Annotated in this window: 54 protein-coding genes and 3 tRNA genes (2 of these 57 only partly in view); 24 read left to right on the top strand and 33 right to left on the bottom strand. The window is 72.0% G+C overall.

What is annotated here, in order from left to right; genetic code table 11:
• The 6 genes from AB0I60_RS11675 to AB0I60_RS11650 all read left to right on the top strand — a co-directional run.
• A protein-coding gene (locus tag AB0I60_RS11675; RefSeq protein ID WP_360728065.1) for an AMED_5909 family protein crosses the window boundary here: on the top strand, window positions 1–138 show its final stretch. It extends 189 nt beyond the left edge of the window; the window shows 138 of its 327 coding nt (coding positions 190–327); its start codon lies beyond the left edge, outside the window; the stop codon is at window positions 136–138.
• Complete coding sequence (locus AB0I60_RS11670) at window positions 113–817, top strand: hypothetical protein (protein WP_360728062.1); 705 nt, start codon at window positions 113–115, stop codon at window positions 815–817. Before AB0I60_RS11675 ends, AB0I60_RS11670 begins: the two co-directional genes overlap by 26 nt.
• A gap of 426 nt (window positions 818–1,243) precedes the next feature.
• Window positions 1,244–2,656, top strand: coding sequence for an FtsK/SpoIIIE domain-containing protein (locus AB0I60_RS11665; RefSeq protein WP_360728059.1), 1,413 nt, complete (start codon window positions 1,244–1,246; stop codon window positions 2,654–2,656).
• Window positions 2,653–4,257, top strand: a complete 1,605-nt coding sequence (locus AB0I60_RS11660; protein ID WP_360728056.1) for a replication initiator — start codon at window positions 2,653–2,655, stop codon at window positions 4,255–4,257. The genes AB0I60_RS11665 and AB0I60_RS11660 overlap by 4 nt, the downstream gene beginning before the upstream one ends.
• A 16-nt stretch (window positions 4,258–4,273) precedes the next feature.
• The gene (locus tag AB0I60_RS11655; protein WP_360728053.1) at window positions 4,274–4,456 is read left to right on the top strand and encodes a helix-turn-helix domain-containing protein; all 183 of its coding nucleotides are present in this window, start codon (window positions 4,274–4,276) and stop codon (window positions 4,454–4,456) included.
• Window positions 4,456–5,697 carry a site-specific integrase gene (locus AB0I60_RS11650; protein WP_360728051.1) on the top strand — a complete coding sequence of 414 codons (1,242 nt, stop codon included), beginning with the start codon at window positions 4,456–4,458 and terminating at the stop codon, window positions 5,695–5,697. Before AB0I60_RS11655 ends, AB0I60_RS11650 begins: the two co-directional genes overlap by 1 nt.
• 59 nt (window positions 5,698–5,756) lie before the next feature.
• On the opposite strand, the gene AB0I60_RS11645 is transcribed toward AB0I60_RS11650, so the two are convergent.
• The 6 genes from AB0I60_RS11645 to AB0I60_RS11620 form a co-directional block, all read right to left on the bottom strand.
• Window positions 5,757–5,832: transfer RNA gene (locus AB0I60_RS11645), tRNA-Arg, on the bottom strand.
• A gap of 39 nt (window positions 5,833–5,871) precedes the next feature.
• A tRNA-Ser gene (locus AB0I60_RS11640) sits at window positions 5,872–5,960 on the bottom strand.
• A 171-nt stretch (window positions 5,961–6,131) separates the two neighbouring features.
• On the bottom strand, window positions 6,132–8,105 hold the full coding sequence (locus tag AB0I60_RS11635; RefSeq protein ID WP_360728048.1) for an acetoacetate--CoA ligase: 1,974 nt from the start codon (window positions 8,103–8,105) through the stop codon (window positions 6,132–6,134).
• 81 nt (window positions 8,106–8,186) lie between these two features.
• The gene (locus tag AB0I60_RS11630) at window positions 8,187–8,954 is read right to left on the bottom strand and encodes an ESX secretion-associated protein EspG (protein WP_360728045.1); all 768 of its coding nucleotides are present in this window, start codon (window positions 8,952–8,954) and stop codon (window positions 8,187–8,189) included.
• On the bottom strand, window positions 8,951–10,303 hold the full coding sequence (locus AB0I60_RS11625; protein WP_360728043.1) for a hypothetical protein: 1,353 nt from the start codon (window positions 10,301–10,303) through the stop codon (window positions 8,951–8,953). Before AB0I60_RS11625 ends, AB0I60_RS11630 begins: the two co-directional genes overlap by 4 nt.
• Window positions 10,300–10,773 (bottom strand): hypothetical protein, encoded by a 474-nt coding sequence (locus AB0I60_RS11620; protein ID WP_360728041.1) that lies wholly within the window; start codon window positions 10,771–10,773, stop codon window positions 10,300–10,302. The genes AB0I60_RS11625 and AB0I60_RS11620 overlap by 4 nt, the downstream gene beginning before the upstream one ends.
• A 280-nt stretch (window positions 10,774–11,053) precedes the next feature.
• On the opposite strand from AB0I60_RS11620, the gene AB0I60_RS11615 reads away from it, so the two are divergent.
• Window positions 11,054–11,224 (top strand): hypothetical protein, encoded by a 171-nt coding sequence (locus AB0I60_RS11615; protein ID WP_360728038.1) that lies wholly within the window; start codon window positions 11,054–11,056, stop codon window positions 11,222–11,224.
• A gap of 324 nt (window positions 11,225–11,548) precedes the next feature.
• Here AB0I60_RS11615 and AB0I60_RS11610 read toward each other — a convergent pair whose 3' ends face one another.
• Window positions 11,549–12,232: a dienelactone hydrolase family protein gene (locus tag AB0I60_RS11610; protein ID WP_360728035.1), complete on the bottom strand. Its 684-nt coding sequence runs from the start codon at window positions 12,230–12,232 to the stop codon at window positions 11,549–11,551.
• A 119-nt stretch (window positions 12,233–12,351) separates the two neighbouring features.
• On the opposite strand from AB0I60_RS11610, the gene hisC reads away from it, so the two are divergent.
• Window positions 12,352–13,419, top strand: a complete 1,068-nt coding sequence (gene hisC / locus AB0I60_RS11605; RefSeq protein ID WP_360728032.1) for a histidinol-phosphate transaminase — start codon at window positions 12,352–12,354, stop codon at window positions 13,417–13,419.
• Between the two features lie 95 nt (window positions 13,420–13,514).
• Here hisC and AB0I60_RS11600 read toward each other — a convergent pair whose 3' ends face one another.
• The 3 genes from AB0I60_RS11600 to AB0I60_RS11590 form a co-directional block, all read right to left on the bottom strand.
• Complete coding sequence (locus AB0I60_RS11600) at window positions 13,515–14,264, bottom strand: sulfite exporter TauE/SafE family protein (protein WP_360728030.1); 750 nt, start codon at window positions 14,262–14,264, stop codon at window positions 13,515–13,517.
• A 166-nt stretch (window positions 14,265–14,430) separates the two neighbouring features.
• The gene (locus AB0I60_RS11595) at window positions 14,431–17,616 is read right to left on the bottom strand and encodes a hypothetical protein (protein ID WP_360728027.1); all 3,186 of its coding nucleotides are present in this window, start codon (window positions 17,614–17,616) and stop codon (window positions 14,431–14,433) included.
• Window positions 17,617–17,859: 243 nt separating this feature from the next.
• Window positions 17,860–18,114, bottom strand: a complete 255-nt coding sequence (locus tag AB0I60_RS11590; RefSeq protein ID WP_360728024.1) for a hypothetical protein — start codon at window positions 18,112–18,114, stop codon at window positions 17,860–17,862.
• 460 nt (window positions 18,115–18,574) lie between these two features.
• Between AB0I60_RS11590 and AB0I60_RS11585 the strand changes: the two genes are divergently transcribed.
• Window positions 18,575–18,748, top strand: coding sequence for a hypothetical protein (locus tag AB0I60_RS11585; RefSeq protein WP_360728021.1), 174 nt, complete (start codon window positions 18,575–18,577; stop codon window positions 18,746–18,748).
• Window positions 18,749–18,824: 76 nt separating this feature from the next.
• Here the strand turns inward: AB0I60_RS11585 and AB0I60_RS11580 are convergent.
• A tRNA-Ser gene (locus AB0I60_RS11580) sits at window positions 18,825–18,909 on the bottom strand.
• A 20-nt stretch (window positions 18,910–18,929) separates the two neighbouring features.
• Entirely contained in the window at window positions 18,930–19,400 is a 471-nt protein-coding gene (locus AB0I60_RS11575; RefSeq protein WP_360728018.1) for a MarR family transcriptional regulator, read from the bottom strand.
• Window positions 19,401–19,538: 138 nt separating this feature from the next.
• Between AB0I60_RS11575 and AB0I60_RS11570 the strand changes: the two genes are divergently transcribed.
• A complete protein-coding gene (locus AB0I60_RS11570; RefSeq protein ID WP_360728015.1) occupies window positions 19,539–21,260 on the top strand; it encodes a bifunctional metallophosphatase/5'-nucleotidase in 1,722 nt (573 codons plus the stop codon).
• 793 nt (window positions 21,261–22,053) lie between these two features.
• Window positions 22,054–22,968, top strand: coding sequence for a neutral zinc metallopeptidase (locus AB0I60_RS11565; protein WP_360728013.1), 915 nt, complete (start codon window positions 22,054–22,056; stop codon window positions 22,966–22,968).
• 135 nt (window positions 22,969–23,103) lie between these two features.
• Here AB0I60_RS11565 and AB0I60_RS11560 read toward each other — a convergent pair whose 3' ends face one another.
• Both AB0I60_RS11560 and AB0I60_RS11555 read right to left on the bottom strand, forming a co-directional pair.
• Window positions 23,104–24,630 carry a M28 family metallopeptidase gene (locus AB0I60_RS11560; protein ID WP_360728010.1) on the bottom strand — a complete coding sequence of 509 codons (1,527 nt, stop codon included), beginning with the start codon at window positions 24,628–24,630 and terminating at the stop codon, window positions 23,104–23,106.
• 63 nt (window positions 24,631–24,693) lie between these two features.
• Complete coding sequence (locus AB0I60_RS11555; protein ID WP_360728007.1) at window positions 24,694–25,341, bottom strand: GNAT family protein; 648 nt, start codon at window positions 25,339–25,341, stop codon at window positions 24,694–24,696.
• A gap of 57 nt (window positions 25,342–25,398) precedes the next feature.
• Here AB0I60_RS11555 and AB0I60_RS11550 point away from each other — a divergent pair, with 57 nt between their 5' ends.
• Window positions 25,399–26,370 (top strand): NAD(P)H-quinone oxidoreductase, encoded by a 972-nt coding sequence (locus AB0I60_RS11550; protein ID WP_360728005.1) that lies wholly within the window; start codon window positions 25,399–25,401, stop codon window positions 26,368–26,370.
• Window positions 26,371–26,395: 25 nt separating this feature from the next.
• Here the strand turns inward: AB0I60_RS11550 and AB0I60_RS11545 are convergent, their stop codons facing one another.
• On the bottom strand, window positions 26,396–27,037 hold the full coding sequence (locus tag AB0I60_RS11545; RefSeq protein WP_360728003.1) for a class I SAM-dependent methyltransferase: 642 nt from the start codon (window positions 27,035–27,037) through the stop codon (window positions 26,396–26,398).
• Between the two features lie 11 nt (window positions 27,038–27,048).
• Complete coding sequence (locus AB0I60_RS11540; protein WP_360728001.1) at window positions 27,049–28,248, bottom strand: cysteine desulfurase-like protein; 1,200 nt, start codon at window positions 28,246–28,248, stop codon at window positions 27,049–27,051.
• 213 nt (window positions 28,249–28,461) lie between these two features.
• Here AB0I60_RS11540 and AB0I60_RS11535 point away from each other — a divergent pair, with 213 nt between their 5' ends.
• The 6 genes from AB0I60_RS11535 to AB0I60_RS11510 all read left to right on the top strand — a co-directional run bounded on the left by AB0I60_RS11535 (window position 28,462) and on the right by AB0I60_RS11510 (window position 32,950).
• Window positions 28,462–28,992 carry a bacterial proteasome activator family protein gene (locus tag AB0I60_RS11535; RefSeq protein ID WP_360727998.1) on the top strand — a complete coding sequence of 177 codons (531 nt, stop codon included), beginning with the start codon at window positions 28,462–28,464 and terminating at the stop codon, window positions 28,990–28,992.
• 97 nt (window positions 28,993–29,089) lie between these two features.
• Window positions 29,090–29,953, top strand: coding sequence for a class I SAM-dependent methyltransferase (locus AB0I60_RS11530; RefSeq protein WP_360727995.1), 864 nt, complete (start codon window positions 29,090–29,092; stop codon window positions 29,951–29,953).
• Between the two features lie 48 nt (window positions 29,954–30,001).
• Complete coding sequence (locus AB0I60_RS11525) at window positions 30,002–30,916, top strand: ABC transporter permease (protein ID WP_360727994.1); 915 nt, start codon at window positions 30,002–30,004, stop codon at window positions 30,914–30,916.
• 16 nt (window positions 30,917–30,932) lie between these two features.
• Window positions 30,933–31,748: an ABC transporter ATP-binding protein gene (locus tag AB0I60_RS11520; RefSeq protein WP_360727992.1), complete on the top strand. Its 816-nt coding sequence runs from the start codon at window positions 30,933–30,935 to the stop codon at window positions 31,746–31,748.
• Window positions 31,749–31,751: 3 nt separating this feature from the next.
• On the top strand, window positions 31,752–32,648 hold the full coding sequence (locus tag AB0I60_RS11515; protein WP_360727989.1) for a glycosyltransferase family 2 protein: 897 nt from the start codon (window positions 31,752–31,754) through the stop codon (window positions 32,646–32,648).
• A gap of 29 nt (window positions 32,649–32,677) precedes the next feature.
• Window positions 32,678–32,950 carry a hypothetical protein gene (locus AB0I60_RS11510; protein ID WP_360727986.1) on the top strand — a complete coding sequence of 91 codons (273 nt, stop codon included), beginning with the start codon at window positions 32,678–32,680 and terminating at the stop codon, window positions 32,948–32,950.
• Window positions 32,951–32,971: 21 nt separating this feature from the next.
• Here AB0I60_RS11510 and AB0I60_RS11505 read toward each other — a convergent pair whose 3' ends face one another.
• The 12 genes from AB0I60_RS11505 to AB0I60_RS11450 form a co-directional block, all read right to left on the bottom strand.
• On the bottom strand, window positions 32,972–33,589 hold the full coding sequence (locus tag AB0I60_RS11505) for a hypothetical protein (protein ID WP_360727983.1): 618 nt from the start codon (window positions 33,587–33,589) through the stop codon (window positions 32,972–32,974).
• Complete coding sequence (locus tag AB0I60_RS11500) at window positions 33,586–33,933, bottom strand: PadR family transcriptional regulator (RefSeq protein ID WP_360727980.1); 348 nt, start codon at window positions 33,931–33,933, stop codon at window positions 33,586–33,588. The genes AB0I60_RS11505 and AB0I60_RS11500 overlap by 4 nt, the downstream gene beginning before the upstream one ends.
• A gap of 152 nt (window positions 33,934–34,085) precedes the next feature.
• Window positions 34,086–35,975 (bottom strand): glycosyltransferase, encoded by a 1,890-nt coding sequence (locus tag AB0I60_RS11495; protein WP_360727978.1) that lies wholly within the window; start codon window positions 35,973–35,975, stop codon window positions 34,086–34,088.
• A gap of 157 nt (window positions 35,976–36,132) precedes the next feature.
• A complete protein-coding gene (gene glf / locus AB0I60_RS11490) occupies window positions 36,133–37,317 on the bottom strand; it encodes a UDP-galactopyranose mutase (RefSeq protein WP_360727975.1) in 1,185 nt (394 codons plus the stop codon).
• A 62-nt stretch (window positions 37,318–37,379) separates the two neighbouring features.
• Complete coding sequence (locus tag AB0I60_RS11485) at window positions 37,380–37,808, bottom strand: DUF2304 domain-containing protein (RefSeq protein ID WP_360727972.1); 429 nt, start codon at window positions 37,806–37,808, stop codon at window positions 37,380–37,382.
• 9 nt (window positions 37,809–37,817) lie between these two features.
• Window positions 37,818–38,519, bottom strand: coding sequence for a glycosyltransferase family 2 protein (locus AB0I60_RS11480; RefSeq protein ID WP_360728552.1), 702 nt, complete (start codon window positions 38,517–38,519; stop codon window positions 37,818–37,820).
• Window positions 38,520–38,593: 74 nt separating this feature from the next.
• Window positions 38,594–40,534, bottom strand: coding sequence for a DUF6541 family protein (locus AB0I60_RS11475; protein WP_360727969.1), 1,941 nt, complete (start codon window positions 40,532–40,534; stop codon window positions 38,594–38,596).
• Window positions 40,535–40,607: 73 nt separating this feature from the next.
• Window positions 40,608–41,876, bottom strand: coding sequence for a hypothetical protein (locus AB0I60_RS11470; protein ID WP_360727966.1), 1,269 nt, complete (start codon window positions 41,874–41,876; stop codon window positions 40,608–40,610).
• Window positions 41,876–42,904: a glycosyltransferase family A protein gene (locus AB0I60_RS11465; protein WP_360727963.1), complete on the bottom strand. Its 1,029-nt coding sequence runs from the start codon at window positions 42,902–42,904 to the stop codon at window positions 41,876–41,878. The genes AB0I60_RS11470 and AB0I60_RS11465 overlap by 1 nt, the downstream gene beginning before the upstream one ends.
• A gap of 80 nt (window positions 42,905–42,984) precedes the next feature.
• Window positions 42,985–43,944 carry a Gfo/Idh/MocA family oxidoreductase gene (locus tag AB0I60_RS11460; protein WP_360727961.1) on the bottom strand — a complete coding sequence of 320 codons (960 nt, stop codon included), beginning with the start codon at window positions 43,942–43,944 and terminating at the stop codon, window positions 42,985–42,987.
• On the bottom strand, window positions 43,941–45,038 hold the full coding sequence (locus AB0I60_RS11455; RefSeq protein ID WP_360727958.1) for a DegT/DnrJ/EryC1/StrS family aminotransferase: 1,098 nt from the start codon (window positions 45,036–45,038) through the stop codon (window positions 43,941–43,943). The genes AB0I60_RS11460 and AB0I60_RS11455 overlap by 4 nt, the downstream gene beginning before the upstream one ends.
• 150 nt (window positions 45,039–45,188) lie before the next feature.
• Window positions 45,189–46,001 carry an HAD family hydrolase gene (locus tag AB0I60_RS11450; RefSeq protein ID WP_360727955.1) on the bottom strand — a complete coding sequence of 271 codons (813 nt, stop codon included), beginning with the start codon at window positions 45,999–46,001 and terminating at the stop codon, window positions 45,189–45,191.
• A gap of 60 nt (window positions 46,002–46,061) precedes the next feature.
• Here AB0I60_RS11450 and AB0I60_RS11445 point away from each other — a divergent pair, with 60 nt between their 5' ends.
• From AB0I60_RS11445 to AB0I60_RS11430, 4 genes are read left to right on the top strand one after another with little or no spacing between them, the layout of a single operon-like run.
• Entirely contained in the window at window positions 46,062–46,928 is an 867-nt protein-coding gene (locus tag AB0I60_RS11445; protein ID WP_360727952.1) for an LLM class flavin-dependent oxidoreductase, read from the top strand.
• 21 nt (window positions 46,929–46,949) lie between these two features.
• On the top strand, window positions 46,950–48,116 hold the full coding sequence (lhgO, locus tag AB0I60_RS11440) for an L-2-hydroxyglutarate oxidase (RefSeq protein WP_360727950.1): 1,167 nt from the start codon (window positions 46,950–46,952) through the stop codon (window positions 48,114–48,116).
• A 55-nt stretch (window positions 48,117–48,171) separates the two neighbouring features.
• Window positions 48,172–49,281, top strand: coding sequence for a UDP-N-acetylglucosamine 2-epimerase (locus tag AB0I60_RS11435; protein WP_360728549.1), 1,110 nt, complete (start codon window positions 48,172–48,174; stop codon window positions 49,279–49,281).
• A 17-nt stretch (window positions 49,282–49,298) separates the two neighbouring features.
• A complete protein-coding gene (locus AB0I60_RS11430) occupies window positions 49,299–50,018 on the top strand; it encodes a DapH/DapD/GlmU-related protein (protein WP_360727947.1) in 720 nt (239 codons plus the stop codon).
• A 6-nt stretch (window positions 50,019–50,024) separates the two neighbouring features.
• Here the strand turns inward: AB0I60_RS11430 and AB0I60_RS11425 are convergent, their stop codons facing one another.
• From AB0I60_RS11425 to AB0I60_RS11405, 5 genes are all read right to left on the bottom strand, one after another.
• Window positions 50,025–51,392, bottom strand: a complete 1,368-nt coding sequence (locus AB0I60_RS11425) for a hypothetical protein (RefSeq protein ID WP_360727945.1) — start codon at window positions 51,390–51,392, stop codon at window positions 50,025–50,027.
• Window positions 51,393–51,457: 65 nt separating this feature from the next.
• Entirely contained in the window at window positions 51,458–52,717 is a 1,260-nt protein-coding gene (gene serS, locus AB0I60_RS11420; protein ID WP_360727942.1) for a serine--tRNA ligase, read from the bottom strand.
• Between the two features lie 109 nt (window positions 52,718–52,826).
• A complete protein-coding gene (locus tag AB0I60_RS11415) occupies window positions 52,827–53,294 on the bottom strand; it encodes a DUF350 domain-containing protein (protein ID WP_360727939.1) in 468 nt (155 codons plus the stop codon).
• Entirely contained in the window at window positions 53,291–54,454 is a 1,164-nt protein-coding gene (locus AB0I60_RS11410) for a glutathionylspermidine synthase family protein (protein ID WP_360727936.1), read from the bottom strand. The genes AB0I60_RS11415 and AB0I60_RS11410 overlap by 4 nt, the downstream gene beginning before the upstream one ends.
• Window positions 54,455–55,324: a hypothetical protein gene (locus AB0I60_RS11405; RefSeq protein WP_360727934.1), complete on the bottom strand. Its 870-nt coding sequence runs from the start codon at window positions 55,322–55,324 to the stop codon at window positions 54,455–54,457. It lies immediately after the preceding gene.
• Between the two features lie 125 nt (window positions 55,325–55,449).
• Between AB0I60_RS11405 and AB0I60_RS11400 the strand changes: the two genes are divergently transcribed.
• A complete protein-coding gene (locus tag AB0I60_RS11400) occupies window positions 55,450–56,523 on the top strand; it encodes a septum formation family protein (RefSeq protein WP_360727932.1) in 1,074 nt (357 codons plus the stop codon).
• A gap of 4 nt (window positions 56,524–56,527) precedes the next feature.
• On the top strand, window positions 56,528–56,773 hold the 5' portion of the coding sequence (locus tag AB0I60_RS11395; protein WP_360727930.1) for a metallopeptidase family protein. It continues 105 nt past the right edge of the window; 246 of the gene's 351 nt are visible here — the first part of the coding sequence; it begins with the start codon at window positions 56,528–56,530; the stop codon falls past the right edge of the window.

Below are 56,773 nucleotides of genomic sequence, written 5' to 3'. Positions count from 1 at the left end.
CACCACGAGACGCAGTACTGGATCACTCGGGAGCGCAGGAAGGGTGAGGCGATCGAGCTGCCCAACCGGCGGACGTCGTCGGATGGTCGAGGGCGCGGGGGCGGTGGCGACCGTGAAGCGGAGGATCACCGGGCGTAGGCGGACACTCCGCCAGGTGGTCAAGGGCGGGTTGCCGTTGGAACGGCTCTACCGGGCCGGGTACTCGGGTCGGGCGTGCGCGACAGTGGTTGAGCTGTTGTTGGCGCGGTCGGACGTGGAGTCGTCGTTTCAGGAGTTGAGGACGGCGGCGACGCTGAACCACACGTCCATCCGAGCGGTGTGCCGCGACCTGGAAGCGTTGGGGCACTTGACGATCCGGGACGCGGGGCCGGGCGGCGGCTCGGCGTGGCATCGGTACCTCTACCGGTTGACGCCGGAAGGTGTGGCGGTGTGGCGTGATCGTCGGACGAAGCTCGGCGGCTCGCTGCTGCACCCGGTGCGTGAGCCCACGTTGGCGCTGACCAAGGTCTTGAACGCGCGACTGAGCGCCGACGAGCAGGCTTGGGGTTTCTCGGCCGGCTACTCGTTCTCCACGTTGGAACGCGTGGCCGAAGTGCTGGTTGACGGAGTGGGCCGGGAGTGGAAGCTCGCTGAGATCGCTTCGGCGGCTGGCCACTCGGCCGCGACCGTGAGCATGGCCTGTCGGGATCTTCTGGCAGCCGGGCACGTCGATCGGCGGGCGGAGTTGCGGCGGGACGGGCTGCCCCGGTGGTGCTTCTACCGGATCACGCCTGAGGCTGTGGACATCTGGTCGGCCTGGTTCGAGGGCGACGACTGACGCGGACGGTTCGGGGCGGGTGCTGGCTGGTACCCGCCCTGTGTCGTCGGCACAACTGAACGTTTATCCGACACCTGTTGGTGGTCGCGGGAAACAGGCCCGAGTCTTGGCGGGCTGAGCCTGTTCCCCGACGACACACCGACCGGGTTTCTCGCGCGCTTTTGTTGGCGCACAAGGGGTTGCGGTCATGTCAAGGGTACGGGCTGCGGGGGTCCGCGCGTCAAGTCGACCTCCGGTGAGTGTGTGGAAGTTGCCCAACTGGCGGCGGTGTTCGCGGTGCAAGCGGTTCGGGGTCTACGCGCCGAATCAGCTCGCCTGCTGTGCCTGCCTGGGGTGGTTGTCGCTGATCTTCGCGTCCTCGGGTGGTGCGCGGTGAACGGCGGCAAGTGGGTCGATCCGGCTCCGTTCGAGGGTGTTCGGCCTCGGGTGCCGTGGTGGGTGTTGGTGCCGGGCAAGGCGAAGTGGCTGGCGGCCCTGGTGGCGTTGGCGTGGCTGCTGGTGGTCGGCTTCGTGCGCCTGGTGCTCGTCGCCGTCCGGTATCCGGTGGCGGTGTGGGTGCCGTGTCTGGCGGCCTGGTGCTCGTCGCGGTTCGGGCTGTCGGTCCTGGTGTTGGCGCTGCTGTCGGTCACGGCGGGGTTGACGATCTGGGCCGGGTTGGGGCGGGAGTCGTTTCTGCGGTGGTGCTGGTTCCGTGTGGTGACGGAGTGGCGGCGGGCGACGGTGTACGTGCCTCGGTGGCGGTCGGTGATGCGGCTCGCGGAGTTGGCGAAGCGGGATCGGGGGCGTGAGTACCGGCCTCGGTTGCGGCGGGTGCGGTCCGAGGGGTGGCGGGATCGGGTTCGGGTCCGGATGGTGCCTGCCCAGTCACCGGAGGCGTGGGAGCTGCGGCGCGACGCGTTGGCGCACTCGTTCCGGGCGCGGTCGTGCCGGGTTCGGGTGTTGAAGCCGCGGTTGCTTGAACTGGATTTCGTGCACTCCGATCCGCTGGCCCGGCCGGTGGTCGTGCCAGCGCTGGACGGTTCCGACGTGGACCTCAAGCGGGTGGTGGTCGGGCGGACGGAGACCGGTAGGCCGTGGCGGGTGCGGTTGCTCGGGTCTCAGGTGCTCGTGGTCGGTGTGCCTGGTGCGGGCAAGGGGTCGGTGTTGTGGTCGTTGGTGTGGCAGCTCGCGCCGGCGGTCCGGGCCGGGCTCGTGCGCCTGGTGGGGATCGACCCCAAGGGCGGTATGGAGCTGGGGCAGTGCCCGGACGCCTTCGACCGGTTGGTGTTCGACAACGGCGCTGACGCGGTCGAACTGCTGGAAGAGGTGGCTACCGAGGTCAAGGAACGGGCTTCGCGGTACCGGGGCATTCGGCGGCTGTGGGCTCGGGACTCCGGGGAACCGTTGACGGTCCTGGTCGTGGACGAACTCGCGGACGTCATCGCCTACCAGCCCGATAGGCAGCTTCGGGAGCGGGCGGCTCGGGCGGTCCAGACGATCGCCTCTCAGGGGCGGGCACCTGGGTATGTGCTGCTGGGGCTGGTTCAGGACCCGCGCAAGGAAGTGGTGTCGTTCCGGCACTTGTTCACGACTCGGGTCGCGCTGCGGCTGGATGAGCCGGGCCAGGTGGACATGGTGCTGGGGGACGGGGTCCGTCAGCGTGGGGCGGCTGCGCATGAGATCGGTGAGAGCACGCCTGGTGTCGCGTGGGTGAAGCAGGACGGGCAGCGGGAGCCGGAGCGGGCTCGGGCCTTCCACGTCACCGACTCCGACCTTGCGGTGTTGCGGGACTACTTCCGGCCGGCTGAGGTGCGGCCGTTCCCGGGCCTGCCCGGTGGCGCTGAGGGGGTGGCGGCATGACGGGCACACGGGCGGAGCGGATGCGTCAGCCGATGGCGCTCGACGTGGCCAAGGCTGCGGCTGAACAGCACGGGGTGTGCGTGCGGCCGTTCACGATGGAAGTGGAGGACCGGGAAGCGTTCGAGGTCCGGTACGTGGCGGTGCCGTGCGGGTCGACTGTCGAGAGTGTCTGTAAGCCGTGTGCGCGGAAGGCGAAGGCGTTGCGGATGGCGCAGTGCCGTGAGGGCTGGCACCTGACCGAGGAACCCGACTTCACGCCCGACCCGCCGACCGGGGACCAGAAGGAGCTGTTGACGTTCCGGGCGGACCTGGTCAAGGCGTACCGGGACGCGGTCACCGCCGGCGCTGCGGGCGACGCGGACGAGCTGCGTGAAGAGATCCACGGAGTCGATGAGGAACTTCGGCAACTCGGCGTCCGGGGCCGGTTTCCCTCCCCGGACGCACCGGGGAAGCGGCCGGTGAAGCGGTCGACCAGGCGGCGGCAGGACGCGCCGGAGCTGCCCCGGCGGCGCGTGGAAAAGCGGACGGTGGGCCGGGAGTACGCGGGCGGCTACCGGCCCTCCATGTTCGTCACGCTCACCCTGGACAGCTACGGGCGTGTGCGTGACGACGGGACACCGGTCGACCCGGACACGTACGACTACCGGCGGGCTGCCCGGGACGCGGTGCACTTCGCGTCCCTGGTCGACCGGTGGTGGCAGAACCTGCGGCGCGTGGCCGGCTGGGAGGTCCAGTACTTCGCCACGGTCGAACCCCAGCGTCGGGCCGCGCCGCACCTGCACGCCGCGTTCCGGGGCTCGATTCCGCACGAGACGGTGCGGCTGGTCACGGCGGCCACCTACCACCAGGTGTGGTGGCCCAACCACGACGAGCGCGTCTACGACGGTGAGCGGCTGCCGGTCTGGGACGCGGATCGGGCGGTGTTCGTGGACTCCGATTCCCGGCGCCCTCTGACGGCGTGGGACGACGCGGTGTCGGCCGCTGAGGAACCGGCGCACGTGGTGCGGTTCGGACGTCAGGTGCACTCCAAGGGGATCCTTGGCGGCACCGAAGAGGCCGGACGCCATATCGGCTACCTCACCAAGTACCTGACCAAGTCCATCGGCGAAGTCGTCTCGCAGACCACTGAGCGGCAACGCAGGCACGCGGACCGCCTGGCCGACGAGCTGGCCGTGACGCCGTGCTCGGACCGGTGCGCGGTCTGGCTGCTCTACGGCGTCCAACCACGCTCCGCCAGCTCCCGCACGGTCCCCGGCCACTGCAAGGGGCGGGCACACCGCCGAACGACCCTCGGCCTGCCCGGCCGGCGGGTCCTGGTCTCGCGGAAGTGGTCCGGTAAGACGCTCGCCGACCACCGGGCCGACCGCAAGCGGTTCGTTCTCGAAGCCCTCAAGGCCGTGGGCATCGAGAAGCCCGAACGCGACACCTCGCACCTGACCTGGCACAAGGTCAAACCCGGCGACCCCAACGTGCCACCACGCGCGCACCTGCTCATGCACGCCATCGCACAACGTGTCACGTGGAAAGCCGAATACGACCGCGCACTCCTGGCAGCCGGCGAAGCGCCACCAGATCTTTCGGCAACTCCGCGAGCAGCCTGATCAACTGGGGGAAATCATGTCCAAGCAACAACTCTTGTCAGTGCAAGCGGTCGCCGATGTCCTGTCAGTCAGCCGGTGGACGGTCTACCGGCTGATCTGGGACGGGGCACTTCAGTCGGTCCAGGTCGGTCGGTGCCGCCGGGTCTCTCGCGCGGCCTTGGACGCCTACCTTGGCTCGCTGCTCGGGGAGGTGGCCTGATGGGTCGCAGGGCGAACGGCGAAGGAACAATCAAACAGCGCAAGGACGGCCGCTACGAGGCTCAGGTCTTCGTGCAGACCCCTGACGGCCAGTGGAAGCGCACGAGTGTCTACGGGAAGTCCTGGGAGGAGTGCAACGCCAAGAAGATCACGCTTCAGGATGCCAATCGCAGGGGTGTTCCGGTGGCAACCACCACGCTCACGGTCGCGGAGTACTTCAAGTACTGGCTGACGGAGATCGCGGAACCTTCGGTTCGGCGGACCACGTTCGTCTCCTACGAAGGGCTGACCCGGCTCTACATCCTTCCGGGCCTGGGCAAGAAGAAACTCAAGGAGTTGTCCGCCCAGCACATCCGCTCCTGGCTCAGCACGGTGGGCAAGTCGTGCCAGTGCTGTGCGCAGGGCAAAGACGCGAAATGGTCGGAGAAGCCGGGCCGAAAGCCGCGCTGCTGCGCCAAGCAGCCGAAGGAGTGCTGCAATTCCGTCCCCGCTCCCGCAAGCCTCCGCTACCTGCTGAGGCTCATGCGGGCCGCCTTGAACGACGCGATCGAAGAGGACTTCCTCACTCGCAACGTGGCAACGCTCGTCAAGCCGCCCAAAGCGGCCAAGCGGAAGCCTCGGGCCTGGAAGGTGGAGGAGGCGACGAAGTTCCTGGCCGTGGTCAAGGATCATCGGCTCTACGCGCTGTGGGCGGTCGGGCTGGGGATCGGGCTGCGGCGCGGTGAGGCGTTGGGGCTGCGCTGGGAAGACCTCGACCTGGTGGAAGGGCGGGTCACGATCGCTCAGGCGCTCCACCGGGTTGACGGCAAGCTGGTGCTTGAGGCGGTCAAGACGGAGTCCTCCGAAGCCACGATCCCGCTGCCCGCTCCCCTGGTCGCCGTGCTGCGGCGGCACAAGGCGCACCAGGCCGGTGACCGCCTGGCCGTCGGCGACCGGTGGCCCGACACGGGCCTGGTCTTCACCACGCCCAAGGGCACGCCGATCGAGCCCCGCAACGTCAACCGGACGTTCGAGGCCCTGTGCCACAAGGCGGGCGTCCGGGTGATCCGGGTTCACGACATGCGGCACACGGCGGCCACGATCTTGTTCGCCATGGGCGTGGACGCCGCGACGGTGCAGCGCATCCTTCGACACAGTTCGATCACGGTCACCACCGAGACCTACATCGAGGTCATCGAGACCGTGCAGCGGGATGCGGTCGACCGCATGGGCGTGCTGTTCGATGAGGCAGCCGAAGAGTGAACTGCGGTCACAAATGCGGTCAGAGCCCCTGTGGAAACATCTCCACAGGGGCTCTGAGCTGGCGCGCTCGGCAGGATTCGAACCTGCAACCTTCTGATCCGTAGTCAGATGCTCTATCCGTTGAGCTACGAGCGCATCGATCTTCAGTTGTCACCCCGCCGAAGCGGGGTGTTGCGGAGGCTCCGGGATTTGAACCCGGGATGGGGGTGAACCCAAACCGCATTAGCAGTGCGGCGCCATAGACCAGACTAGGCGAAGCCTCCCGGAGCCCTCGGCTACGACGCATAGGTTACACAGGTCGGTGCTCTGGTGGCAAAACGCCCCCCTCTTCACCCCGTCCTCGCTGGTCAGGTGGGGTGAAGAGGGTGTTCATCGGGGGTTCAGGACGACTTGATGTGGCGCACGTCTCGCCACCGGATCCCGATCAGTCGCGATCAGCTCTCGGCCAGGGTCAGGAACGGGGTGAGCGCGTCCGGGTTGCGCAGGGCGTCCCGGCTCACGGCCTGGTCCGGCGGGGTGCCGGCCAGGATCTTCTTGACCGGGACCTCGCACTTCTTGCCGTTGAGGGTCCTCGGGATCTCGGCCACGGCCACGAACCGGTTCGGGACGTGGCGGGGGGACAGGTTGGTCCTCAGCTCCTTCTTCAGCGCCGGCTCCAGGTCCGCCAGCGCCACGCCGTCCTCCAGCACCAGGAAGCACAGCAGCTCGCCGTCCGACTGGCCCGCGCCGGACGTGTCGATCACCAGCGAGTCGGCCACGCCGGGCAGTCCCTCGACCACGCGGTAGAACTCGCTGGTGCCCATGCGGACACCGCCCCGGTTCAACGTCGAGTCGCTGCGGCCGTAGATGACCGCCGAGCCCCTCGGCGTGATCCGGATCCAGTCGCCGTGCCGCCACACGCCGGGGTACGTGTCGAAGTACGCCTCGTGCAGCCTCGTGCCGTCGTCGTCGCCCCAGAAGAACACCGGCATGGACGGCATCGGCTCGGTGATCACCAGCTCACCGACCTGGTCCACGACCGGCCGGCCCTGCTCGTCGTACGCGTGCACGGACGCGCCCAGCGCCCGGCAGGACAGCTCGCCCAGCCACACCGGCAGGTCCGGGGACGCCGCGACGAACGCGGTGCACAGGTCCGTGCCGCCGGACACGGACGCGATCTGCACGTCCTCGCCGACGGCGTCGGCGATCCACCTGAACCCCTCCGGGCTCAGCGGTGCCCCGGTGGAGCCGACCACCCGCAGCGCGGTCAGGTCGTAGCGCTCAGCGGGCCGCAGCCCTTCCTTCAGGCACGACTGGATGTACGGCGCGGACGTCCCGAAGTACGTCACCCGGTGCTGCTCGGCCAGGTGCCACAGGGCGGCCATGTCGGGATGCGCCGGGCTGCCGTCGAACAGGACGACCGTGGTGCCGACCAGCAGGCCGGACACCAGGAAGTTCCACATCATCCAGCCGGTCGTGGTGTACCAGAAGAACCGGTCCCCCGGTCCCAGGTCGCTGTGCAGGGCGAGCATCTTCAGGTGCTCCAGCACGATCCCGCCGTGCCCCTGCACGATCCCCTTCGGCAGCCCGGTGGTGCCCGACGAGTACAGGACCCACAGCGGGTGGTCGAACGGGACCGGCTCGAACTCCAGCTCGGCGTCGGCGTGCTCGGCGAGCAGCGCGTCCCACGCCACCGCGCCGGGCAGGGTGCCGCCGAGGTAGTCGATCAGCACGGTGGCCTTCAGCGACGGGATGGCGGCCCGGAGCTGCTCGACGGTCGGCCGCACGTCGAACCCGCGCCCGTTGTACCGGTACCCGTCCACGGCGACCAGCACGGTCGGCTCGATCTGGGTGAACCGGTCGGCGACGGCGCGCGCGCCGAAGTCCGGCGAGCACGACGACCACACGGCACCGAGCGACGCGGTCGCCAGGAACGCGACCAGGGCCTCGGGCGAGTTCGGCACCAGCGCCACGACCCGGTCGCCGCGCCGCACGCCCGACGCCACCAGGCCGGCCCGCACGGCGGCCACCCGCCGGCGCAGCTCGTGGTAGGTGAGCCGGGTGGCGAGCCCGTCCTCGCGGTGGAACACGACGGCGAGGTCGTCGCCGTCGCGGCGCAGCGCGTGCTCGGCGTAGTTCAGCGTCGCGCCGGGGAACCACCGCGCGCCGGGCATCACCCGCTCGGCGAGCACGGCGGTGGGCTCGCTGTGGAACACCACCTCGAAGAACTCGGCGAGGGCACCCCAGAACGACTCCAGCTCGGCGACCGACCACTCCCACAGCGCGGTGTGGTCGGGGAACTCCAGGCCCTTCTCCGCCGCGAGCCACGAGCGGAACGCCGCCAGGCGGCTGTCGGCCACCCGGTCGGGGCGCGGACGCCACAGCAGCTCTGCCTCGCCGGCGACGGTGCCGGCACGCGTGTCGGTCATACCTGCGTTCCTAGCTCATAACACCGCGCGGAACCACAGTCGCAAAACACACATTCGAGGAGGTCCGATAGTCGGACGCCCCTACCGGGTGCGGCCGGCCGCCGCGACGAGCTCGTCCACGGCGGAGGTGAGGCGGGCCGCGTCGGTCGGCGCGACCACCAGCCACGCGTCGTTCCGGCGCACCAGGTACCGGCCCTCGGCGGTGTCCAGCCACGAGATCGCGGCCCCGGTCGGGTGCAGGTAGCCGGCGCGGTTGCGGGCGATCACGCCCACCTGGCCGCCGCCGCTGCGGCTGGTCACGGCGCGCATCAGGGTGTTCATCTCGGGCTCGCGCATCCCGACGCCGCGCAGCACGTCGAGGAAGCCCTCGGTGCCGTCGTCGACGCCGGCGCGGCCCGCCGCCAGGTAGTCGTCCCACCGGACGTTCACCGAGCGGCCGGTGCCGGGCGGCGCGGCGGGCAGGGTGGAGACGGTCTTGGCGGCGAGGGCGGTGGGGCGGAAGCCGGTCACCTGGACCTGGTCGCCGAGCCGGCCCGCGAACGCCCCGTGCCACGCCGCCGTGGCCAGGCCCCGGGCCTGGCGGCCGTTGAGGGTGAACACGACCTCCAGGCCCACCTCGAACTCCGCCAGGCCGCGCAGGACGCCGTACAGCTCCTCGTCGGGCCGCTGGACGGTGCCCAGCCCCCGGGCGAACAGGTCGCGGGACGCGGTCTCGACCAACCGCGCCCGCTCCCGCTGGGTGTGCCCGTGGTGCCTGGTGCCGAGCGGGACCGGGTGGGCGTCGCGGTGCACCGCCTGCCAGAGCAGGAAGAACTCCAGTTCGCTGAGCCGGAAGACGCGCTCGGTCACAGGCCGATCACCGGCGGCGCTGCCTTGCGGTCCACGCCGAACACGTTGTCGTCGTCCTCCAGGTACCCCGGCCGGTTGCGCTCGCTGCCGCCGGGCGCCGACCCCACGGGCGGCGGCGCGGCCATCGGGGCGGCGCCGATCATGCCGTGCTGCGGCGTGACCGACTTGGGCGCCTGGAACTGGCTGGTCACGCCGCCGGGGCTGCCGCCGGCCGAGCGCTCGTTGACGACCGCGCCGCTGCCCAGCCCGGGCGGACCGAGCGGGGCGGGGCCGCCGGCACCGCCGCCGCCGGCGGAACCGAGCGGCACGGGCACCGGGCCGCGCCCGCCGGCGAACCCGCCCCGGGCGAAGGAGCCGCCACCCCGGCCCTGGGACGGGGTGGTCGCGCCGCGCTCCGGCCGCGCGGGCTGGTTCTGGTTCGGGTTGACCACGACCGGGCCGCCGTCCGGCACCGGCGGCGGCGCGACCGGGTGGGGCGTCACGACGACGGGCGGCGGGGTCGGGGGCGCGACCGGGTTGGTCGGCGGGCTGAACGACGGCACGGTGCGGTCGACGGCGTAGGAGTTCTGCTGGAACAGGGCCATCACCTCGGCCGCCTGCCGGTGCGTGGCGTCGGCCGCCACCACCGAGTCGACGACCGGCGCGGCCACGTTCTCCAAGCCGGTGAACGGGCTGTTGGGCGCGACCGGCGAGGTGGCGCGGAAGCCCAGCGGCCGACTGGCGGCCCCGCCCGCGTCCTCGGCCATCAACTGCTGCTGCACGCCGTGGTTCCCCGGCACGCGGAACGCGGGCTGCTGCTGGACCAGCGCGGCGCGGGTGTCGGGCTGGCCTGCCACGGGCGGCGTGCCGCCCCCGGTGACCGGGTCGACGGTGGGCGGCGCGGGCGAGGGCGCGGGCATCATCTGCCGCGCGGTCTCGACGTGCTGGATCTCCTCGCCGATGCACTTGGCGACGTTGTCGGCGTGGCCGCTGGTGTTGAGCGCCCACTTCTCCACCGAGACCAGCGCCTCGCGGGCCCGTTCGGCGGACTCGCCGGACCACGCCTGCTGCGACTGGGTGATCGCCTTGGCGAGCAGGCCCTGCACCTCGTCCAGCGCCTTGCCGACCATGGCCCAGTCCGCCTGCGCGGAACCGGCCGCCTTCAGGTCGACGCCGGTGTGCACCATGTCGTAGAGGGCCTGGTGCGAGAACGACATCCAGTCGACCTTCTCGTCGAGCCTGCTGGGCGGCGGCTCGTGGTGCTCCTCGTTGCCGCCACCGTGGTGGTTGCCGTTCCCATGATTGCCACCACCGTGGTCGCCGCCGTGGTTGCCGCCGTGCCCACGGCCGCCGCGCCTGTCGTCGCTCACGAGCCCTTGACCTCCCCAGCCGAGTTGAAGGCGTTCGCCGCGTCGTCGTCGGCGTCTTCGAGGTTGCGCGCCGCGTCGCGGATGGTCTCCTCGACCTCGAACAGCACCTGCATGAAGTCGCCGATCACGCTGACGGCGGACGCCTCGTTGCCGACCGCCACCTCGCGCAGCCGCCGGCTGATCGCCTCGCCGACCCAGTTGCGGCCGAACTGGAGCTCGACGTCCAGGCTGGTCACGGCCTTGCTGTGCACGTTGTCGACCAGGCCCCGGGCCTGGGTGATCAGCTTCAGCAGGTCCAGCACGGCCTGCTTGTCCAGGTCGAGCTTCACCTGCCCCTTGTCCACCGCGTCGAGCGCGGTGGTCGCCTTGGCCAGGTCGGTCTGCGCGGCGGCGGCGAAGTTCGCGCCGCTCGCGGCGGTGCCGGTGGGGTCGGGCGTGACGACCTGGGTCGAGGCCGGGTCCGGGGGCACGACCTGGGGCGCGGCGGGGTCGCCACCCGCCGGACCTCCGGCAGCGGGACCCCCGGCGGCAGGACCTCCGGCGATCGGGACCCCGGCGGCGGGACCCCCGGTGATCGGAACTCCGCCGGCGGGGTCTCCGGCACCAGCGCCCCCAGGAGCACCCGGAACGGCGGCACCGGGCGCAGGAGCACTCGGCACAGGCGCACCCGGAACGGGCGCACCGGCAACAGGCGCACCGGGAGCGGGCGCAGCCGGAATCGGGGCACCTGCGCCGGGGAGCGCCGCGCCGGTGTCGACGGGCGTGCCGTGCGCGGGCGTTCCCGGCGGCACGAACGTCCCCGGCAGCGGCACGGGGCTCGCGTCGGCGGGGGGCGTGCCGAACGGCCCTCCGGGTGCGGGTGCCGGCGGCACGGCCGAGCCCGGCGCGGGCACGCCCGGCGGGAACGGCGTCGCGGTGTAGTGGTCGGGGGCGGCCACGACGGGTGGACCGGGCGGCACCAGCGGTGGCAGCACGTCCGGTGTGATCACCTGCGTCGTCGCGGTGTCGACAGCCTGCACCGGGTGCGGTGTGGAGACCGCTGCGGGCTGTGTCAGTGGAACGGTGTTGCCGTTGCTCATCATTACCCCCTGCACTGCGGTCGTCGCCGCAGCCGCGCCGCGCGTTACCCAGCAGCGTCCGCACCGGCGTACCGGACGCTCTCCTTAGATGTACCGGGAAGGCCGTCTGGTTCCAAGCCGCTGGAAAGACTCTCTACCGCCAGTGGGTGGCCGATCCCCCAGCCGATCACCTCAGGTGCGAGTCGAACCAGTTCAGCGCCCGCTGCCACGCCTCGGCACTCGCCTCCGGCGTGGTGTCGAACCGGTGGCTGGTGTCGCGGAACCGGACGACGTCCGTGGCGACCGGTGCCGCCGCCGCCGCGTCGCGGAGCTTCTCCACGTCGCCGAACGGGATCTTCTCGTCGTCGTCGCCGTAGAGGCCGAGCCACGGGCACGCCAGCTCCTCGGCGACGTCCACCAGCGACGGCAGCCCGTCGGAGAGCTGTTCGGAGATGCCGCCGCCACCGACGGTGACCGCCGCGCCGATGCTTCGGCTTCCCGCAACCACCATCGCCACCGATCCGCCCAGGTCGAAGCCCATGACACCGAGCCGGTCGGCGCTCACGCCCTGTTGCCCCAGCCACACGAACGCGACGTCCGTGTCGGCCAGCACGGATTCGCCGGACAGCTCGCCGGCCTGCTCCTCGGCGTCGGCCGGTTCGTCCTCGCCGCCCCGGTAGAGGTGCGGGGCGACGGCCAGCCACCCCTCGGCGGCGAGGCCGCTCACCAGACCGCGCACGGTGTCGGTCACGCCGCGCGCCTCGTGCAGCACGACGAGCCCGCCGCGCACGACGTTCTCCGGCTCGGCGACGGTGAGCCGGAGCGTGCGGCCGTCGGTGAGCGAGAGCGTCTCGGTGCGGGGAGAAGTCATGGGCCAACCCTTCCATGAGGGGGTGAACGGCAGTCAACGTGAGCAACCGAACGACGGCTGTGCCCCATCCGGGTCTTGGGCGGGCTAACGTCCAGCTCAGAACCGGAAGGAGTCCTTGGATGACGGTGCGAACCCGCGCAGACCTCTCCGCGCTACCCAGTTATGTCCCCGGCAAAACCATCCCGGGCGCGATCAAGCTGGCCAGCAACGAGGTGTCGGCCGGACCGCTGCCCAGCGTGGTGCGGGCGATCGCGGACGCGGCCACCGCCGTGAACCGCTACCCCGACACCGCCGCCACCGACCTCGTGGCGCGGCTGGGCGACAAGCTCGGTGTCCCCGCCGCCCAGGTCGCCGTGGGCTGCGGATCGGTCACGCTGTGCCAGCAGCTCGTGCAGGCGACCTGCGCGGAGGCCGACGAGGTGGTGTTCCCGTGGCGCTCGTTCGAGGCGTACCCGATCATCACCGCAGTCGTCGGCGCAGGTCAGACCCGGGTCCCGCTGACCTCGGGGCACGGGCTGGACCTCGACGCGATGCTCGCCGCGATCACGCCGAAGACCCGGCTGGTGTTCGTGTGCAACCCGAACAACCCGACCGGCACCGCGCTGCGGCGGGCCGAGGTCGAGCGGTTCATCGAGCAGGTGCCGGCGGAGACGCTGGTCGTGCTGGACGAGGCGTACAAGGAGTTCGTGGACGACCCCGACGTGCCTGACGGCGTCGAGCTGGCGAAGGCCCAGTGGGCGGCCGGGAGGGACAACGTGGCCGCGCTGCGGACGTTCTCCAAGGCGTACGGGCTGGCCGGCCTGCGGGTCGGGTACGCGGTGGGCTCGCCGGAGCTGGCCGAGACGCTGCGCAAGGTCTACGTGCCGTTCAGCGTGAACGCGCTGGCCCAGGTCGCGGCCCTGGCGTCGCTGGACGCCGAGGACGAGCTGATGGTCCGCTGCCGGGCGATCGTGGCCGAGCGCGGCCGGGTGCGCGAGGAGCTGCTCGCGGCGGGGTTCGAGGTGCCGGTGACGCAGGCGAACTTCGTCTGGCTGCCGCTGGGCGAGCGGACGGCCGCGTTCAACGAGCACTGCCTCGGGCACAAGGTCGTGGTGCGCGCGTTCGCCGGCGACGGCGCGCGGGTGACCATCGGCGAGCCGGAGGAGAACGACGCCTTCCTGGCCGCCGCCCGCACGTTCACCGGGTGAGCGGGCCGACCTCCTGACCCCGGCCCGGCGGGCGCGGCTCGCCGGGCCGGGCGCACCCGCTCCGACGAGGACCGGTGCGGTGCCGGCCCCCGGGGTCACCGGGTCAGGATCTGCACGATGGCCACGGTTCCCACCAGCACGATCACCGCGCGCAGCGCGACCGGTGGGAGCCGGCGGCCGACCTTCGCGCCGATCTGGCCGCCGACGACCGAGCCGAGCGCGAGCAGCAGCACGGCGTCCCAGGCGACGTCGGCGATGAAGATGAACAGCACGCCCGCGACGAGGTTCACGAACGCGGTCAGCACGTTCTTGAGGGCGTTCATCCGCTGGATGTGCTCGTTCATCAGCACGCCCATCAGGCCCATCACCAGCACGCCCTGCGCGGCCCCGAAGTAGCCGCCGTAGATGCCCGCCAGGAACACGCCGACCAGCAGCGCGAGGCCGCCGTGCTCGTGCCGCTCGCGTTCGGCGAGCTTGCGGTTGAGCCACGGCTGGAGCACGACGAGCACCAGGGCGATGGCGATCAGCACCGGCACGATCGCGGCGAACGCGTCCTCGGGCAGCTTGATCAGCAGGATCGCGCCGACCACGCCGCCCAGCAGCGACGCGGGCAGCAGGCGCTTGATCCTCGGGCCCTGCCCGGTCAGCTCGCGGCGGTAGCCGACGGCCCCGCTGAACGAGCCGGGCACCAGGCCGAGGCTGTTGGACACGTTCGCGGTGACCGGCGGGAAACCCACCGCCAGCAGCACCGGGAAGGTGATCAGGGTGCCCGAGCCGACCACCGTGTTGATCCCGCCGGCCAGCACGCCGGCGAGCACGACGAGGACCGCTTCCAACGTCGTCACGGCCACGTCCCCTCGTCCCGGAGCAGTTGGTTAGCGACGCTAACACTCTGCGCTGCGGGGCGCGGTGTGGCTCCTGCCACGACACCCGCCCGGTGCCCCGGACGTGCGGGAGGGGCGCGTCGCCGCGCCCCTCCCGGATCAGGTCACGCCCTGCGGCGTCGGGCCGTCACGCCGCGCGGCGACGTCCCGCCAGGCGGGTGCCGACGCCGAACGCCAGCACCAGCAGCCCCGCCAGGCCCAGCCCGACGACGCCCGCGCCGGTCGTGGCGAGAGCGGGCTGCGCACCGGACGCGGTGCCGGTCGCGGACGCATCGGGGGTGCCGGGCGCGTCGGGGGTGTCACCGGTCTGCCCGGCTTCGCCGCCACCGACGGCCGGAGGCTCCTCCCAGGTGCCGGGGTCGGCGACCTCGGGACCGGCGACGACCTCGATGTCCTGGTGCCGCGACTGGCCCCGGACCACCCGGAACGACGGGGCGGGCCCCCAGTTGGCGTTGAACTTCCACGGGCCGACGACGACCGGCGTGTAGAAGCCCACCGGGATGTCCGAGAACGTGAAGCTGCCGTCCGGACCGGCCACCGTGCGCGCCACCGGCCGCTTCGAGAAGTAGTCGGTGAGCACGATCGTCAGGTTCGGCACGGCGACGACCTCGGACGACGGCGTCGGCCGGGTGACCAGGCGGCCGGACTTCGACCACACCGCACCCGGCACGCGGGCCAGGTCGTGGACGCGGGGCAGGCCCTCGCGCACCGACTCCGGGCCGAAGTCGCACGTCACGTCGAACACGCCGACGTCGGCCGCGCCGGTCGGCACCGGGCTGACGAACGTGAAGGTGCGCGACTCACCGGCCGCCAGCTCCACTCCGGCCCCGTCCCGCCAGTGGAACGGGCCCCACCCGTCGCCGTTCATGACCGACGGGATCTCCCCGCTGCCGCAGGACGCCTTGACCAGCAGCTCCTCCGGGCCGCCGTTGGACAGCGCCACCGTGGTGACGACCCGGTCGTCCGGGCCGTACGTGTCGCGGTCGAACGACAGCGACGCGTGCAACCGGTCGGTCAGCGGGCGCACCAGGCGGTACTGGACCCGGGTCTCCTGGTTCGCCACGACGACCAGTTCGGCCTGGCCGTGGTAAACCCAGCCGGCCTGCTCGTCGCGGATGCGCACGACGTACTTGCCCGTCGGGACGCCGCTCAACCGGAAGTTGCCGGAGGCGTCGGTCTTCCCGGCGATCCACTTGTGCGGCCGGCCGCCCTCGAACGTGATGTCCACGCCCGACAGCCCCTCGCCGTCGTCATACGCGCCGTCCTCGTCCGAGTCGCCGTAGACGACCGCGATCGCGTCACCCGTGCTGCGGGTGACCCGGGCGACCAGGTCGATCACGTTGTCGGTCGGGTCGGTGTCGTCGGAGACCGAGATCCGGCCCTTCAGCCGCACCTCGTCCGGCTGGTTCCAGAGGTCGCCGACCAGCGTGACCTCCCGCTCCTCGCCGGGCTGGAGGGTGACACCGCTGCCGAGCTGACCCCACTGGCGGGAGTCGTAGTAGAGGTCCTTGCCGGTCGTCTCCGACACGAAGCGCGCGTACCAGGCGACGGAGCCGCCGGTGTTCTTCACCTTGACGGTGATCTTGGGCTGCTCGTTCAGGTCGTAAGACGCCTTGTCGAACGACGCGGTGACCGTGATGTTCGGCCCCTTGGCCGGCTCCACGACCAGCGGGCCGTCGACGAGTTGGAGTCCCGAGTCGGAGACGTGCCCCGAGTGGACCCGCAGCCGGAAGCCGTCGTTGTAGCGCGCCTTGTACGGGCCGAGCACCAGGACGTCGTAGTCGCCGACCTGCACGCCCGTGAACTGCCAGGCGCCGTTGGCGTCCGACTGCGTCCGGGCGACGACGGTCCGGGTCGACGGGTCGAACAGGAGGACCGGGACGTCGGCGAGCTTCCGCGCCGGACCCGACGGCGGGAAGTACGTCAGGTCGCCCTTCGTGCTCCCGAGCGCGCCGAGGACCTTCGAGGAGGCCGAGGCGTGGACGTAGCCGCTGCCGAAGACGCCGTCGTTGCCGAAGTCGCACGCGGCGACGACGAACCCGCTCAGGTAGGCGGCCTCCGGGACGACGTCCGCGATGGTGAGCACCTTGGTCTCACCGGGGGCCAGCGACAGGCCGGGGCCACCGGGGTGCAGCGGCGCCCAGCCCGGCCCGGCGCCGAGCACGTAGTCCTCGCCGATGCCGTTGCACAGGGCGATCACGTCGGTGAGCGGCGCGGTGCCCCGGTTGACGAGCGTGAGCTTGACGTTGATCGGGTCGCCACGACCGTAGGAGCGGCGGTCCAGCTCGAACCACGCCGACAGCGAGTCCTTCACCGGGCGGGCGGTCGGGATCGCCAGGTTCGTGGTCGCGTTCTCCTGCACGGAGAACGCGCCGCTGCCGGGCTTGACCACGATCGCCTGGTCGGCCAGCGCCAGGTGGTAGTCGCCGGTCGGCACGTTCTGGAAGGCGAACTCGCCGTTGGCCCCGGTGACCGCCGTCAGGTAGGCGTACGGCTTGCCGCCGTACACCTGGAGCCCGCTGTTCGCGCGCTGCTCGCCGGCGTCGAAGCGGCCGTTGTCGTTGGCGTCGGTGTAGAGGACGCCGGAGACGGCACCCCGGGGCTGCGCGACGGTCGCCGTGGTCCGGAACTGGTTGTCCGCCGGCGTCGGGTCGGGCGTCCCGTCGATGACGGCGTAGAGGATGAACTCCGCGCTGGTGCTGTTCGGGTCGTACTGCCGCCCGACCACGTCGAACCGGCGCGTCTCGCCGGGCGCGATCGAGTAGACCTGGTTGAACAGCTCGTAGCCGGTGGTCACCGACACGGTGCCGCCGCGGACGAGGCGGACCCGCTCGGCGGTGGTGCCGCCGACGTTCTCCACCGTGAGGGCGATCAGCAGGTCCGAGGCCGGCGGGTACGCCGCCTTGTCGAAGGCGGCCGTGACCCGCAGGTCGGCGGGCGCGGCGGCGTCACGCACCTGCGCCTCGGCCTGGTCCATCTGGCCTGCCTCGTCCGCCTTGCCCGCAGGCGCGTCGGGCTTGCCAGGCGCTTCCGGCGCTTCCGGCGCTTCCGGCGTGCCCGGGGCTTCGGGCGTACCCGGAGTCTCCGGCTTGGTGTCTTCGGGTGTGGTGCCCGGGGCCTCCGGCGTGGTCGCCGGCGCTTCCGGCGTCGTCACGGGAGTCTCGGGCGTGGTGCCCGGCTCCGTCGTGGGAGCTTGGTTGTCGGACGGCGCAACGGTTCCAGTCGTCGCACCGCTGTCGGTGACGTCCGCCCACGCGGGCTGACCACCGAACGCGAGGACGCCCACCAGCAACGCGGCAGTGGTCGTCCTCAACACCTGTCTGGCCGCGCGAGGGCGCGCGGCAGCACTGTAAGACAAAGAACTTCCCCCGTTGGACCAGTAGCCAGGCGAGCGGACCCCGAGCCGCAGAGCCGGCCAATCACTTCTTTCGCAAGGAAAGTACTTCACGGGGGATGGTGTTGGACAGCCCTTTCCGAACCATCTTCACGAACTCCGCCACGGCCGCCGACGCCCCGACGACCTGCGCACGAAACAACCGCAGAACCGCCCCGGCAACTACCCCTGGCCGGTGCCGGCCCGCCCGCCATCGTCGGCTTGCTGCTCCGCAGCCAGCGCCTCCTCCACCCAGACGAGGAAGGCGGGCAAGTGCCGGTCGACGCTGAAGCAGTCCCGCTCCGTGCCGACTATCCGCTCGGCGAGGTGCGGCCACCCCCGGAACAGGGCGATGCAGTGCGCCTGGCCCTCGCGCACGTCCGGGTCGCGCCGCATCTCGGCGTCGACCAGGTCGAGGTACCGGCTCACCAAGTCCACGGCTCCTCCTCGCTCACCAGCCGCAACCACCGAGAGGTGCTCACGGCGGGACGGTACCCGGACGGCGTTCGGCACATCGAACAAACTCGACCACGGTCGCATTCGCAGTCTTCCAACACACTTCGGCCCGTTCCCTGGCTGAGAAGAAGGCAGCCAGGTTGCTACACGGGTAGCTACACGGCTTTAGTGGGTCCTGTGCGGCATGAGGGGCGTCGAAATCCCGGCGCTGGCCCACGCCTGCTCCCTGGCTCCCGGATACCGGGCCTTGGCTACTTCACGGGCCATGAGCAGCCGAGCTTTGCTCGGGGTGCGGTTCAGGCCAGACTCCGTCCTCCAGTAAGGCCGAATCCACAGCTACGCAATAGGCCCGCTGTGCCGCATCCTTCTCAGCACGTGCTTCCCTCACCGAGGAAGGTGCTCACGGTGGCCGCTGGCGCGGAGTGTCGGCGGGCGTCGCGCCGTGCCCGGCCCGCACAAGCCGGGTGACCACGCGATCGTCACGGCCCAGCGCGGCCAGGAGCAGTCCAATCCGTCGCCTCGTCGCGCGATCGACGTCACGATGACGATCTACGCCTCGGTCAGCCTCCAGGACAAGCGGGAGGCGCTGCGGAAGCTCACGGACGAGCTGGGTTGACCCCGTTGCTACACCCGTTGCTACACGGAGGGGGTGCGGAGGCCCTCAAAGGAGGCACCACACCCCCTCTGACCTGCGGAAGCGGAGGGATTTGAACCCCCGGACGGTTTCCCGTCTCCCGCTTTCAAGGCGGGTGCATTCGGCCGCTCTGCCACGCTTCCCGGTGTCGCGGTCCAGCAGGTTACCCGTCCAGGCCGCGCAGGTGCGTGATGACCCGGTCGAAGACCTTCGCCAGCACCTCCTGCTCCTCGCGGCTGAGGAGGTCGACCATGTGCGCCCGCACGCCCTGGACGTGGGTCGGCGCCGAGCTCTCCAGGGTCTGCACGCCCTTCTCGGTCAGCTCCGCGAACACGCCCCGGCCGTCTTCCGGGCACTCGCGGCGGCGCAGCAGTCCTTCCCGCTCCATCCGCGCGACCTGGTGCGACACCCGGCTCTTCGAGGATGCCACCTCGTCGGCGAGCTGCGACATCCGCATCCGCAGGCCGCGCCGCTCGGACAGCCGCACCAGCACCTCGTAGTCCGCCAGCGACAGGCCGTGCCGGTCCTGGAGTTCGCGGTGCAGGCGGTCCTCGAGCATGGACGCGCCGACCACGTAGGTGCGCCACGCCCGCATCTCGCCGTCATCGAGCCATCGGGGTTCCTGATCCGTCACGTGCACAAGGCTATGCCGCACATCTCCGTTAACGGACGATCCACGCGCATGTCTGGTGCCGGTCAGCTGCGGGGGGCAAACTCCCTGCCCTGGTGCGCCCGCCCACCGCCGGCGCTGTCAGGGAGGGGACCCCAATCCATGAGCACGTTCGGACGGACCACGGCCGCGCTGGCGCTCAGCGCCGTGGCCGGGCTCGCCGTCACCCTCGCGCAGGCCCCGGCCCAGGCCGACGAGAAGCCCCTGCGCACGGTCGACGTCCGGCTGATCGGCATCAACGACCTGCACGGCAACATCGAACCGCCGACCGGCTCGTCCGGGCGGGTCACGCTGTCCGACGGCAGCCAGGTGGAGGCGGGCGGCGCGGCGTACAACGCGACGCACATCAAGAACCTGCAGGCCGAGGTGCGCAACTCGGTCGTCGTCGGCCAGGGCGACCTCATCGGCGCGTCGCCGATCGTGTCGGCGCTGTTCCACGACGAGCCGACGCTGGAGGTCCTCGACCGGGTCGGCCTGGACGCCACGGCGGCCGGCAACCACGAGTTCGACGAGGGCTACCGGGAGCTGCTGCGCGTGCAGCACGGCGGCTGCCACCCGACCGACGGCTGCCAGTTCCGGGACCGCTACGACGGCGTCGACTTCCCGATCCTGGGCGCGAACGTGACCCTGGCCAAGAGCGGCCTGCCCGCGCTGCCCCCGTTCTGGGTGGAGTTCCGCGACGGCGTGCCGATCGGCTTCATCGGGATGCCGCTCAAGGACGTGCCGATCCTGGTCGACCCGAACGGCATCAAGGAGCTGAAGTTCGGCGACGAGATCGCCGCCGCGAACAAGTACGCCGACCTGCTCAACTGGCTCGGCGTCAAGTCGATCGTGCTGCTGGTCCACCAGGGCGACAACACCACCGGCGGCGGGCCCGACGACTGCCGGAAGGGCGCGGAGAAGGGACCGGGCCAGATCATCGCCGAAGGCGTGTCGCCCAAGATCGACGCGGTCTTCTCCGGCCACAGCCACCAGCACTACAACTGCGTGGTGCAGGACCCGGCGGGCAACCCCCGACCGTTCATCGAGGGCCTGGCGTTCGGCCGCGAGCTGTCCGTGGTCGACCTGAAGATCGACAAGCGGACCCGCGAGGTCGTCCGCTCCGCGACCGTCGCGCGCAACCACGTGGTCACCAAGAACATCACCCCCGACCCCGCCGTCCAGTCGATCGTCGACCTGGCCAAGACCAAGTCCGGCCCGATCGCCAACCGCCAGGTCGGCACGATCTCGGCGGACGTCCTGCGGGCGCAGAACCCGGCCGGCGAGTCCGCGCTCGGCAACCTGATCGCCGACTCGCAACTGGCCGCCACGACCGGCAACGGCGCGGTGCTCGCGCTGATGAACCCGGGCGGCGTGCGGGCCGACCTCACCTACGCGTCGTCGCCCGCCGGCGAGGGCAACGGCGTGGTCACCTACGGCGAGACGTTCACCGTGCAGCCGTTCGGCAACATCCTCCAGACCGTCACGCTGACCGGCGCGCAGATCAAGGCGGCGCTGGAGCAGCAGTGGCAGGTCGTCAACGGCACGCCGAAGCAGATCGTCCTGCAGCCGAGCGCGGGCCTGACCTACCGGTGGTCGGTCTCGGCCCCGATCGGCTCGAAGGTCTCCGACGTCGTGCTGAACGGCACGCCGCTCGACCCGGCGGCGAGCTACCGCGTCACCATCAACTCGTTCCTCCAGGGCGGCGGCGACGGCTTCACCGTCTTCACCGGGGGCACGGACATCACCGGCGGCGGCATCGACCTGGACGCGTTCAGCGGGTACCTGGGCGCGCACCCGAACACCGCCCCGCCGGCCCTCGGCCGGATCACGACCGTCGCGTGACGGTGCGCGCCGTGGGCGGGGGGCCACGTCCGCCCACAGCGCGCGACCACCGTCCCACCAGGACGGGCCGATGGTGTTTCACCAGTTCAGGGAGACCGCGAACGGTTGTGCAACGGGCCGATCAAGCGCATCCTCGAAGCAGGACCTGCCGCCCGGCGAAGCAAGGCGAGAGCCGTGACCGGCACGCCCGGAAGGGGTAGGTGGTGCGGTGCAGAGAAGTCCTCGCTGTGACGATCCGCGTTCGGCCGCGACCCCGCGGGTGGGATGGTGCAGACCGTCCCGGACGCGACCGTGAGCGGTTCCACCGAGGTTCCGGGCGCGCGGCGCTTCCAGCGCGCACGACGCGCTTGACGCTGTTGACCACGGACGTCTCTGGTGCCCGTCTCGCACGGCGGCACCGACCGGGGTCCACGCCACCTCGTTGACGAGCGGGATCAGTCACTTCCACAAGGGAAAGAAGCCCAGGTGCGGTGCCCCAGGACGTCGGGTACCGCACCTGGGCCACGCCCGCGTGCGGCCGAGAGGCTGACGGTCGAGAGGCTGACGGTCGAGGCGCGGGCAGTCGAGGCGCGAGGGCACGCCAGGGCGCTGTATCGGCGGGGTCGGTGCCGGTAGGAGCGGTGGCGGTGAGCGGCCGGAGCGCGCGTGGTGCGGGGCCGAACGGGGGCTTCGAGCGGGTGCGGGGTTGGGGTGGGCCCGGACGGGGAACTGTGGTCGTGGCGAGACCCCCGGATCGCCCGCGCCCGGTTATCGTGGTGCCGCCTTGCTGGGGCCCTTGGTTGGAGGACACGCGGTGCAGTTCAACGAGGACGCCGAACTCGACACGTCCCAGGTCTCCGACCTGCGGGGTGGCGGCGGCGGCGTCGGTGGCCGGGTCGCGCTGGGCGGCGGTGGTCTGGGCATCGTGGGCCTGATCATCTACTTCGTGCTCTCCCAGCTCGGCGGCGGCGGGCAGTTGCCGACCGGGGCCGGGTTCGAGGACGTGGGCCGCAACCAGCAGGTCGGCTCCGAGGACATCAAGGCCAAGTGCAAGACCGGCGCGGACGCGAACCGGAACGCCGACTGCCGCGCGGTGGCGTTCATCAACTCGATCCAGGGGTACTGGACCGACCAGTTCGCCCGCTCGGGCCGCACCTACCAGGCGGCGCAGACGAACTTCTTCTCCGGTGGCGTGCAGACCCGGTGCGGCAACGCCACGTCCGCCGTGGGGCCGTTCTACTGCCCGGCGGACGCCCAGGTGTACATCGACCTGAACTTCTTCCAGGAGTTGCAGCAGAAGTTCGGCGCGACCGGCGGGCCGTTCGTCGAGGCGTACGTGCTGGCCCACGAGTACGGCCACCACATCCAGAACCTGCTGGGCACCTCGGACCGGGTGCGCACACGCAGCGGCCCGAAGTCGGACTCCGTTCGGCTGGAGCTGCAGGCCGACTGCTACGCGGGCGCGTGGGCCAACCACGCCAGCACCGTGCCGACCGCGTCCGGCAAGCCGCTGATCACCGGCGTCACCCAGGACGACATCGCGGCGGCGCTGGACGCGGCGGCCCGGATCGGCGACGACTTCATCCAGAAGGAGCTGGGCGGCGGCCGGATCGACACCACGCAGTTCACGCACGGCTCGTCGGCGCAGCGCCAGAAGTGGTACACGCTGGGCTTCGAGACCGGTGACCCGGCGCGCTGCGACACCTTCGGCACCGACAACCTCGGCTGACCCGCGACCTCGGCCGACCCCGCACGCGCGGAGGGGGTCGGTCCCGTGCGGGACCGACCCCCTCTTCTCGTCCCGACCGGCCGGGTCGCCGACCGTGGCACCGGCCGGCGACACCGCTCGGCTACCGGCCGGTGACTACGCCACGACGTCGTGCGCGTGGTCGTGGGTCTCGACGTGGAGGGTCTTGGCCGCCGCCGCGCGCGTCGCCGCGCGGGACTTGCGGGCCGGGACGCCGTTCACGTCCTCCGTGCTGATCGCGTAGGACGCGGTGACCCAGGCGAGGGCGTCGGAGTTGCGGTCCAGCGCCTTGCGGTCGACGTTGCCCAGGTTGTCGCCCGCCAGGTGGTAGTTCGGGTCGTACGGCAGGCCCGCCGTGCCGCCCCACTTCGCCGCCTGCGCCTCGGTCTTGAGCACCTCGGCCCCGGTGAACAGGCCGCCCGCCGGGATGCCCTGCTCGATGAACTCGCCGTAGTCCGAGCGCCCGGTGAAGTCCGTGCCCTCGACCTGGATCTTCTTCTCCGCGGTCAGGTAGTCCACGAAGGACTTCTCGATCTGCGCGGAGCCGTACGGGCCCGCGCCCGCGCCGACGCCGTCGGAGTTGTCGCCGTCGTAGACGAAGTAGCCCGCGTTCGGCGAGCCGATCATGTCGAAGTTCAGGTACAGCGCGATGTCGAGCTGCTGCTCGAACGTCAGGCCCTTCACGTAGGCGGTGGACCCGAGCAGGCCCAGCTCCTCGGCGCCCCACCAGCCGAACCGGACCGCGTTGTTGACCTTCGGCGAGCCGCCGAGTTGCAGCGCGGTCTCCAGCAGGCCGGCGGAACCGGTGCCGTTGTCGTTGATGCCCGGCCCGACCGCGACGCTGTCGAGGTGCGCGCCGGCGAACACGACGTTGTCCTTGCGGCCGGTCCGCGTCTGCGCGATGACGTTGCGCGAGACCCGGTCCTCGGTGTGGAAGCGCAGGTCGACGGTCACCGCCTGGCCCGCCTTGGCGAACAGCGCGGTGCCGTCGGCCTGGGAGGTGCCGCCGGTCGGGATCACGCCGGGTGCGCCGAGCGTGAAGCCGGCCAGGCTGCCCGCCACGTTGTTGGCCACGATGACCGCGACCGCGCCGGCCGCCGCCGCGTTGCGGTGCTTGATGTCGAACGTGCACGCGCCGCGCCGGATCAGCGCGACCGAGCCGGTGAAGTCCTGGCCGGCGAAGTCGCTCGCCTCGCAGCCGGGCGTCGCGTCCTCCGGCACAGCCCGCAGCGGGCCGGTCACGCCGCCCACCGGGGTCTGCGGCGAGAACGTCAGCGGCAGGTTCTCGTAGGTCGTGCCGCCGACCTTGGCCGTGGCCGCGTCGGTGACCTGCACCGGGTAGGTGAACTCCGGGGTGCTGACGTCGAAGCCCGCGCCGCGCAGCTTGCCGGCCACGTAGTCGACGCTGGCGTCGTAGCCCGTGGTGCCGGCGGCGCGGTTGCCGCCGTTGCGGTCCGCGATCCGCTGGAAGGCGATCAGGTGGCGGTTGACGCCGTCCACGGACACGTTCTGGGTGAGCTTCTTGGCCAGCGCCGGACCTCTCAGGCCGGCGGGTGCCGCGTCCGCGACCGGCGCGGCGGCGAGGGCGAGGGACGCGGACGCGGCGACGACGAGCGCGCGTCGGATCCCGGTTCTACCTGACATGTGCGAGTTCCCCTTCACTCGGATGCCGAACCCTCACCTCCGGCCCGCGCGGAACGCAATCCGTCACTCGGCGGGTTCTCGCCCAGTGAGCAGGGGCAGACAGGACGTGACACCCGTCACGGCGAGCTGCCACCCCGGTCGGGCGAAGTCCGCGCGGGCCAGCACCAGCCGGGTCTGCGTCGCCGGCACACCACGCCGGACCTGCGTGAACGTGCCGTCGGGCCGGTAGCCCAGCCGGCGGCTGACGCCGTGCGACGCCCGGTTGTCGTCGAACGCGCTGGACCGGGCGGCGCGCGCGCCCAGGTGGTCGAAGGCGAACGCCAGCACGGCCGCGCGCATCTCGGTCCCGATGCCGCGCCCCTGGTGCCGCAGCCCGATCCACGACCCGGTGCCGACCTCGCCGAGCACCCCGAACGACTCGGCGGACAGGCTCTGCACGCCGATCACCCGGCCGTCCAGCCGCACCAGGAAGTGGACCGACCACCGCTGCGCCGTCACGGCCGCCCGCTCGGACCAGTAGTGCCGCAGCGTGGTGGGGCCCAGGGATTCCCGGGGCGCGTCCGTCCACTCGACACCGAACGGCATCCGGTCCGGCGGGTGGATGCCGAGCAGCGTCTCCTCGACGAGTTCGAGCAGGCCGGCGTCGTCGTCCGGGCGCAGTTCGAGCCGGGGCGTGCGGAGGGCGAGCTGCCAGAGGGGCCACGGGTCCATGCGCGTCGATGGTGCCGAGAACGCGCCGGAGGGGCGACCGGATTACCGTGGGGGCCCATGCACGCGATCACGATTCGTGAACCAGGCGGCCCGGACGTCCTCGGGTGGAACGAGGTTCGGGACCCCGAACCCGGCCCCGGCGAGGTGCTCCTCACCGTCGCGGCGACCGCCGTCAACCGGGCGGACCTCCTCCAGCGCCAGGGCCACTACCCGCCGCCGCCCGGCGCGTCCGAGGTGCTGGGCCTGGAGTGCTCCGGCACGGTCGCCGCGCTGGGCGAGGGCGTGACCGGGTGGCAGGTCGGCGACGAGGTGTGCGCCCTGCTCGCGGGCGGCGGCTACGGCGAGCGGGTCGTCGTGCCCGCCGCCCAGCTCCTGCCGGTGCCGGAGGGCGTCGACCTGGTGACGGCCGCGTCGCTGCCCGAGGTGGCCTGCACGGTCTGGTCGAACGTCGTGGTGCTCGCGCGCCTGGCGGCCGGCGAGACGCTGCTCGTGCACGGCGGGGCGGGCGGCATCGGCACGCACGCCATCCAGGTCGGCAAGGCGCTGGGCGCGCGGGTGGCCGTGACGGCGGGGTCGGAAGAGCGCCTGGAGCGCTGCCGCGCGCTCGGCGCGGACCTCGCGGTGAACTACCGGACGCAGGACTTCGTGGCCGAGGTCGGTGCGGCCGACGTCGTGCTGGACAACATGGGCGCGTCCTACCTGGACCGCAACGTCGACGTGCTGGCGCAGGACGGGCGGCTGGCGATCATCGGGATGCAGGGCGGGGCGAAGGGCGAGCTGAACATCGGCAAGCTGATGTCCAAGCGCGGCACGATCACCGGCACCGGCCTGCGCTTCCGCCCGGTGGACGGCCCCCACGGCAAGGGCGCGGTCGTGGCCGAGGTGCGCGCCCGGCTGTGGCCGCTGGTGGCGTCGGGCCGGGTCAAGCCGGTCGTGCACGAGGTGCTGCCGATCCGGCGCGCCGCCGACGCGCACCGCGCGCTGGAGGACGGCCGGGACGTTTTCGGCAAGCTGGTGCTCGCCTTCTGAGCCGCCCCGGCGCGACCGGGCCGGGTCAGTCCAGGGCGGTTCCGGTGGCCAGGGAGGTGCGGGGCGCGGTGCGGAAGCGCAGGGCGAACTCCGCCGACCAGCGGGACAGCACGCCCTGCTCCTCCGGGTGCTCCGCGTCGTCCACCAGGACCGCCGCGCCGGGCGCCAGCACGCCCCGGAAGACCGGCACCGCCGGGTAGCGGGCGTCGGCCGGGTGGGGACCGTCGATGAGCAGGAGGTCCACCAGGCCGTAGCGCTCCACGTACGCCGTCACCTCGTCGTGCACGAGCTGCGGGTGGTACCACTGGCCGCCGCCCAGTGCGGCCGGGTGCGGGGCCAGCGGGGCGTGCACGACCCGGGCGACGTGGCCCAGGCCCTCGCGGCGGAGCTGGCTGGCCACGAACGCCGCCGTGCGCTCGTCGTGCTCGACCGACAGCACGTGGCCGAAGCCGCGCCTGGCCAGCAGCCGGGCCAGCAGCACCGACGACGAGCCGCACCCGCACTCCACGATGACCGTGCGCGACCCCAGCAGCACCTCGTCCACCACGGCCGCGAGCGCCGCCGGCCGCAGCTCGCGCGCCGTCGTGGGCAGGTACTCCGACATCAGCGGGGTCAGGCGGTGCAGTGCGGCGAGGTCGGCCAGTTCCCGGGACAGAGCGTCGTCCACCACACCTCCGGCTACCCCAACTCGGCGACCGCCCGCACGAGTTCGTCGACTTCGACCGCGTTCGTGTAGTGCGCCAGGCCGACCCGGATCGCTCCGCCGACCTCGCCCACCCCCAGGACCGAGAAGACGCCGTGCTGGCCCGAGTCGGCGAACGCGCAGACGCCGCGCTCGGACAGGTGCTCGACACCGTCGGTCGACTTCACGCCGGCCACCGTGAACGCCAGCGCCGGGACCCGCCGCATGGCGTCGCCGATCACCATGACGTGACGGAGCGATCGCAGTTCGTTGATGAGGTTAGCCAGCAAACCCGCCTGGTACGCCTTCACCGACCCCAGCGACGTGAGCAGCCGCTCCCGCCTCGGGCCGACGGCGGCGTCGTCCAGGCCCGCCAGGTACTCGACGGAGGCGACCAGGCCGGCCAGCAGCGGGTAGGCGTGCGGGCCCAGTTCGAGGCGCTCCGGGCCGCGCGCGCCGGGCTCGACGGCGACCGACGGCAGCAGGTCCAGGCGCGACGGGTCGCGGAACACCAGCGCGCCGACCGGCGGGCCGCCCCAGGCGTTCGCCGACACGGCGACCACGTCGGCGTCCATCGACGTGATGTCCAGCGGCACGAACGGGGCGGCCGACGAGGCGTCCACGACGACCAGCGCCTCGGTCCGGCGGGCGGACTGGGCGATCTTGGCCAGGTCGGGGCGCGAGCCGACCGAGCCGGACGCGGCGGTCACCGCGACCAGCTTGCACTTGTCGGTGATCAGCTCGTCGTACTGCCAGGCGGGCAGCTCGCAGGTCTCGATGTCGACCTCGGCCCAGCGGACCACGCTGCCGGTGCGCTGGGCGGCCCGCTGCCACGGCGCGATGTTCGACGAGTGGTCCAGCCGGGACACCACGACCTCGTCGCCGAGGAACCAGCTGTCCGACACGGCGTCGGACAGCCGCTGCAGCAGGACGGCGCTGCTCGGCCCGAGCACGACCCCGGCCGGGTCGGCGCCCACCAGGTCGGCGACCGCCCGGCGGGCCGCGTCCACGATGGCCTCGGCGCGTTGCGAGGCGGGGAAGATGCCGCCCGGTCCGGAGACCGGTGCGCGCAGCGCGGTGGAGACGGCCGTGGCCACCTGTTCGGGCACCTGCATCCCCGCCGGCGCGTCCAGGTGTACCCAGCCGTCGCCGAGCGCGGGGAACAGCCCACGGACCCGTGCGACGTCGAACGCCATGCCGCACACCGTACGGAGGACACCGGGGCGGGCGACAGCAGGGGCGGCCGGTCGGCTGCGGGCGTGACCCGGCGCACGGCCGCTTTGAGCCGCCTTGATCGGTTTGCCGGGGTTCGCCGGGCGGTCCGGGCGGCTTCGGGGTCGCGCCCGCCCGTCCGGGCCGCGCGGGCACCCGGTTCGCACCCCGGTGCCCCGCCGCGCCAGGATGGGCGCATGAGCGAGGCAGCGGAGAACGAACGGCAGGTCGTGGTGGTCGGACCGGACGGCACGCCGGTCGGTGCCGCGCGGGTGCCGGTGGGCGACGACGGCAACGGCCCGGACGTGACGGACCTGGTCGAGCAGCCGGCCAAGGTGATGCGGATCGGCACGATGATCAAGCAGCTCCTGGAGGAGGTGCGGGCCGCGCCGCTGGACGAGGCGTCCCGCAACCGGCTCAAGGAGATCCACAAGCGGTCCATCGACGAGCTGGAGGACGGGCTCGCACCGGAGCTGCGCGACGAGCTGGAGCGGCTGTCGCTGCCCTTCACCGAGGAGGGCACGCCGTCCGACGCCGAGCTGCGGATCGCGCAGGCCCAGCTCGTGGGCTGGTTGGAGGGCCTGTTCCACGGCATCCAGACGGCCCTGTTCGCCCAGCAGATGGCAGCGCGCGTCCAGTTGGAGCAGATGCGGGGCCGCGCCCTGCCCGCCGGCCCCTCCGGCGACGCCCCCGACCACCCCCCGCTGCGCGGCGGCCAGTACCTGTAGAACGCGGCGATCGGGTAACAGCCACTGGACAGCGGTCCGGCCGTTGCCCGAACGTGTGTCGCGTCTCAGCGGTGAAGGTGGGAGAGGAGACCTCAACGTGCTCGACCGGGTGCGACACAACCGTCTGGTGGAGGAGCTGCGCGGCCGGCTGCGCGGCAAGCTGATGAGGGCGATAGACGACGTCGTCGGCCCCTACCACCGGGCCACCACCGAGCGCCTCGACCGGATCCAAGGCGACCTGGACGACCTCCGCGAGGAGCTGCGCCACCGCGCCGAGGACATCCGCCAGTTCGAGATCAGGGCCCGCCGCGACATCGTGTTCGCCGGCGAGCGGGAGGCGGCGACCGACTCCGCGCGGTTCGTCCGGGACGAGATGACCGCCGCCCCGCACTTCGACCACCCGCACGCGACCCTGGAACACGCCCTGACGCTGGTCGAGCACGACGGCCTGGCGCTGGAGTTCGGGGTCTACGCGGGCAGCACGCTCAAGATCATCGCGGCGGCCCGGGAGGGCTCCGGCGTCTACGGCTTCGACTCCTTCGAGGGCCTGCCGGAGAACTGGCGCAGCGGGTTCCCGGCGGGGATGTTCACCGTCGACGACCTGCCGGACGTGCCGGGGGCGGAGCTGGTGGTCGGCTGGTTCGACGAGACCCTGCCCGGGTTCCTCGCCGAGCACCCCGGCCCGGTGACGTTCCTGCACGTCGACTGCGACCTGTACTCGTCCACGAAGACCGTGCTCGACCACGTCGGGCCGAGGCTCGTGCCGGGCAGCGTCGTGGTGTTCGACGAGTACTTCAACTTCCCCGGCTGGCGCGAGCACGAGCACAAGGCGTGGACGGAGTACGTGGAGCGCACGGGCACCGCGTTCAGCTACGAGGGATACACCTACGACCACGAACAGGTGATCGTCAAGATCACCGGCGTGCCTGACGCCGGGTCCGCCGAGGTAATCGCACCGTGACAGCCCGGCGGCAGGCGGACCTACCTGCCGCCGGTAGTCTCAACACTCGTGCAACACACGAGTACCGTCGACCCCCCTGCGGCTCCCCCGGCACCCGACTCGCGCACGTTCGCGCGCGCCTTCGGCGACATCCGCGACGCGTGGCGGCAACGCGAGCTGTGGGGCCACCTCGGCTGGCAGGACATCAAGCAGCGCTACCGCCGCTCGGTCATCGGCCCGCTGTGGATCACCATCTCGATGGGCACCACGGCGCTGGCGCTGGGCCTGCTGTACTCGCAGCTGCTGGGCCAGGACCTGAGCACGTTCCTGCCGTACGTGACCGTCGGCTTCATCATCTGGAACTTCGTCCTCGGCGTGGTCACCGAGGGCACCGAGGTCTTCATCGCCAACGAGGGCCTGATCAAGCACCTGCCCGCGCCGGTCACCGTGCACGTGCTGCGGATGGTGTGGCGCCAGGTGCTGTTCTTCCTGCACAACCTGGTCGTCTACGCGGTGGTGCTCGCGGTCTTCTTCCCGGCGCTCACCCAGGAGTACGTCATGGAGGGCGACAAGGTCGTCCAGCCGGGCATCTCCTGGGCGATCCTGCTGGCCATCCCGGCGTTCGCCCTGCTGGTCGTGAACGCGGTGTGGGTCGCGGTGCTGTTCGGCATCATCAGCACCCGCTTCCGGGACATCCCGCCGGTCATCCACAGCTTCATCCAGCTCGTCTTCTTCATGACGCCGATCGTGTGGCACGTCGGTGTGCTCAACAAGGTCACCGGCGAGGGCGAGGGCGACTGGAAGCTCCTCATCGCCGAGTTCAACCCGATCTTCCACTTCCTGGAGATCGTGCGCGCACCGCTGCTCGGGCAGCAGCAGGACTGGCACCACTGGGTGGTCGTCGGCGGGTTCACCGTCGTCGGCTGGGCGGTGGCGGTCGTGGCGCTGCGCAACTACCGTGCCCGAGTCTCCTACTGGGTCTGAGTGAGGCCGCGAACCCATGGTCAGCATCGACGTCTGGAACGCCTCGGTCGACTTCCCGATCTTCGACGCCAAGTCGAGGTCGCTGAAGAAGCTCGCCCTGGGCAAGGTCGGCGGCAAGATCGGCGCGGAGGGTCGCGTCCCGATCATCGAGGCGCTGCACGACATCACCATCTCCCTGCGGCACGGTGACCGCGTGGGCCTGGTCGGCCACAACGGCGCGGGCAAGTCCACGCTGCTGCGGCTGCTCTCGGGCATCTACGAGCCCACCAGGGGCAGCTCCCGGATCCAGGGCAAGGTGGCACCGGTCTTCGACCTCGGCGTCGGCATGGACCCGGAGCTCTCCGGCTACGAGAACATCATGGTCCGGGGCCTGTTCCTGGGCATGGGCCGCAAGGAGATGGAGAAGCGGGTCGACGACATCACCGAGTTCACCGAGCTCGGCGACTACCTGTCGATGCCGCTGCGCACCTACTCCACCGGTATGCGGGTGCGGCTCGCGCTGGGCGTGGTGACCTCGATCGACCCGGAGATCCTGCTCCTGGACGAGGGCATCGGCGCGGTCGACGCGGCGTTCCTGGAGAAGGCCCGCGACCGGCTCAACGACCTGGTGGCGCGCTCGGGCATCCTGGTGTTCGCCAGCCACTCCGACGACATGCTGGTCGAGCTGTGCAACACGGCCATCTGGATGGACGAGGGCCGGGTGAAGATGCACGGCTCGCTGCGCGAGGTCGTGAAGGTCTACAAGGGCCGCGACCCGTACGAGCACCTCAACGCGGAGACGCTGGCGCGGATCGGCCAGTCGCCGGTGCTCAGCGGGAACGGTGGCGAGTAGACCGTGGGCGCGCTGCCGAAGGGGTCCGTCGTCGGGGTCGTGGTCACCCGCCACCGCCGTGAGCTGCTGGCCCAGTCGCTGAAGGTGCTGGCGTCGCAGACCAGGCCGCTGGACCACCTGGTGGTCGTGGACAACGGGCCGGACCAGCCCGTGGACGACCTGGTCGACCAGTGCCCGATCCCGACCACCTACCTGGCCTCGCACCGCAACCTCGGCGGCGCGGGCGGGTTCGCGCTGGGGATGCTGCACGCGCTCTCGCTGGGCGCGGACTGGCTGTGGCTGGCCGACGACGACGGCCGCCCCGCCGACGAGACCGTGCTGGAGGTCCTGCTGGCCGAGGCGGACCGGCGGAAGCTGGCCGCGATCTCGCCCGTGGTGTCCAACATCGAGCACCCGGACAAGCTGGCCTTCCCGCTGCGCCGGGGCCTGACCTGGAAGCGGCGCACGTCGGACCTGGGCGCGGACTTCCTGCCCGGCATCGCGTCGCTGTTCAACGGCGCGCTGTTCCGCGCGTCCACGGTCGACGTCATCGGCGTCCCGGACTACCGGCTGTTCTTCCGGGGCGACGAGGTCGAGATCCACCGCCGGCTGGTGCGCACCGGCCTGCCGTTCGGCACGTCGCTGAAGGTGCACTACCTGCATCCGGACGGCTCGGACGAGTTCAAGCCGATGCTCGGCGGCCGGTTCCACGCGCAGGACCCGGAGAACCCGGTCAAGCGGTACTACACCTACCGCAACCGGGGCTACCTGCTGTCCCAGCCGGGGATGCGGAAGCTGGGCCTGCTGGAGGTGTTCCGGTTCGGCCTGTACTTCATCGGCGTCCGGAAAGACCCGAAGGCGTTCGTGGAATGGCTCCGCCTGGTCCGCCAGGGCCAACGCGAGAAGTTCTTCCGCAAGTAGGCCGAGGATTTCGCGGGGCTCGGTCCGCTGTGCGCCGAATCGCTGCGGGCGAACCCGCCTTGCCTGGTCAGGGCGGGTTCGCTTGGCGCAGGACTTCTGAAGCGCGTAAGTCCAGCCTCGTCCTGCACCTCGCCGCCAACTCGAACCCGATCTCGATCCGGGTGTCCCCGGAGGTCGCGGACGACCTCGGCCAACGCCTGGTCCAGGTCGTCCGCAACGGCCACACGCAATCCATCACCACGGCGGACGGCCACGAGTTCGTGGTGAACTTCGCCCACGTCGTGGCCGCGCACTTCGAGTAGTCATGGTGCCGGGTGCTCGCCTCAGCGCCGGGGCAGCGGGAGCTGGTGGGCCACCAGCAGCGCGGCGGCCTGGAGCGCGGTGAAGGGCAGCGCCCACACGCCGATCCCGAGGAAGTCGCGCGCCGCGCCGCGCGGGTCGGTGACCAGGTCGGAGAGCAGGTACCAGTGGCCGTCCCGCACCATCCCGGCCACCACGACCACCGCCGCCACGCACGGCAGGCCCACCAGCAGGACCCGCACGACCACCGGCCACCGGCGGGACGTGCCCACCAGCGCGGCCCCCACCAGGTACCCGACCGGCGGCACGGCGAAGCCGCCGACCAGGACGAGCAGCAGCCCGACGACGTCCCGCCGCCGCAGCGGCTCCCGAACCGGCGGCTCGCGGCGCGGCGGCTCACCGCGCGGCCCGGGCGTCTCCGCGTCGAACTCGGCGTCCACGATCTCCTCCGGCGTGCCCAGGCGGTCCAGGACTTCGCGGACCCGGGCTTCGCCGGCGTCCGGGGGCAGCACCGCGTCGACGTGCGACCGGATCTCGTCCGCCAGCTCCTCGCGGCGCGGCCGGGGCAGCGGCGCGGCGGCGCGGAGCAGGGCGTCCACGTACGCGGTGACCAGCGGGTGACGTGCGGGCGAGCGGTTCACGCGGTGCCGCCTTCCTCGTGGGTGATCTCGTCCACCGACCTGCTCAGCGCGGCCCAGTCCGAGGTGAACCGGGCGAGCGCGTGCGCGCCGTCGCCGCTCAGGCCGTAGTACCGGCGCGGCGGCCCGCTCGGGCTCTCCTGCCACGCCGAGGTCACCAGACCTCGCGCGCGCAGCCGCGACAGCAGCGGGTAGATGGTGCCCTCGCCCGCGATCAGGTCGTGCCGGGACAGCACCTCCACGAGCTCGACGGCGTACCGCTCGCGCTCGCGCAGCAGGGCGAGCACGCAGAACTCGACCAGTCCCCGGCGCAGGTGGACCAGGGAGCTCCGCTCGTCCGGTGCCATGCCCGACACGCTACCTTGTCAGACCAGGTACTGGCGCACGAGTACGCGCGGTTCACCCGCAAGGCCGCAGACCGCCCACGTCCGCAGACCGCCGAAACGAAAGAAGCGGCGGGGTCCGTGGGGACCCTCACCGCTTCTTCCGCCGGCTCAGCCTAGTTCTCGAAGACCTTCCGCCACGCCTCGACCGAGGTCAGCTCGGGCAGCGCGTCGCGGTAGACCCGCTTCAGGCGCGGCCACTCCTGGCCCAGGCGGCGGTAGTTGCGGACCGCGCGGGCCATGAGCTGCTTGAACTCCTTCGGGTCGCGCTTGCGGAACGCCACGCCGGAGCCGTCCGCGTTGGAGACCGTCGCCGAGTCCAGGTTGCCCAGCAGGAACCAGCGGGCGTTGGTGGCCGGGACGTTGATCTGCGGGCGGTGGGTGGTGGACGCTTCCGGGGCGCGCAGGTTGTGCACCAGCGCCTTGGCCGCCTCGGCGGCGATGGTCGCCGGGTTCGTCGGCGGCTTGAGCATCGTCTCCGCGCGCACCATGTCGAACGTGGGCGGCGGGAACTCGCGGGCCGACGGGAGGACCTGGGCGTCCGAGTAGGTCTTGCGCAGGGCCTGGATCTCCGGCAGGGCCGTGCGCAGCGACTCGAACAGCTTCGACGGGCCGGCGAGGAAGTCCTCGATGGCCTTCTGCTGCACGGCGACCGTCGAGTACTCCATCGACAGCAGGTGCCGCAGCGACAGCTTCAACCCCTGCTTGAGCAGCGTCGAGCGGATGTCGTACGGGCTGTGCAGCGCCGCCATCACCAGCCGGTTGCGGGTGTGGAAGTACGCCTGCCAGTCCGTCGCGTCGTTCTTGTCGGTCCACGGCATGTGCCACACCGCCGACCCCGGCAGCGACACCGTCGGGTAGCCGTTCTCCAGGGCGCGCAGCGAGTACTCCGCGTCGTCCCACTTGATGAACAGCGGCAGCGGGTAGCCGGTGCGCTGCACGACCTCGCGCGGGAACAGGCACATCCACCAGCCGTTGTAGGTGGAGTTGATGCGCAGGTGCAGTTCCTCGGTCTCGCGCAGCGACTCCGTGGCGAAGTCGTGGTCGGTGACCGCGCCGGGCGCGGGCCGCCAGAAACCGGAGGCCAGGTCCACGACCTCGCCCATGCTGTGCAGCCGGGCGCGGGCCTGGAGGTTGAGCATGTGGCTGCCGACGATGACCGGCTGCGCCGCCGCGCGGGCGAACGCGTTCGAGCGCAGCACCGCGTCCGGCTCCAGCCGGATGTCGTCGTCCATCAGCATGATCTGGTCGACGTCGGTGTGCTCGATGGCCTCGTACAGGCCGCGGGTGAACCCGCCGGAGCCGCCCAGGTTGTCCTGCTCGATCACTTCGAGCTTGTCACCGAGCAGCCGGACCGCCTCGGCGTAGCCCTCGGTGTCCCGGACCTTCACCGCGCCCTGGTCGGCGACGAACACCTTCTGCACGACGTCGAGCACAGCCGGGTCCTCGCCCAGCGCGCGCAGCGCGATGACCGCGTCGACCGGGCGCATGGTCGTCATGCCGATGGCGACCTGCTGCGGCGGCAGCGCCTGGTCGGCGGTCCACGCGGCCTCGCCGATCTCCAGCGCCGTGTCGTCGGTGAACACGTCGAACCAGATCCAGCCGCCGTCCTCGAACGGCTTGAGGTGCACCCGGAACTCGACGTCCGACCACTCCTGCGGCGAGCGGATCGGCTCGCCGTCGAGGTGGATCGGGTCACCGTTGGGCTTCGAGCGGTACACGTCCAGCCGGCCGGCCCCGCGCACCCGCAGGCGCAGCACGACCTCGTCCACGACCGTCCAGCGCTTCCAGTAGCTGGCCGGGAAGGCGTTGAAGTAGGAGGCGAACGACACCTTGGCCGACGCCGGGACGGTCACCGAACGGCGCGACGAGACGTGCGAGTGCACGTTCTCCGGCTCGTCCAGGTAGAGCGGACGGACGTCCAGAGGGTCCTCGTCGCGGGGCAGGATCACCCGCTGGAGCACCTTGCTCGGGTCGATGCCGCCACTGGCGCTGTGCTCGGTCACGTGCTTTCCTCCGGCGAACCGGCGGAGCGGTTCGAGAATCGGGTGTCGGCGACCACCAGCGTCGAGGTGGCCAGGCGTTTCAGGTGGTACCAGCGACCATACCGCGTCGCCCGAGGGGGGCGACGCGGTGTCGGCCGGGGGTGGTGCCCGGGTGTCCCTAGTCGAGGCTGCCGTCGAGCGGGGTGCCCTCGGTGAGGTGCGGGGCGATCTTGTTGTCGAACGCCGTGAGCGCCGAACCGATGGCCATGTGCATGTCGAGGTACTTGTAGGTACCCAGCCGCCCGCCGAACAACACGTTGCGCTCGGTCGCCTCCCGCTTGGCAAGCTCGCGGTAGCGCTCCAGCTTGGCGCGGTCCTCGGCGGTGTTGATCGGGTAGTACGGCTCGTCGTCCTTCTCCGCCGAGCGGGAGAACTCGCGGACGATGACCGTCTTGTCGGTCGGGTAGTCGCGCTCCGGGTGGAAGTGCCGGAACTCGTGGATGCGGGTGTAGGGCACGTCGGCGTCGTTGTAGTTCATCACCGGGGTGCCCTGGAAGTCGCCGGTCGGCAGGACTTCCTGCTCGAAGTCCAGCGTGCGCCAGCCCAGCCAGCCCTCGGCGTAGTCGAAGTACCGGTCGACCGGGCCGGTGTAGACGGTCGGCGTGCCCGCCGGGATCTCGTCCTTGACGTCGAAGTAGTCGGTGGACAGCCGCACCTCGATGTTCGGGTGGTCCGCCATCTTCTCCAGCCACGCGGTGTAGCCGTCCTTGGGCAGGCCCTCGTAGGTGTCGTTGAAGTAGCGGTTGTCGAACGTGTAGCGGACCGGCAGCCGGCTGATGACCGCGGCCGGCAGCTCCTTCGGGTCGGTCTGCCACTGCTTCGCGGAGTAGTCGCGCACGAACGCCTCGTAGAGGGGGCGCCCGACCAGCGAGATGGCCTTCTCCTCCAGGTTCGTCGCGTCCTTGGAGTCGATCTCCGAGGCGTGCTCGGCGACCCACGCGCGGGCCTCGTCCGGGGTCAGGTAGCGGCCCAGGAACTGGGTGATCAGGCCCAGGCCCATCGGGAACTGGTACGCCGTGCCGTCGTGCATGGCGAACACCCGGTGCTGGTAGCCGGTGAACTCGGTGAACTGGTTGACGTAGTCCCAGACCCTCTTGTTCGAGGTGTGGAACAGGTGCGCGCCGTAGCGGTGCACCTCGATCCCGGTCTCGGGTTCGGCCTCCGAGTAGGCGTTGCCGCCGATGTGGTCACGGCGCTCCAGGACCAGGACGCGCTTGTCCAACTGGCTGGCGGCACGCTCGGCGACGGTCAGGCCGTAGAACCCGGAACCGACCACGATCAGGTCATATCCTGCGAAGCTCACGGCACCTGAGCCTACGGCAGTGACCCGCCGTGACAGCTCCGGCCCCCGGGCCGCCGCGACGGTCAGCCGGCCCGGTTCGGCGACGACTCGCGGTCGACCGGGGACCTCCCGGGGACGCCCCCCAGCTCCCGCACCCGCTCCTCCAGGTCGCGCTGCCGGCGTTCGAGGTCGCTGCGCTGCAACGCGATCTCCTCGACCGCCGTGCGCACCTCCTCCTCCAGCCTGCCGACCTCGGTGCTCAGGTGCAGGGCGACCAGGCCGAGCACGCCGACGGCGAGGAACAGCACGAAGTTGGACGGCGTGATGATGCCGGTGACGTTGGTCAGGAACTCCGGCACGCCGGGCACGGCGGCCAGCACCGTCACCAGCACCGCGAGCAGCAGCCAGATCGCGGCGTACTTCTCGCGCAGCTTGCGCCGGCGCATCATCTCGAACACGAGCAGGAGCACCATCGCCGCGACGATGATGCTCAACAGGCGCCACGAGGCCATCGCAGTCTCCTAGGCGGCGTCGGACCGGTCGGCCGCCGGGGCGCGGCGGACGAGGGCGAGCAAGAGGGCGAGGCCGGCACGGCCGAGGTAGACCGCCGACCGGACGGGCGAGGTGCTGGGGGTGCCGGACTGGCGCTCCAGCATGACGACCGGGATCTCCCGGACGACCAGGCCGCCGCGCAGCGCGAGCACCAGCGACTCGATGGTGTCGCCGAGGTACTCGGCCGGGTAGTTGTCGGCGAACAGCGCCACCGCGCGTGGCCCGGCGGCCTTGAAACCGGAGGTCACGTCGGTCAGCTTGGTCTTGGCGAGCCGGGACATGACCACCGACAGCACGACCATCGCCCACCGGCGCGGTCCGCCCGCCTTGTAGTCGCCCTTGCCCGCGAACCGGGAGCCGATCATGATGTCGGCCTCGTCCAGGCCGCGCAGCAGCGCGGCGAGCTCCTCGGGGTCGTGCTGGCCGTCCGCGTCGACCTGGACGACGACGCCGTAGCCGTTGCGCAGGGCGTACCGGAAGCCGGTGCGCATCGCGCCGCCGACCCCCAGGTTGACCGCCAGCCGCGCCACGTCCGCGCCGGCCTCCCGGGCCCGCTCGGACGTGCCGTCGGTGGACCCGTCGTCCACCACGAGCACGCCCGCCCCGGGCAGGGCGGCCTTGACCTTGGCCACCACCGAGGCCACGGTGCCCGCCTCGTTCAGCGCGGGCATCACGATCAGCACGCGGTCGGTCGGCGTTACCGTTCCCGCCACCTCGACAACCCTTTCCCTTCGGCTCGACAGCCCTAGCGACCGGCCGGGGCCGGGCGGGAGAGCACGTCTTCCTGGCCTTCGATCTCGTAGATGGTCGCGTCGTCGGTCCGGTAGACGGGCTTGAAGCCCTTCACGACCGGGAGGCCGACGAAGCCCACGGCCCGGTGGCCGGTCGGGCGGACGAAGCCCTGGCCGACGATCACGTAGCGGACCTTCAAGCGGTCGAGCCCCTCGCGCACCTTCGGGTCGACGTTGATCCGCCGCAGGTTGTTGGCGAGGAAGGTCTCGGTGGAGCCCGCCTGGGTGCCGTAGAACGTCCACACCACGGGCTGGACCTTGGCGACCGCGTACAGCCACGCGGTGCCGTCGGACACGTCGTTCATCACCCGCTCGCCGGGCTGCACCTTCTGCCCGAGCCAGCGGTACGCCTCCAGCTCGCCGTCGCTGACGGTCGGGCCGTTGCGGTAGTTCTGGGCGAGCCGGTCGGAGTTGCGCTTCACGTACGCGCCGCTGCCGATGGCGAGCAGCACGAACAGGGCGAGGCTGGCGGCGACCGCAACCCGCGCGGCGGGCCACTTGGCGGGCAGCCGGTCGCCCAGCTTGCCGACCAGCCACTGGCCGAAGGCGACGACGAAGACGCCGAACGCGATCGAGCCGAACAGCGGCAGCATGACCGCGAGCCGCCAGTGGTCGTTGTAGAACGGGCCGGTCAGCTTGTGGATGAGCGGCGACTCCAGCGACACCGTCGCCGCGTAGAGCCCGCCGAACACCACGTACGCGGCGACCAGCCACAGCATCAGCCGCTGCCGGACCATGCACAGCACGCCGGCGAACGCGGCGACGCCGATCCACCACTGCGGGTAGATCACCACGCCGGAGAAGGTGATGGTCTGGCCGAGCGCGCCGGCGGGCGTGGCCTCGGAGTCCCAGATCGCGGCGGTGACGCCGGCGGCGGTGCCCAGCGCCGGCAGCACCATCGGCACGGCGGCCAGCGCGCCGAGCACGGCGACGGCGGCCAGGGACGGCCAGGACCGCTTCCAGTCGATCGGCGTCCAGCGGAACGCGCAGCTCACCAGGATGACCAGGTACAGGCCGAAGACGATGACCGCGAGGCTGGTGTGCAGGCCGACCAGCCCGGCGACGACGACGGCGACGGCCACCGGGCCGGTGATGCCGCGCGGCGCGAACAGGTAGCGGGTGAGCGCGAGCAGCGCGGGCAGCAGGGCGATGCCGGCCACGTACGGCCAGAGCGGGCCGCGCCACAGCGAGTCGTAGGGGAACGGTGAGAACCAGGTCGACACGGCCGCCGCGACGGCCACGGTCAGCGGCGACAGCCGCCACGCCAGGCCCATCGCGGCGATCCCGACCGGCCAGGCCACGACCGTGGCGAGGCCGCCGGAGTTGAGCAGCTCGGGCAGCCCGACGCCCGCCTGGTCCAGCAGCAGCGCCAGCAGCTTGTGGTAGGTGCTGGGGTAGAAGTAGTTCGTGCCGTCCGGCAGGTTGCCGATCATGCCCGCGTCGGCGACCACGGACGACTGGTTCTCGGCGATCCACCGGATCAGGTTGCCGTGGTGCGGCGCGTCCCAGTCCTGGTTGAGCCGGGACAGGCTGCCGATGCCGCGCAGGTAGGTGACGACGCCGACGGCGAGGCCGACCGCGAGGCCGCCCGCGACGACCAGGTGGTCGCGCGGCGAGCGCCGGTCCGCCTCGTCCACCGGCGGGAGCGGTCCGCGCAGCCGGCGCCACACCAGGGTCGCGGCGAGGGCGAGGAGCGAGGCGACGAGCGCCCAGGCGCCGAAGGTGAGCAGGGTCCAGGACACGCCGAGCTGCCCGAGCAGCAGCCCGCCGACGGACACCAGGCCGTAGGTGAGGGCCGGTGCGCCCGCCGCCGCCATCCACCCCCGCAGGCCGAGCGCCAACCCGAAGACCAGGCCAGGCAGCCAGCACAGCAGAAGCACCAGTACCGCACTCATCGAAGTCGCAACCTGTCAGCCGGTAGTCGCGGGTGCACTGCCCGCCGCGACCGCACCCTACCCGTACACCGGATCACCGCTCGCGGCCCTGCCGCCAAACCGCCACGAACGCGACACCCGCGCCGATCGCCGATCCGAGCAGCAGCCCGACCACCGCGCGGGTCACCGCGTCGGCCGGCCACCAGGCCAGGACGGCCAGCGTGGACACCGCCGTGCAGGCCCAGACCCGCAGCACGACACCCGGTCGGGCGAACGCGACGAGCACGGCGGCGAGCAGCTGGACCGCCGCGAGCAGCACCGAGGACAGGACCAGGCCGCCGACCGCCCAGCCGGCCACCACGTACGCCGGGCCGAAGACCAGCCGGACCAGCCACGGCCCGAGCAGCGCGCCGAGCACGGTGCCGACCGCGCCGACCACGAGCGCCGCGACCCCGCCCTTGACGAGCCAGCCGGCGAGCCTGCGCCGGCCGTCCTCGGCGGCCACCAACCGCACCACGGCGGGCACCGCCATCGCCTGCACGGGCAGCAGCAGCACCAGCGGGAACCGGGCCAGGGTCAGCGCCGACAGGAAGGAGCCGACCTCGGCGGGGTCGCCGCCGGGGGCGAGCAGGTTCACCATCGCCGGGAAGGCGGTCACCACGGTCGCGGTCAGCGCGGAGCCCGCCATCAGGGCCGAGGTGGTGCGGGCCACCGGGCCCCAGCCCCGGCCGGCGCCCCGCACGTCGACCAGCCGGGCGGCGCGCGGTGCGAACACCAGCCACGCGAACGTGCCGGCGGCGACCGCGACGGCCAGCGGCGTGATGCCGGCCAAACCCGCGACGACCAGCGCGACCGCGACCACCGCGCGGATCGTCGGCTCCACGGCGGTGATGCCCGCGTACGGGGTGATCCGGCCGTGGCCGACGAGCAGGCCGCGCACCGCGTACAGCACCGCGTAGCCCAGGCCCGCGCCCAGCGTGACGGCGGCCAGCTCGCCGTGGTCGGGGAAGAGCTGGCCGTTGACGCCGGGGATGAACAGCAGCGCGCCGAACACGGCGACGATGCCGGCCGCGACCGCGACCACCTTCGGCACGTCGGCGCCGCTGCGGCGGCCCGCCAGCTCCGCCTCGGCGGCCAGCCGGGAGACCTCCTGCTCGATCGGCGAGATGGCGCTGCCGAGTCCGAACGCGACACCCCAGAAGGTGATGAAGACGCGGTAGTCGGCGGGGCCGAGCACCCGGCCGCACAGCACCAGCAGGCCGTAGCCGAGCACGGACGCCACGGCCAGCGCGACGGTCACCTTGCCCAGCGAGCGGGACCCCGGTCGACGGGCGGCCGGCGCGTCGGCCGCGTCGGCGGTCATCAGCGCCGTGCCTTGGCCTTGAGGGCCAGCGCGAGACCGCGCACCGCACCCGCGCCGAAGCTGGCCGCGAAGACCGGCAGCATCCGGGCGACGGCCTTCGCGTCGGCGTTCGAGCCGCCGCACGCCTTGACCAGGCCGCCCGCGCCCACCGCGCCGGCCGCGCCGACGGCCAGGGCCGCCTTGGGCCGGGTGACGAGCAGGGTGACCCCGGCGGCGCCGGCGCCGAGCGCGGCGAGCGCCATCTTGCGGCCGGTGCCCGGGTTGCCCAGGTAGCCGTCGATGAACGTGGTGCCCCGGAAGTAGGCGTGGTTCACGAACTTCGGCAGCGACTCCCGGCCGTGGTAGTAGGAGCCCGCCAGGTCGGGGGTGATGAAGATGGGGGTGCGCTCCGCGATCCACCGGATCAGGCGGGTGTCGTCGCTGGCGAACTTGATGTCGTCGAACATCGAGTCGAACGCCTCGGACGCGGTGACGAGCATGTCCTTGGGGGCGCAGAAGTAGCCGGAGCCCTTGGGGAAGGCGTCGAAGTCCTCGATGCCGAACGACATCAGCTTCGGGTCCTTGAGGTACCGCCGCCACAGCACCTGGAGCAGCCCGTTCCAGAAGCCGGCGTACGGGTTGCCGTCCGACTCGACCCGGACGTGCCCGTTCCACACCAGGCGCTCGGGGTGCTCGACGAGCTGCCGCTTGAGGAAGACCAGCGCGTCGGGGTCGACCACGACCCGGCTGCCGAGGATGAGCACCCGGTCGCCGGTCGCCTTGCGGATGGCGGCGAGCACGGTCTCGAACCGGCCGGCGTTCGGCTGGTGCACGACCACCACGTCGTGCCGCTCCGCGTAGCCGTCCAGCAGGGCGGGCGTGCCGTCGGTGCTGCCGTCGTCGATGACGACGACCTCCACCTTCCAGTCGGCCTTCGCCGCCGCGACGAGGACGGCGTCGAGGGAGGCGCCGATCCACTTCTCCTCGTTGTACGCCGGGAAAACGACGCTGAGCGTGGGTGGTTCCCGCAAGTCGCTGCTCTGGCTCACGTCGCCGGAGATTACACTCACCGCCCGCCGTGACCGCGCACGCGGTCGGGCCGGCGGGGTCGCCGCCGGCCCGACCGGTGTCAGCCCGCCTGGAGCTGGACCGAGGCCACGGCCCGGTGCGACGGCAGGATGCGCCGCCGCTCCTCGTCGGCGTCGTGCTTCCCGGCGACCAGGTCGAGGAAGCGGTCGAGCTGGGTGGCCAGCGGCTCGCGGGCGGAGACCAGCTCGGGGATCTCGATCACCGTCTGCTGGCGGTAGCCCCGGCCGTCCGGGTCGGAGTCGTGCGAGACGTGCCGGTAGATCGTCACGTCCCGGCGCAGCAGGTCCACCTCGATGGTGCGCTCCAGCTCCTGGATGGTCAGCGAGCGGACCTTGCGCTGGCCGAGCCTGCTGGCCGAGATGGCGGCGATGCCGCCGCTGGGGAAGGTCAGCAGCGTGTCGACCACGTCCTCCGCGCCCGGCGCGGAGGAGGGGTGGAACTGGGCGACGCCCGCCGCGACCCGGGTGGGCTCGGTACCGCCGAAGCACTGGATGGCCAGGTCGACGTCGTGCACGAGCAGGTCCCAGGCCACGCCCGTGCGGATGCGCGGCGCGTAGGGCGAGTGCCGGATGGCGGCGACGTACACCGGCTCCTCGGCCAGGCCCAGCGCCGTCATCACGGCCGGGTTGTAGCGCTCCAGCAGGCCGCACATGATCGGCAGGCCGAGCTGCTCGGACCGGCCGAGCACCTCCTCGGTCTGCGCCAGCCCGGCGCACACCGGCTTCTCGACCAGCAGCGGCTTGCGCCGGTCGAGGACCTCCAGCGCCAGGCCGTGGTGGGACTCGGTGCTGGAGGCGAGGATCACCGCGTCGACGCCGTCCAGGTCGCCCATCTCGGGCTGCCAGCGGGTCTCGAACTTGTCGGCCACCTTCCGGCCGATCTCCTCGCGCGGGTCGACCAGCAGCGCGAGCTCGCAGCGCTCGGACTGGGCGACGACGCGGGCGTGCAGCGAGCCCATGTTGCCCGCGCCGATGACCGCGATCCGGGGCAGGGTGCTCATGCGCCCAGCACCTCGCGCACCGCGCCGACGATCTCGTCCAGGTCGGCGTCGGTCAGCTTCGGGTGCACCGGCAGCGACAGCGCCTGGCGGGCGACCCGCTCGGCCACCGGCACGTCGGAGGCGATCACCTTCGGGTTGTCCCGGTAGCAGTCGTAGTCGAACACCGTCTTCGGGTAGTACGTCCCGTTGCCGATGCCCTTCTCGGTCAGCTTCGCGGCCAGCTCGTCGCGGGTGACCGGGGCGTCGTCGGTGACCAGGACGGTGTACTGGTGCCACACGTGGGTGCGGCCGGGCAGCGTCTTGGGGGTGCGCAGGCCGGTGATGTCGGCCAGGCCCTTGTTGAGCGCCTCGGCGTTGCGCTGGCGGGCCTCGGTGATGGTCACCAGCTGCTCCAGCTGCGGGATGCCGATCGCGGCGTGCACGTCGGTCATCCGGTAGTTGTGGCCCGCGACCTCGTACTGGTAGCGCGCCCGCATCCCCTGGTTGCGCAGCACGCGCAGCCGGTCCGCCACGGCGTCGTCGGAGGTGGTGATGACACCGCCCTCGGCGGTGGTGATGTTCTTGGTGGCGTAGAGCGAGAAGCAGCCCAGCCCGAAGCTGCCCGACGGGCGGCCCTCGAAGGTCGCGCCGACGGCCTGCGCCGAGTCCTCGACCACGGCGAGCCCGTGCTCGGCGGCCAGCGACCCGAGCCGGCCCATGTCGGCCATCTGCCCGTAGAGGTGGACGGGCATGAGCACCTTGGTGCGCGGGGTGATCGCGGCGGCCACGGCGTCGGGGTCGAGGTTGAAGTCGTCCTCGCCGATGTCCGCGAAGCGCGCGGTGGCACCGGCCTCCAGGATCGCGTTCAGGGTGGCCACGAAGGTGAACGGCGAGGTCACGACCTCGTCGCCGGGTGCGAGGTCGAGCACTTGCAGCGAGGCGACCAGGGCGGTCGTGCCGTTGTTCACCGCCACCGCGTGCGGCACCCCGGCGACACCGGCGAAGGCGTCCTCGAAGCGCTTCACCATGGGCCCCTGCGCGATGGCGCCGGACCGCAGGACCTGGACCACCAACTGCTCCGCAGCGGCGACGTCAACGACAGTAATGGGGATCATGCAGCAGTCTCTCCACCTTCGAAATGCCCGATACCGTGCTTCTGGCCTGCATCGCGGACCATCACGCTACATCCAGGCACACCCGCCACCCCGCCAGGGTGATTCCGGCCGGGCCGCCCGCCCGGCCGGACCACCGGCCGTCGCCGCCGGTCAGAACCACCGCTCCAGGACCATGGCGACGCCGTCCTCACCGTTGGGACCGGTGACCTCGTCGGCGGCGGCGCGGGCGTCGGGGTGCCCGTTCGCCATGGCCACGCCGTGGCCCGCCCAGCCGAGCATCTCGACGTCGTTGGGCATGTCGCCGAAGGCCACCACGCCGGCCCGGTCCACGCCCAGCCGCTCCGCGACGTCGGCCAGGCCGGTGGCCTTGGTCACGCCCGGCGCGGCCAGCTCGACCAGGCCGAGCGTCGTGGAGTAGGTGGCGTCGACCTGGTCGCCGAGCAGCTCCGCGATCGCCAGCACCATCTCCCCGCTGGTCATCTCCCGGTGCCTGACCAGCAGCTTGACCACCGGGTGGGTGAGCATCCCGGACCGGTCGCCGTTCGGCTCGGGGCCCTCGGGCCACGGGTGCGCGTAGCCGTCCTCGGCGATGAACTGCGGCACGGTCTCGTCGAACGCCGACTCGCCGGTCCGCTCGACCGCGAAGGCCACGCCCGGCATCACCTCGTCCAGCGCGCTCATGATGTCGCGCAGCAGCACCGGGTCCAGGGTGCGCTGCCAGATCACCCGGTCCTGGCCCAGGTGGTAGAGCACCGCGCCGTTCGCGCACACCGCGTAGCCGTCCAGGCCGGCGGCCTCGGCGATGTCGGGCACCCAGCGCGGCGGGCGGCCGGTGGCGAGCACGAACGGCACGCCGGCCGCCACCACCCGGCCCACCGCCGCCGCCGTGCGGTCGGTCACCCGGTGCAGCGGGCTGAGCAGGGTTCCGTCGACGTCGGAGGCCACCAGGGCTGGTCTTTCCACATCACCGATGATGCCTGGTCCGACTTCGACCGGGAACGAACACGTGGTTACCGTACGTCCGTGCGCACCGGAATCGTCATCCTCCCAGAGCACCGCTGGTGGTTCGCCGAACCCAAGTGGAGGGCCGCCGAGGAGTACGGCTTCCACCACGCGTGGACCTACGACCACCTGGGCTGGCGCACCCTGGTGGACGGCCCGTGGTTCGGCGCGGTGCCGACCCTGACCGCCGCCGCGATGGTCACGGAGCGCATCCGCCTCGGCACGTTCGTGGCAAGCCCGAACTTCCGCCACCCGGTGCCGTTCGCCCGGGAGCTGCTCGCCCTGGACGACATCTCCGACGGCCGGGTCACCCTCGGCGTGGGCGCGGGCGGCGAGGGCTACGACGTCGAGGTCATGGGTGCGGCACCGCTCACCCCGGCCGCGCGCACCGCCCGGTTCGGCGAGTTCGTGCGGCTGCTGGACGAGCTGCTGCGCAAGGACCGCACGACGTGGCACGGCGAGCACTACGCGGCCGTGGACGCCCGCAGCGCGCCCGGCGGCGTGCAGCGGCCCCGGATGCCGTTCCTGGTCGCCGCGAACGGCCCGAAGGCGATGCGGGTCGCGGCGGAGCTGGGCCAGGCGTGGGTGACCACCGGGCCGAAGGTGGACGACCTGGACGCGTGGTGGCGCGGCGTCGCCGAGCTGGCCGACCGGTTCACCGGCATCCAGCAGGACGTGGGCCGCCGGGTCGACCGGTTCCTCACCCTCGACTCGGCCCCGCTGTACTCGCTGACCAGCGTCGGGACCTTCCAGGACGCGGTGGGCCGGGCCGAGGCGCTCGGGTTCACCGACGTGGTCGCGCACTGGCCCCGGCACGACGGCGTGTACGCCGGGCGGGAGTCGGTGCTGGAGGAGCTCGCCGCCGACGTGCTGCCCGCGCTGCACTGAGCCCGCGTAGATTCTCGCCCCGTGCGGCACATCGTGGTTATCGGCGGCGGGATCGTCGGCTTGGCGGTGGCGAACGAACTCGCCTCGCGCGGCGATCGGGTGACGGTGCTGGAGAAGGAGGGGCGCTGGGGCGCCCACCAGACCGGCCACAACAGCAACGTCGTGCACGCCGGGCTGTACTACAAGCCGGGGTCGCTCAAGGCGCGGATGTCCGTGGCGGGCAACCGGTCGATGGTCGACTTCGCGCGCGAGCACGGCGTGCCGGTCGAGGTGTGCGGCAAGCTCGTCGTGGCCACCTCGGCGGCCGAGCTGCCGGGGCTGCACGCGCTGGCCGAGCGCGCGGAGGCCAACGGCGTGCCCGCGAAGCTGATCTCCGCCGAGGAAGCCCTCGACCACGAGCCCGAGGTGGCGTGCGTCCGGGCGCTGCGGGTGGAGAGCACCGGCATCATCGACTTCCCGGCCGTGTGCCGGGCGCTGGTGGACCGGCTCGCCGGGCACGACCTGCGCCTGCACTCCCCCGCCCTGGCGATCCGCAGCCGGGGCGGCCGGGTCGAGGTGGCCACGCCGCAGGGCGTCGTGCGGGCGGACGTGCTGGTCAACTGCGCCGGCCTGCACAGCGACCGGGTGGCCGAGCTGGCGGGCCTCACGCCGAGCGCCCGGATCGTCCCGTTCCGGGGCGAGTACTTCGAGCTGCGCCGGACCGAGCTGGTGCGCGGCCTGATCTACCCGGTGCCCGACCCGACCCTGCCGTTCCTGGGCGTGCACCTGACCCGGATGCTGGACGGGAGCGTGCACTGCGGCCCGAACGCCGTGCTGGCCCTGCGCCGCGAGGGCTACCGGTGGCGCGACTTCTCGCCCCGGGACGCCCTCGACGTCGCCCGGTTCCCCGGCACCTGGAAGCTGGCCCGCAAGTACGCGCGGACCGGCCTGGACGAGGTGCTGCGGTCGCTGTCCCGCCGGCGCTTCGCGGAGAGCCTGGCCCGCCTCGTGCCCGCCGTCCGGGAGGACGACCTGGTGCCCTCGGCGGCCGGCGTGCGCGCGCAGGCCATGCGCGCGGACGGCTCGCTGGTGGACGACTTCCTGGTCGAGACCGCGCCCCACCAGGTGCACGTCCTCAACGCCCCGTCACCGGCCGCGACCGGCTCGCTGGAGATCGCCAGGCACGTCGCGGACCTGACCCGGGCCTAGCCGGGCGGCGCTCCGCCGGCCCGACGCGCGGTCGGGACGCCGGGTCCACCCCGGTATCCTGCGGTGCGTGATCTCCTTCATCCTCGGCACCACCGCGGAACTGATCAAGATCGCCCCGGTGTTCCACGCCATCGCGGACCGGGGCACGAAACCGCAGATCTGGTTCACCGCGCAGCACGTCGACCACGTCGCCGAGACGCTGGCCGACCTCCGGCTGCCGGAGCCGGCCGTGTGGCTGGTGCCGAAGGAGCAGGCCGTGCACATCGAGCGGCCCGCGCAGGTGCCCGGGTGGGCCGCCACCGTGCTGCGCACCGCGTGGAGCAGGCGGGCCGAGCTGCGGTCGGTCCTGACCGACGACGGCCGCCCGCCGCTGGTCGTCGTGCACGGCGACACGTTCACCACGCCGTACGGCGCGCTGATCGGCAAGCGCATCCTCAAGTCCCGGGTGGCGCACGTCGAGGCCGGCTACCGCAGCGGCAGCGTGCTGTCCCCGCTGCCCGAGGAGCTGAACCGCAAGCTCGCCGCCAAGATCGTGGACCTGCACTTCGCGCCGTCGGCGCGCGAGGTGCACAACCTGCGCAACGCGCGCGGTGCCGTCATCGACACCGGCGCGAACACCGCCATCGACGCGATGCGGCTGGCGATCGACGCCGAGCCCGCGTTCGCGCTGCCCGAGGAGTTCGGCCTCGCCACCCTGCACCGCTTCGAACTCGTCTCGCGGGCCGACAAGTACCGCGAGGCGCTGGAGCTGCTGCGCAAGGCCAGCGAGCGGATGCCGATCCTGTACCTGGCGGGCCCGCCCGAGCAGGACCGGATCAAGCAGTACGGGCTGGGCGAGCTGTTCGACGACGAGCGCCTGATCCTCAAGCCGAAGCTGCGCTACCTCGCGTTCCTGCCGATCATGGCGCGGGCGAAGTTCGTGGTCACCGACTCCGGCGGGCTCACCGCCGAGTGCAACTACCTCGGCGCACCGTGCGCGATCCACCGCGAGCGCACCGAGGACAAGCACGGACCGGGCACCAGCCTGCTGCTGACCGGCATGGACGGCGGCAAGCTCCAGGCGTTCCTGGACGACTACGAGTCCTACCGCAAGCCGTCCCGGATGGACGACTTCCACCCGAGCCGGTTGATCGTGGACACGCTCTCCCAGCTCGGCTACTGCTGACCGGCGAACGGACTCCCGTGGCGAACCACATCCACCCCAGCGCGACCGTCGGCGACGGCGTGCAGCTCGGTGACCGCGTCACCATCGGCCCCGGCGCGGTCGTCCTCGGGCCGACCGTGGTCGAGGACGACTGCTGGATCGGGCCGGGCTGCGTCATCGGCACCCCGCCGGAGATCACCGGCGCCGCGCACAACCGGGCGTGGGACGGCGACCTCGCGCACGCCGGCGTGCACCTCGAGGCCGGGGTGACCATCCGCGAGCTGACCACCATCCACCAGGGCAGCTACCGGCCCACCCGGATCGGGGCCAGGACGTGGGTGCTCAACCGGGTCTACGTGGCGCACGACGGCCAGGTCGGCGCGGACGCCACGCTGTCGGCGGGCGTGAGCCTGGGCGGCCACGTGGTGGTCGGCGACCGGGTCAACCTCGGCATGAACGCGGTCGTGCACCAGCGCCGGGTCGTCGGGCCGGGCTCGATGGTCGGCATGGGCAGCGCCGTGACCCGGGACGTGCCGCCGTTCGCCAAGGCGTTCGGCAACCCGGCCCGGCTGCGCGGCGTCAACGCGGTGGGCATGACCCGGGCGGGCCTCACCGAGGACTCGGTGCGGCTGCTCCAGGCCGCCTACGCCGACGGCGCGCTGCCCTCGGACCTGCCGGACGAGCTGGCCCCGGCCTTCGACTGGTGGGTGGCGGCGGACCCCGCCAAGGCCCTGGTCGCCGCCGCCGCGCGCGGCTGACCCGGGTCACGGGCCGAGCAGGTCCAGGCACGCCCGCAGCAGCTCGTGCTCGGCGCTGCCCGGCACGGCGGGCTCGACGCCGACCGGCGACGCCTTCAGCGGCGCGGGCCACGCGTAGGGCACGGTGTAGGTGTTGAAGCCGGCGATGGTGTTGTCGCCGGCCCAGCCCGCCTCGTAGCCCAGGTGCCGCGCCCCGCCCGCCCACAGCACGCGGTCGTGCGGCACGTACGACTCGACCTCGCCGACGCACCCCATCACCCACAGCCTGCCGTCGAACGACTCGCGCAGCCGGGTGTCGTACCAGCTCAGCACCTCGTGCGCGAGGCCGAGGATGGTCAGCCCGCCGAACCGCCACCGCTGGATCGGCATGGGCAGCGCGGTGGGCACCGTCCCGTCGTCGATCATCCGCAGCATGACCTCGGCGTGCCGGCGGTTCTGCTCGCCCGGCGGCAGGGTGTCGCGCCGGGACTCGTACTTGGCGCGCAGCGCGGCGCGGACCGCCGGGTCGGTCAGGTCGACCGAGAGCGGCAGGTCCACCTCGGTGCGCGCGGTCACGATCGGCCCCGTGACCTCGACGAACGACGCCGGGTCCTGCATCCGGTTCACGACCGCGTCGGCGACGGTCCGCCCGTGGTCGACCACGACCTCGTCCGACCGCCCGCCGACCGGCTCCTGGTCGCCGCAGCAGCCGATGAAGAACATCGCCCGGCAGTCCAGCAGCCGCTCCACCCGGTCGACGGCGGCACCGCAGTAGTCGCTGTCGAACACCGCGTCGTTGCCCCGCGCCACCGGGTGGGCCGCCGCGCCGAACAGCACCGCGTACGGCGAGTCGTCCTCCCGGCGCAGCGCCAGGATCGGCACGTCGGTCAGCACGTCGGACTCGCCGACGCGGTTGAAGCCGATCATCGCGCACGACTCGCTGTAGTGCAGGGTCACCGGCACCCTGGGCAGCGTCAACGTCTCCCGGACCAGGTCGACCAGGGCGGCGGCGATCCGGTCGACGGTGCCCTCCACCGCGAGGACGTCCACCTGGCGCAGCCCCATCAGCACGTACGGGTCGAGCCGCCGGTTGCTCATCTGCGGCCCGGAGTGGGTGTGGCTCACCGCGAGCAGGAAGTCGCTCGACGCCACCCCCTCGACGACCACCGCGTCCCGGATCCGCTGGTGTATCTCCCGGTCGATGCCGACCAGGTCCGCCCGCACCAGCACGTTCGGCACGCCGTTGTCCCACAGCACCAGGCAGTTCGCCAGCAGCGGCCGGGCGACCGCGCCGGAGTTCGCCCGGGGCCCCCAGCCGTACCCGCCCATCCACAGGCTGGGGAACGGCGGGGCCACCGGGGTGATGTCGATGACGTTGGTCGCTGCCTCGAACATGGCCACTTCCTCCCGGACGGTTGTGCCTGACACCTCTTAGGAGCAGGCAGCACGCCCGGGAGTGCTCAGCCCCGGTGACGAGTCGACAACAGTTCCAGGCCGAGGAACGGCCGCAGCGCCTCCGGCACGACCACCGAGCCGTCCGCCTGCTGGTGGTTCTCCAGGATGGCCACGATCCACCGGGTGGTCGCCAGCGTGCCGTTCAGCGTGGCGGCGACCTGCGGCTTGCCGTTCTCGTCCCGGTAGCGCACACCCAGCCGGCGGGCCTGGAACGTGGTGCAGTTCGACGTCGAGGTCAGCTCGCGGAACGCCCGCTGGGTCGGGATCCACGCCTCGCAGTCGAACTTGCGGGCGGCGCTCGTGCCCAGGTCGCCGGCGGCCGTGTCGATCACCCGGTAGGGCACCTCGATCTTGGCCAGCATCTCCTCCTCCCAGGCCAGCAGCCGGGCGTGCTCCGCCTCGGCGTCCTCCGGCCGCACGTAGGAGAACATCTCCACCTTGTTGAACTGGTGGACCCGGATGATGCCCCGGGTGTCCTTGCCGTAGGAGCCCGCCTCGCGCCGGTAGCACGACGACCAGCCCGCGTAGCGGCGCTCGCCGTCCAGGATCTCGTCCGCGTGGTAGCCCGCCAGCGGGACCTCCGACGTGCCCACCAGGTACAGGTCGTCGTCGCGCAGCCGGTAGACCTCGCTCGCGTGCGCGCCCAGGAACCCGGTGCCCGCCATGATCTCCGGGCGGACCAGGGTCGGCGTGATCATCAGGGTGAACCCGGCCCTCGTCGCCTGCGCGACGGCCATGTTCAGCAGCGCCAGTTCGAGCTGCGCCAGCACCCCGGTGAGGAAGTAGAACCGCGAGCCGGCGACCTTCGCGCCGCGCTCCATGTCGATGCCGCCCAGCCGGGTGCCCAGGTCGAGGTGGTCCAGCGGCTCGAAGTCGAACTCGCGCGGCTCGCCCACGTGCTTGACCACCACGAAGTCGTCCTCGCCGCCGTGCGGCGCGTCCGGGTGTACCACGTTCGGCACGGCCCGGTGCAGCTCGTCCAGCGCGGCCTCGGCCTGCGACTGCTCCGCCTCGGCGGCCTTGACCTCGGCGGCCAGCTCCTTGCCCTTGGCCAGCAGCGCCTCGCGCTCCTCGCCCCGGGCCCGGCCGACCTGCTTGCCGAACGCCTTCTGCTCGCCGCGCAGGGCGTCCGCGCGGGCGACCGCCGCGCGGCGCTGCTCGTCGGCGGACAGCAGCGCGTCGACCACGGCTTCGTCCTCGCCACGCGCACGCTGCGACGCGCGGACGGCTTCCGGGTTCTCACGCAAGGCCCTGAGGTCAATCACGAGGCATGAGGGTAGTCCGTCACACCGCGCGGCCTCGCGCGGATATCGCCCGCGCACGGCGAAGGCCCCGCCCGGACGTGCCGGGCGGGGCCTTCGCGGGAACGCGCAACTAGCTGATCGCCACCGCGACCACGAGACCGAGCGCCACGTGCGCGCTGGCCACCACGACGCTGGCGGGCGCGAACCGGTCCGACTCGATCAGCCGGCCGATGTCCAGGCGGGTCACCCACTCCAGCAGGCGCACCGCCAGGACCTGCACGATGATGCCGACGAAGCCGAAGATCAGGGCCGACAGCAGGCCCTCGTCCAGCTTGCCCGCCGAGCTGTAGATCGCGACCACGATGATCAGGGCCATGCTCACCAGGCCGGCGGCCGTCACGATCACCGCGTTCGGCGCACCCGAGCGCACCAGGCCGGACAGCTTGCCGGGCGTGGTGAAGTCGATGGCGTAGAAGCCGACGACCATCAGCACGAGGCCCACCACGGCGTACAGGGCGATCGCGCCGACGCCCCGGCCGATCGCGGAGCCGAAGCCCGGGTCCAACGCGAGTTCGCTGATCACTGCCACTCCATTCATTCGACAATCCGATGCGGGACGAACGCCGCGCCATCGTCGGTCACCAGGCCGACCGTCTCGCGGATGCCGAGCCCGGCCGCCGCGTCGCCGACGACCCACGCGCCCAGCGCGGGGCGGTAGCCGTCGAACTCGGGCAGCGGGTCGAACAGCTGGTAGACGAAGCCTTCCTTGCCGTACACGCCGCCGGTCTGCGTCTCGTAGCCCGGCGCCACGATCTGGATGTTCGCGCCCTCCCGGCCCAGCCGGGGCTTGCGCACGTACTCGGTGAGCAGGCCCGGCTCGTCCAGGAACGCGGGCAGCAGGTTCGGGTGGCCGGGGTACATCTCCCACAGCACCGCGAGCAGCGCCTTGTTCGACAGCAGCATCTTCCACAGCGGCTCGACCCACAGCGTGCCCGGCAGGCTCTGCACCGCGAAGCGGCCGAACTGCTCGTCGACCACCCACTCCCACGGGTAGAGCTTCACGACCGTGCCCATGGGCGCCTCTTCGAGGTCCACGAACCGGTTCAGGGCCGAGTCCCAGCCGATCTCCTCGATCGCCAAGCCGACCGTGTTCATGCCCGCCTCGGCGGCCGTCTCCTGGAGGTAGGCGACCGTGACGTGGTCCTCACCCGACGGGTCGGCTCCGGACCAGGTGAAGTGCAGCTCGTTGGACGGCAGCAGGTCGCGCAGCTCCGTCCACCGCTCGACCAGCTTCTCGTGCACCGAGTTCCACTGGTCGTCGTCCGGGAACACGTCGGTCTTCCAGTTCCACTGGACGACCGACGCCTCCAGCAGCGACGTCGGGGTGTCGGCGTTGTACTCCAGCATCTTCGCCGGGCCGCGCCCGTCGTAGCGCAGGTCGAACCGGCCGTAGACGTGCGGGTCGCGCCGCTTCCACGACTCGGCGATCGCCGGCCACACCCACTCCTGGATGCCGAAGTCCCGGAACCGCTCGGTCAGCACGACGTTGTCGACGGCCTCCAGGCACATGCTGTGCAGCAGCTCGACGTCGGCTTCGAGGGACAGGACGTCGCTCATGTCGAAGACGTAGTGCGCCGACTCGTCCCAGTACGGGCGGGGGCTGCCGTCGGCGGCCCGCGCGGGCGCACCGAACACGAGCCCCTGCTCGGACACCGTGCGCTGCCAGTTCGGGCGTGGTGCGGAGGTCTCCCGGCGCACTCAGCTGCCCCCGCTCTTGCTGCCGCCGGACACGCCGAAGCCGCCGCGCTGGATCGTGGTGCCGGACTTGGTGGTCACGTTCGCGCCCTTGGGCACGGTGTAGCTGCCGCCGGAGACCTTCTGGCCGACCGGGACGCTGGACCCGCCGTAGTGGTAGCGGTAGGAGCTGCCACCGATGTAGATGAACCCGCCGCTGGAGTAACCGCCGTGCGACCGGGCGTAGTTGTCGTCGCAGTACTGGTCGTCGACCACGACCCCGTCCTGCGTGCACTGCGCCTCGACGTCGTCCGGGCTGGAGGCGGCGTACCAGATCGCCACCACGCCCACGACGCCCACGGCGACCCCGCCGCCGATGAGCAACCGCTTGCGCAGCTTCTTCTTGCGGGCGCGCTCCAGCTCCTCGGCCAGCTCGGCGTCCTGCCGCCGCTGCACCGCCTCGGCCCGCGCGCGCTGCTCGGCCAGCGTGGGCGGTCGGGGCTGCGTGACCCCCGCCTGCTGCTGCCGCACCTGCCCGCGCTGCCGACCGGCCTGCGCACCGGGCCGCCCGGCCTGCTGGGACGTCGGCGGCGGCACGTACGGCGGCGGCGTGCCACCCGGTGGGGGCGTGGCCGCCCCTGACGCGGGCGTGCCGGCCGGGGACGCGCCCCGCCCCGGCGTGCCGGCCTGCTCCGACGTGCCCTGGCTCGACGTGCCCTGGCTCGACGTGCCGCCCTGCGCCGGCGTGCCGGGTGCGGGCGCGCCCTGCGACGCGGTGCCCCGGTCCGGGCCGCCCTGGTCCGGCGTGCCCTGCGGCGTGCCGCCCTGCCCCGGGTTGCCGCTCGCACGGCCCTCGCGGTCGTCGTGGTCGTTACGGTCGTCGTTCTCAGTCATCAGCCACTCCACTCCCGGCGGGGACGGTACAGAGATCGGCCGCCAAATGGGTGACGAGTGTCCCAAAAGCAACACACTCCACCCGCCCGATGGGATTCAGCGTCGGTCCAGGCATCATGGAGTAGATGTCCAGGAGCGCTCGTTGGTTTCGTCGAGGTGACCAGTTGGTCATGCTCGGCGCGTTCGTCGGCGCGTTCGCGCTGCTCGGGCTGAGCACGTTCACGTCGTGGCCGGTCGGTTCCGGGGGGCCGGTCCCGGGGACGACGGAGGTGGTCAACCCGGTGTACACCTCGCAGGCGGGCGACTGCCTGAACTGGACGAAGAGCACCCTGTCGGACGTCGCCAAGGTCGACTGCAAGGCCCAGCACATGTTCGAGGTCACAGGTGTCGAGGACATCGGCGGCGCGTACGGCCCGCAGGCCCCGTTCCCGACCGACGAGCAGTGGCAGGCGATCAGCGAGGAGCGCTGCGCGAAGACGTCGCTGGCGTACCTGGGCGGCAAGTTCGACCCGGCCGGGAAGTACTCCGTCGGGCCGCTCAACCCCGGTGAGCGGCTGTGGCAGTCCGGCCAGCGGACGATGCGCTGCGGCCTCCAGGTCGCGGGGCCGGCGGGCGGCCTGCTGCCCGCGTACGGCACGGCCAAGACCCAGGACCAGTCGGCGGTCTACGACCCGGGCGTGTGCCTGGGCATCACCGAGGCGCTGGGCGTGGGCGACCCGGTCGACTGCGCGGAGCCGCACACGTTCGAGATCGTCGGCGTCGTCCCGCTGCCCGCCGGCGACTACCCGGCGGTGGAGAAGCAGGACGAGACGCTGTCCGCCGAGTGCACCCGGATCGCGGCGGAGTACAGCGGCGGCGTCGACTTCAAGGCCAAGGGCCTCATCGTGACCTGGGACACCAGGACACCGGAGAGCTGGGCGGCGGGCTCGTACCGGGTGAACTGCAAGGTGGGCGCGACCCCGGCCCCGGACAACAAGGGGTTGACGGCGTGGGAGAAGAGCATCAGGAACCCCAACGCCCCACCCCTGACCACCGCGAACCCGCCCCAGACCACGGCCGTGCAACAGGACGAGCCCACCGGGGCGCCGCTGCACTCGGAGTCGAAGTCGGGGGCCCCGACCACCACGTCGGCGACGAGCACGTCGGAAAAACCGACCGCGACCGCCACCACCACGACCACGACCGAACCCACGAGGTGACCCCGTGCCGGCGGAGATGTCCCGACAGCGGTTCGAGGAACTGGTGGCCGAGGCCCTGGACCTGATCCCCCCGGAGTTCGCGACGGCGATGGACAACGTCGTGGTGCTGGTGGAGGACCGCCACCCGGAAGACCCCGGCCTGCTGGGCCTGTACCACGGCATCGCCCTGACCCAGCGGACGTCGGACTACGGCGGCGTCCTGCCCGACCGGGTGACGATCTACCGGGAAGCGATCCTGGACATCTGCGAG

The organism is Actinosynnema sp. NPDC050436 (assembly GCF_040655415.1).
Taxonomy (GTDB): domain Bacteria; phylum Actinomycetota; class Actinomycetes; order Mycobacteriales; family Pseudonocardiaceae; genus Actinosynnema.
Note: the sequence above shows the minus strand (reverse complement) of the source record. Positions and strands in the feature narration are given on the sequence as shown.

Excerpts from the sequence above, each read along its gene's own strand:
- AB0I60_RS11660 (WP_360728056.1), top strand. The coding sequence starts at position 2,653 with ATGACGGGCACACGGGCGGAGCGGATGCGTCAGCCGATGGCGCTCGAC.
- AB0I60_RS11655 (WP_360728053.1), top strand. The coding sequence starts at position 4,274 with ATGTCCAAGCAACAACTCTTGTCAGTGCAAGCGGTCGCCGATGTCCTG.
- AB0I60_RS11650 (WP_360728051.1), top strand. The coding sequence starts at position 4,456 with ATGGGTCGCAGGGCGAACGGCGAAGGAACAATCAAACAGCGCAAGGAC.
- AB0I60_RS11635 (WP_360728048.1), bottom strand. The coding sequence starts at position 8,105 with ATGACCGACACGCGTGCCGGCACCGTCGCCGGCGAGGCAGAGCTGCTG.
- AB0I60_RS11610 (WP_360728035.1), bottom strand. The coding sequence starts at position 12,232 with ATGACTTCTCCCCGCACCGAGACGCTCTCGCTCACCGACGGCCGCACG.
- hisC (WP_360728032.1), top strand. The coding sequence starts at position 12,352 with ATGACGGTGCGAACCCGCGCAGACCTCTCCGCGCTACCCAGTTATGTC.
- AB0I60_RS11570 (WP_360728015.1), top strand. The coding sequence starts at position 19,539 with ATGAGCACGTTCGGACGGACCACGGCCGCGCTGGCGCTCAGCGCCGTG.
- AB0I60_RS11560 (WP_360728010.1), bottom strand. The coding sequence starts at position 24,630 with ATGTCAGGTAGAACCGGGATCCGACGCGCGCTCGTCGTCGCCGCGTCC.
- AB0I60_RS11555 (WP_360728007.1), bottom strand. The coding sequence starts at position 25,341 with ATGGACCCGTGGCCCCTCTGGCAGCTCGCCCTCCGCACGCCCCGGCTC.
- AB0I60_RS11550 (WP_360728005.1), top strand. The coding sequence starts at position 25,399 with ATGCACGCGATCACGATTCGTGAACCAGGCGGCCCGGACGTCCTCGGG.
- AB0I60_RS11540 (WP_360728001.1), bottom strand. The coding sequence starts at position 28,248 with ATGGCGTTCGACGTCGCACGGGTCCGTGGGCTGTTCCCCGCGCTCGGC.
- AB0I60_RS11535 (WP_360727998.1), top strand. The coding sequence starts at position 28,462 with ATGAGCGAGGCAGCGGAGAACGAACGGCAGGTCGTGGTGGTCGGACCG.
- AB0I60_RS11520 (WP_360727992.1), top strand. The coding sequence starts at position 30,933 with ATGGTCAGCATCGACGTCTGGAACGCCTCGGTCGACTTCCCGATCTTC.
- AB0I60_RS11500 (WP_360727980.1), bottom strand. The coding sequence starts at position 33,933 with ATGGCACCGGACGAGCGGAGCTCCCTGGTCCACCTGCGCCGGGGACTG.
- AB0I60_RS11485 (WP_360727972.1), bottom strand. The coding sequence starts at position 37,808 with ATGGCCTCGTGGCGCCTGTTGAGCATCATCGTCGCGGCGATGGTGCTC.
- AB0I60_RS11480 (WP_360728552.1), bottom strand. The coding sequence starts at position 38,519 with ATGCCCGCGCTGAACGAGGCGGGCACCGTGGCCTCGGTGGTGGCCAAG.
- AB0I60_RS11475 (WP_360727969.1), bottom strand. The coding sequence starts at position 40,534 with ATGAGTGCGGTACTGGTGCTTCTGCTGTGCTGGCTGCCTGGCCTGGTC.
- AB0I60_RS11470 (WP_360727966.1), bottom strand. The coding sequence starts at position 41,876 with ATGACCGCCGACGCGGCCGACGCGCCGGCCGCCCGTCGACCGGGGTCC.
- AB0I60_RS11460 (WP_360727961.1), bottom strand. The coding sequence starts at position 43,944 with ATGAGCACCCTGCCCCGGATCGCGGTCATCGGCGCGGGCAACATGGGC.
- AB0I60_RS11455 (WP_360727958.1), bottom strand. The coding sequence starts at position 45,038 with ATGATCCCCATTACTGTCGTTGACGTCGCCGCTGCGGAGCAGTTGGTG.
- AB0I60_RS11425 (WP_360727945.1), bottom strand. The coding sequence starts at position 51,392 with ATGTTCGAGGCAGCGACCAACGTCATCGACATCACCCCGGTGGCCCCG.
- AB0I60_RS11415 (WP_360727939.1), bottom strand. The coding sequence starts at position 53,294 with ATGAATGGAGTGGCAGTGATCAGCGAACTCGCGTTGGACCCGGGCTTC.
- AB0I60_RS11405 (WP_360727934.1), bottom strand. The coding sequence starts at position 55,324 with ATGACTGAGAACGACGACCGTAACGACCACGACGACCGCGAGGGCCGT.
- AB0I60_RS11400 (WP_360727932.1), top strand. The coding sequence starts at position 55,450 with ATGTCCAGGAGCGCTCGTTGGTTTCGTCGAGGTGACCAGTTGGTCATG.